General features: G+C 62.4%; 46 protein-coding genes and 2 pseudogenes (1 of these 48 running past the window's edge). 29 read left to right on the forward strand and 19 right to left on the reverse strand.

Features of this window, described 5'->3' with window-relative positions:
• Positions 1 to 435 (forward strand): ROK family protein (locus X773_RS67010; RefSeq protein WP_023679411.1); only part of this gene is annotated, 435 nt, incomplete at its 5' end.
• A 435-nt stretch (positions 436 to 870) separates the two neighbouring features.
• On the opposite strand, the gene X773_RS67015 is transcribed toward X773_RS67010, so the two are convergent.
• From X773_RS67015 to X773_RS67040, 6 genes and pseudogenes are all read right to left on the reverse strand, one after another.
• Complete coding sequence (locus X773_RS67015; RefSeq protein WP_023679412.1) at positions 871 to 1,644, reverse strand: SDR family oxidoreductase; 774 nt, start codon at positions 1,642 to 1,644, stop codon at positions 871 to 873.
• A 39-nt stretch (positions 1,645 to 1,683) separates the two neighbouring features.
• Positions 1,684 to 2,412, reverse strand: coding sequence for an SDR family oxidoreductase (locus X773_RS67020; protein WP_023679413.1), 729 nt, complete (start codon positions 2,410 to 2,412; stop codon positions 1,684 to 1,686).
• Positions 2,409 to 3,727: pseudogene (locus tag X773_RS67025) on the reverse strand (D-tagatose-bisphosphate aldolase, class II, non-catalytic subunit). The gene X773_RS67020 and the pseudogene X773_RS67025 overlap by 4 nt, the downstream one beginning before the upstream one ends.
• Positions 3,724 to 4,725, reverse strand: coding sequence for a sugar kinase (locus X773_RS67030; protein WP_031212549.1), 1,002 nt, complete (start codon positions 4,723 to 4,725; stop codon positions 3,724 to 3,726). Before X773_RS67030 ends, X773_RS67025 begins: the two are co-directional and overlap by 4 nt.
• A 258-nt stretch (positions 4,726 to 4,983) precedes the next feature.
• Complete coding sequence (locus X773_RS67035) at positions 4,984 to 6,216, reverse strand: ROK family transcriptional regulator (protein ID WP_031212551.1); 1,233 nt, start codon at positions 6,214 to 6,216, stop codon at positions 4,984 to 4,986.
• A gap of 251 nt (positions 6,217 to 6,467) precedes the next feature.
• Positions 6,468 to 7,352 (reverse strand): sugar phosphate isomerase/epimerase, encoded by an 885-nt coding sequence (locus X773_RS67040; protein WP_023679418.1) that lies wholly within the window; start codon positions 7,350 to 7,352, stop codon positions 6,468 to 6,470.
• Positions 7,353 to 8,208: 856 nt separating this feature from the next.
• On the opposite strand from X773_RS67040, the gene metH reads away from it, so the two are divergent.
• The 18 genes from metH (at position 8,209) to X773_RS67125 (ending at position 31,815) form a co-directional block, all read left to right on the forward strand.
• Positions 8,209 to 12,018, forward strand: coding sequence for a methionine synthase (metH, locus tag X773_RS67045; protein ID WP_036239289.1), 3,810 nt, complete (start codon positions 8,209 to 8,211; stop codon positions 12,016 to 12,018).
• A gap of 730 nt (positions 12,019 to 12,748) precedes the next feature.
• A complete protein-coding gene (locus X773_RS0139175; RefSeq protein ID WP_031212556.1) occupies positions 12,749 to 14,275 on the forward strand; it encodes an FAD-dependent oxidoreductase in 1,527 nt (508 codons plus the stop codon).
• Between the two features lie 640 nt (positions 14,276 to 14,915).
• The gene (locus tag X773_RS67050; RefSeq protein WP_023679423.1) at positions 14,916 to 16,118 is read left to right on the forward strand and encodes an ABC transporter substrate-binding protein; all 1,203 of its coding nucleotides are present in this window, start codon (positions 14,916 to 14,918) and stop codon (positions 16,116 to 16,118) included.
• 83 nt (positions 16,119 to 16,201) lie between these two features.
• Positions 16,202 to 17,068 (forward strand): branched-chain amino acid ABC transporter permease, encoded by an 867-nt coding sequence (locus X773_RS67055; RefSeq protein WP_023679424.1) that lies wholly within the window; start codon positions 16,202 to 16,204, stop codon positions 17,066 to 17,068.
• A 7-nt stretch (positions 17,069 to 17,075) separates the two neighbouring features.
• Complete coding sequence (locus X773_RS67060; protein ID WP_023679425.1) at positions 17,076 to 18,050, forward strand: branched-chain amino acid ABC transporter permease; 975 nt, start codon at positions 17,076 to 17,078, stop codon at positions 18,048 to 18,050.
• A 3-nt stretch (positions 18,051 to 18,053) separates the two neighbouring features.
• A complete protein-coding gene (locus X773_RS67065) occupies positions 18,054 to 18,833 on the forward strand; it encodes an ABC transporter ATP-binding protein (RefSeq protein ID WP_023679426.1) in 780 nt (259 codons plus the stop codon).
• The gene (locus tag X773_RS67070; protein WP_023679427.1) at positions 18,830 to 19,552 is read left to right on the forward strand and encodes an ABC transporter ATP-binding protein; all 723 of its coding nucleotides are present in this window, start codon (positions 18,830 to 18,832) and stop codon (positions 19,550 to 19,552) included. The genes X773_RS67065 and X773_RS67070 overlap by 4 nt, the downstream gene beginning before the upstream one ends.
• Positions 19,553 to 19,563: 11 nt before the next feature.
• Positions 19,564 to 20,343, forward strand: coding sequence for an aspartate/glutamate racemase family protein (locus X773_RS67075; RefSeq protein WP_031212558.1), 780 nt, complete (start codon positions 19,564 to 19,566; stop codon positions 20,341 to 20,343).
• A gap of 106 nt (positions 20,344 to 20,449) precedes the next feature.
• A complete protein-coding gene (locus tag X773_RS67080) occupies positions 20,450 to 21,157 on the forward strand; it encodes a GntR family transcriptional regulator (RefSeq protein ID WP_023679429.1) in 708 nt (235 codons plus the stop codon).
• A gap of 504 nt (positions 21,158 to 21,661) precedes the next feature.
• Positions 21,662 to 21,961 carry a type IV toxin-antitoxin system AbiEi family antitoxin domain-containing protein gene (locus X773_RS67085; RefSeq protein WP_084641618.1) on the forward strand — a complete coding sequence of 100 codons (300 nt, stop codon included), beginning with the start codon at positions 21,662 to 21,664 and terminating at the stop codon, positions 21,959 to 21,961.
• A gap of 877 nt (positions 21,962 to 22,838) precedes the next feature.
• Complete coding sequence (locus tag X773_RS67090) at positions 22,839 to 24,278, forward strand: NAD(P)/FAD-dependent oxidoreductase (protein WP_023679432.1); 1,440 nt, start codon at positions 22,839 to 22,841, stop codon at positions 24,276 to 24,278.
• A 24-nt stretch (positions 24,279 to 24,302) separates the two neighbouring features.
• Complete coding sequence (locus X773_RS67095) at positions 24,303 to 25,478, forward strand: acyl-CoA dehydrogenase family protein (protein ID WP_023679433.1); 1,176 nt, start codon at positions 24,303 to 24,305, stop codon at positions 25,476 to 25,478.
• A gap of 13 nt (positions 25,479 to 25,491) precedes the next feature.
• Positions 25,492 to 26,847 carry an LLM class flavin-dependent oxidoreductase gene (locus X773_RS67100; protein ID WP_023679434.1) on the forward strand — a complete coding sequence of 452 codons (1,356 nt, stop codon included), beginning with the start codon at positions 25,492 to 25,494 and terminating at the stop codon, positions 26,845 to 26,847.
• A 7-nt stretch (positions 26,848 to 26,854) separates the two neighbouring features.
• Complete coding sequence (locus X773_RS67105; protein ID WP_023679435.1) at positions 26,855 to 27,196, forward strand: DUF3088 domain-containing protein; 342 nt, start codon at positions 26,855 to 26,857, stop codon at positions 27,194 to 27,196.
• A gap of 4 nt (positions 27,197 to 27,200) precedes the next feature.
• Positions 27,201 to 28,382: an acyl-CoA dehydrogenase family protein gene (locus X773_RS67110; RefSeq protein ID WP_051406226.1), complete on the forward strand. Its 1,182-nt coding sequence runs from the start codon at positions 27,201 to 27,203 to the stop codon at positions 28,380 to 28,382.
• Positions 28,379 to 29,734, forward strand: a complete 1,356-nt coding sequence (locus X773_RS67115; RefSeq protein ID WP_023679437.1) for an LLM class flavin-dependent oxidoreductase — start codon at positions 28,379 to 28,381, stop codon at positions 29,732 to 29,734. Before X773_RS67110 ends, X773_RS67115 begins: the two co-directional genes overlap by 4 nt.
• A gap of 74 nt (positions 29,735 to 29,808) precedes the next feature.
• Positions 29,809 to 30,885 carry an LLM class flavin-dependent oxidoreductase gene (locus X773_RS67120; protein WP_023679438.1) on the forward strand — a complete coding sequence of 359 codons (1,077 nt, stop codon included), beginning with the start codon at positions 29,809 to 29,811 and terminating at the stop codon, positions 30,883 to 30,885.
• A gap of 69 nt (positions 30,886 to 30,954) precedes the next feature.
• Positions 30,955 to 31,815: an NADPH-dependent oxidoreductase gene (locus tag X773_RS67125; protein ID WP_023679439.1), complete on the forward strand. Its 861-nt coding sequence runs from the start codon at positions 30,955 to 30,957 to the stop codon at positions 31,813 to 31,815.
• A gap of 35 nt (positions 31,816 to 31,850) precedes the next feature.
• On the opposite strand, the gene gcvA is transcribed toward X773_RS67125, so the two are convergent.
• The gene (gene gcvA / locus X773_RS67130) at positions 31,851 to 32,861 is read right to left on the reverse strand and encodes a transcriptional regulator GcvA (protein ID WP_023679440.1); all 1,011 of its coding nucleotides are present in this window, start codon (positions 32,859 to 32,861) and stop codon (positions 31,851 to 31,853) included.
• Between the two features lie 342 nt (positions 32,862 to 33,203).
• On the opposite strand from gcvA, the gene X773_RS67135 reads away from it, so the two are divergent.
• Together X773_RS67135 and X773_RS67140 are read left to right on the forward strand one after the other, a co-directional pair.
• Positions 33,204 to 34,799 (forward strand): ABC transporter substrate-binding protein, encoded by a 1,596-nt coding sequence (locus tag X773_RS67135; RefSeq protein ID WP_023679442.1) that lies wholly within the window; start codon positions 33,204 to 33,206, stop codon positions 34,797 to 34,799.
• A 97-nt stretch (positions 34,800 to 34,896) separates the two neighbouring features.
• Positions 34,897 to 36,491, forward strand: a pseudogene (locus X773_RS67140) (ABC transporter substrate-binding protein).
• Positions 36,492 to 36,570: 79 nt separating this feature from the next.
• On the opposite strand, the gene X773_RS67145 reads toward X773_RS67140, so the two are convergent.
• Complete coding sequence (locus X773_RS67145; protein ID WP_023679445.1) at positions 36,571 to 37,995, reverse strand: FAD/NAD(P)-binding protein; 1,425 nt, start codon at positions 37,993 to 37,995, stop codon at positions 36,571 to 36,573.
• A gap of 181 nt (positions 37,996 to 38,176) precedes the next feature.
• On the opposite strand from X773_RS67145, the gene X773_RS67150 reads away from it, so the two are divergent.
• Together X773_RS67150 and X773_RS67155 are read left to right on the forward strand one after the other, a co-directional pair.
• Positions 38,177 to 39,538 carry an LLM class flavin-dependent oxidoreductase gene (locus X773_RS67150; protein WP_198023630.1) on the forward strand — a complete coding sequence of 454 codons (1,362 nt, stop codon included), beginning with the start codon at positions 38,177 to 38,179 and terminating at the stop codon, positions 39,536 to 39,538.
• The gene (locus tag X773_RS67155; protein WP_023679447.1) at positions 39,535 to 40,626 is read left to right on the forward strand and encodes a rhodanese-like domain-containing protein; all 1,092 of its coding nucleotides are present in this window, start codon (positions 39,535 to 39,537) and stop codon (positions 40,624 to 40,626) included. Before X773_RS67150 ends, X773_RS67155 begins: the two co-directional genes overlap by 4 nt.
• A gap of 35 nt (positions 40,627 to 40,661) precedes the next feature.
• On the opposite strand, the gene X773_RS67160 is transcribed toward X773_RS67155, so the two are convergent.
• The 5 genes from X773_RS67160 to X773_RS67180 form a co-directional block, all read right to left on the reverse strand.
• Complete coding sequence (locus X773_RS67160; protein WP_031212564.1) at positions 40,662 to 41,924, reverse strand: NAD(P)/FAD-dependent oxidoreductase; 1,263 nt, start codon at positions 41,922 to 41,924, stop codon at positions 40,662 to 40,664.
• 5 nt (positions 41,925 to 41,929) lie between these two features.
• Positions 41,930 to 43,150, reverse strand: a complete 1,221-nt coding sequence (locus tag X773_RS67165) for an acyl-CoA dehydrogenase family protein (protein ID WP_051406225.1) — start codon at positions 43,148 to 43,150, stop codon at positions 41,930 to 41,932.
• A 16-nt stretch (positions 43,151 to 43,166) separates the two neighbouring features.
• On the reverse strand, positions 43,167 to 44,204 hold the full coding sequence (locus X773_RS67170; RefSeq protein ID WP_023679450.1) for an ABC transporter substrate-binding protein: 1,038 nt from the start codon (positions 44,202 to 44,204) through the stop codon (positions 43,167 to 43,169).
• A 9-nt stretch (positions 44,205 to 44,213) separates the two neighbouring features.
• A complete protein-coding gene (locus tag X773_RS67175; RefSeq protein ID WP_023679451.1) occupies positions 44,214 to 45,398 on the reverse strand; it encodes an LLM class flavin-dependent oxidoreductase in 1,185 nt (394 codons plus the stop codon).
• Positions 45,399 to 45,464: 66 nt separating this feature from the next.
• Positions 45,465 to 47,075: an ABC transporter substrate-binding protein gene (locus tag X773_RS67180; protein WP_031212569.1), complete on the reverse strand. Its 1,611-nt coding sequence runs from the start codon at positions 47,073 to 47,075 to the stop codon at positions 45,465 to 45,467.
• Positions 47,076 to 47,389: 314 nt separating this feature from the next.
• Here X773_RS67180 and X773_RS67185 point away from each other — a divergent pair, with 314 nt between their 5' ends.
• The 6 genes from X773_RS67185 (at position 47,390) to msuE (ending at position 53,040) form a co-directional block, all read left to right on the forward strand.
• On the forward strand, positions 47,390 to 48,376 hold the full coding sequence (locus X773_RS67185) for an ABC transporter permease (protein ID WP_023679453.1): 987 nt from the start codon (positions 47,390 to 47,392) through the stop codon (positions 48,374 to 48,376).
• Entirely contained in the window at positions 48,376 to 49,374 is a 999-nt protein-coding gene (locus X773_RS67190; RefSeq protein WP_023679454.1) for an ABC transporter permease, read from the forward strand. Before X773_RS67185 ends, X773_RS67190 begins: the two co-directional genes overlap by 1 nt.
• Before the next feature lie 2 nt (positions 49,375 to 49,376).
• Entirely contained in the window at positions 49,377 to 50,375 is a 999-nt protein-coding gene (locus tag X773_RS67195) for an ABC transporter ATP-binding protein (RefSeq protein ID WP_023679455.1), read from the forward strand.
• Positions 50,353 to 51,300 (forward strand): oligopeptide/dipeptide ABC transporter ATP-binding protein, encoded by a 948-nt coding sequence (locus X773_RS67200; RefSeq protein ID WP_023679456.1) that lies wholly within the window; start codon positions 50,353 to 50,355, stop codon positions 51,298 to 51,300. The genes X773_RS67195 and X773_RS67200 overlap by 23 nt, the downstream gene beginning before the upstream one ends.
• A gap of 20 nt (positions 51,301 to 51,320) precedes the next feature.
• Positions 51,321 to 52,376, forward strand: a complete 1,056-nt coding sequence (locus X773_RS67205; RefSeq protein ID WP_023679457.1) for an aldo/keto reductase — start codon at positions 51,321 to 51,323, stop codon at positions 52,374 to 52,376.
• A gap of 73 nt (positions 52,377 to 52,449) precedes the next feature.
• Positions 52,450 to 53,040 (forward strand): FMN reductase, encoded by a 591-nt coding sequence (msuE, locus tag X773_RS67210; RefSeq protein ID WP_023679458.1) that lies wholly within the window; start codon positions 52,450 to 52,452, stop codon positions 53,038 to 53,040.
• A 413-nt stretch (positions 53,041 to 53,453) separates the two neighbouring features.
• Here msuE and X773_RS75180 read toward each other — a convergent pair whose 3' ends face one another.
• The 6 genes from X773_RS75180 to X773_RS67230 form a co-directional block, all read right to left on the reverse strand.
• Positions 53,454 to 53,690: a hypothetical protein gene (locus X773_RS75180; RefSeq protein ID WP_023679460.1), complete on the reverse strand. Its 237-nt coding sequence runs from the start codon at positions 53,688 to 53,690 to the stop codon at positions 53,454 to 53,456.
• A 224-nt stretch (positions 53,691 to 53,914) separates the two neighbouring features.
• Positions 53,915 to 54,508 (reverse strand): HupE/UreJ family protein, encoded by a 594-nt coding sequence (locus tag X773_RS0139190; protein WP_031212572.1) that lies wholly within the window; start codon positions 54,506 to 54,508, stop codon positions 53,915 to 53,917.
• A gap of 47 nt (positions 54,509 to 54,555) precedes the next feature.
• Entirely contained in the window at positions 54,556 to 55,095 is a 540-nt protein-coding gene (locus tag X773_RS67215) for a hypothetical protein (RefSeq protein WP_023679463.1), read from the reverse strand.
• 2 nt (positions 55,096 to 55,097) lie between these two features.
• On the reverse strand, positions 55,098 to 56,306 hold the full coding sequence (locus X773_RS67220) for an agmatinase family protein (RefSeq protein ID WP_023679464.1): 1,209 nt from the start codon (positions 56,304 to 56,306) through the stop codon (positions 55,098 to 55,100).
• 10 nt (positions 56,307 to 56,316) lie between these two features.
• Positions 56,317 to 57,126, reverse strand: coding sequence for an ATP-binding cassette domain-containing protein (locus X773_RS67225; protein WP_023679465.1), 810 nt, complete (start codon positions 57,124 to 57,126; stop codon positions 56,317 to 56,319).
• On the reverse strand, positions 57,123 to 57,671 hold the 3' portion of the coding sequence (locus X773_RS67230; RefSeq protein WP_023679466.1) for an ABC transporter permease. 330 nt of this gene lie beyond the right edge of the window; only the last 549 of its 879 coding nucleotides appear in the window; its start codon lies off the right edge, out of view — the gene reads right to left on this strand; the stop codon is at positions 57,123 to 57,125. The genes X773_RS67225 and X773_RS67230 overlap by 4 nt, the downstream gene beginning before the upstream one ends.

Here is a 57,671-nt window from a genome sequence, read left to right on the forward strand (position 1 = left end):
GGCGACGGCTCGCTGCTGCGGCGCCTTTCGGCCGACGGCGACATCTCGGCCAGGCACGTGGTCGATGCCGCGCGTGCAGGCGACGGGCGCGCGCGCACACTCATCGAGGCGGAGGCGAATTGGCTGGGCATCGGCTTCACCAATCTGCTTCATCTCTATTCGCCGGACCTGATCGTAATGGGTGGCGGTCTCGCCAACGGTTTCGACCTCTTGGCTCCAAGCATCAGGGCGGTCGTCGAGCAGCGGGCGATGCCCGCCTACCGGGACGTACCCATCGTGCCGGCGCAACTCGGCAATCAGGCCGGACTGATCGGCGCCGCCAGCCTGATCCTGTGGGAAGGCGAACCAGGCGCGCCGCTGGCGATGGCGCAAGATGACGAAAACAACAACGACACGACCAAACGTGCCGGTGCCCGGGAGGCAAGCCATGGCTGAGCTCAAGCTGAGCGGCGTGCGCAAATCCTACAGATCCGTCGAGGTCATTAGTCCACGACCAGGCGACTCTGCTCGACTACACCGCTGGAGGTGCGCGCCATCGCAATGGGCGCATACAAGCCTTCTGGTAGTCGCGGCGAGACTGCGAACTGCCCAGCGGCGGCATGACCGTTCGAAGCAGGGCTCGGCCAGCGTCGCCCGTGCGGAGGCGTCATTAATTTTGCTGACAGATTGCCGATCTACATTGGTCGGCGGTGCCTGGCGGGCGGCTCGACTGTTGGTTGGGGACAAGGATTTCGACGTGGTTCGCGCTGGCTGCGATCGGCGCCGAGGTTACCTAAGGCGATGTGCCGGCGGCCGAAGCCGCATCCACCTTCTCGAGCTCGAGCTTCGGTGAGAGAAGTGACCGGGAGGAAACTCTTGGCTGCTACGGTCCTACCAGCACGTAAATCCCCCATCGACGGGTACGACGGCTCCGGTCATCAAACTGGCCGCGTCGGAAGCGAGGAACAGGACAGCGCTGGCGACTTCGTGCGCCTGGCCCATGCGGCCCATTGGCGTGTCTCGCAACCACGCTTCTATACGCGGCGCGTTTTCCGGAATCGCCAGGACCATCGGCGTTTCGATGTAGGTTGGCGCCACCGCGTTAACCCGCACGCCATGAGGCGCCCATTCGGCGGCGATCGAGCGGGTCATGTGATGCACGGCCGCCTTGGAGACATTGTAAGGTGTTTGCGGCTGCGGCCGGTTGCAGATCGTGCCCGACATGGAACCCAGATTGACGATTGAGCCGCGGCCGGCCGCGATCATGTGGCGGCCGAAAGCGCGCGAGCACCAGAAGACGCCGTTGATGTTGACGTTCATCATCCACAGCCAGAGTTCATCACTGATATCTTCCGACGAAATGCCGCTGCTGCCGACGCCGGCATTGTTGACGAGAATCGAAGCCGGCGTGCCACGAGTGGCGAGCGTGTCAGCAATCTCGCTCATCCTTGTTGACGAAGTGACGTCACCGAGCATCAGCTCGGCCGAGTAGCCTTTCGCAGTCAGTGCATCCCTGCCAGCACTGCCGATCTGCTCGTCGGGCTCTATGATGACCACATGCGCTCCGGACTCGCCCAACGCTTCGGCACATGCGAGGCCAATACCTCTGCCTCCGCCGGTCACCACGGCGACCTCGTTGTCCACCCTGAAGCGCGCTTGGTACATGGCCTACCTCCCCGAATTTCGATGCCGAGACGCTACGTCTCAAATGTCGAAGTTGGTCGGCAGAATGACGATATCGCGAATTGTCACCGTTCTCGGCCGGGTCAGCATGAACAGCAGGACTTCGGCAATTTCCTTCGGCTCAAACAGATTTCCGGCCGCCATCGCCCGGTCGAGGTTCTCCTTCGGCCAGTCGGCGACGAGGGGCGTCAGGACCGGTCCGGGGGCGATCGCGCCGACACGGATGCCGTGCTTCGCCACCTGTCGCCTCAGCGCATGGACGAACGCTTGAACTGCGTGCTTGGAAGCGGTGTAGATCGGCTCCCATGGTATTGCGGTATGGCCGGCAACGGAACTGGTGACGACAATGTCTCCCGTGCCCCGCTCGATCATGTGCGGCAGGACCGCATGGACCGTTCGGAATACGGCATTGACGTTCAGCTTCAGCATCCCGTCAAAGGCGTCCGGATCACCATCAATGAAATCGCCGCCGATATAGGCGCCGGCATTGGCATGGAAGGCGTCGAGGTGACCGACCTTGTCCAGAATGCCGGGCATCATGCCTGCCACGCTTTCCGGATTGGTGAGATCCACCCTCAAAGGAATCGCGTTCTCGCCGAGATCAGCAGCCAGGCTGCGCAGTTTCTCATCCGCATAGTCGATCAGGACCACCCGCGCGCCAGCATCGAGACAACCACGGACACAAGCAAGGCCGATACCCGATGCCGCGCCCGTGATTGCAATGACCTTTCCAGAGAGTTGTTCGCTCATCTTCGTCCTCCAGCCGTCGGGTTGCTTTCGGTGTTGAGTGCCTCGCCCGTGCAGGCGAAGCGGTACTCGTCCAGGCTGCGCTGGATCGAGGCGATCAGTAACGAGGTAGGCTCGAGCGGTTTGCCTGCAAACGCCTCGAATGCGGGCAGATGCTGGCGAAACAGCGTGAGCGGCACCGTCTTGCCGTGCAGGGCCGCGGTCAGGCTCGCGACCGCTGCTTCCGCCTCCGGCTGGTTCCAGTAATACCGGATGCGGTCCGAGAACGAGTAGTGGCGCTGGATGCGCTGTTCGGCTTCCGAGCCGTGATAGTGGCCCTGCCAATTGCCGGGTTTGGCCAGCATCAATCGCTCCATGGCCTGATAGAGTGGACGGGCTCCGTAGTCAGGCAAAAGATCGGTCGCGATAAGGTCCAGCGCGTAGAGCGCCTCACGCAGGACGAAGGTCAATTCCGGCCCCACTTTCAGGATCGGGAAGCCGTCCTCGACCAATTGGCGCAAATATGTTCGTCCCTGGTAGTCGGTTGAATGCGCCTCGTAGACCAGGCCAGGCTCCTGCTCGAGCAGCCGCGTCAGCCCGCGTGCCCTGGCGGAATCGTAAAGGACCACATTCTCATTGCCGAACTCCACACCGGGCTGGACCACCAGTGCGATGACGCGTGAGAACGCATCGGCCAAGCCTTGCTTCAGGAACAGGTCGCGATGAACATCGATCGTGTGCGTCGCCGCCGCTACGCTGGTCGGCTCAATGTCGCTGATTGCATGGTTGGCGCCGCCGGGCGTCGGCACCTCGGTGCCGATGATGTAGACCGGGGCCTCATCTCCTGCGGCGCGCGCCGCGCGCTCTGCCGCCAAGGCCAGCCGCGCTGCACGCTCCGCCGTTCTGGCGTCGTCGAGCGCGGCAGGCTCGCCNCGCCGGCGCATCCCATCGAAGCATCGAGGTGGATCTTTCGAAAGCCGGCGGACACGTACGCCGTGACCATCTCTTCTGCCTTCGCCATCGCTGCGCCGGCATGTTCCCCGCGCCACGGATTTGGCCCAAGGTGATCCCCACCGAAGATGATCCTTTCCATCGGAAGCTTTTCTTCTGCCGATATGTGCTGGACGAGACGAACAAAATCGCTGGGCAGCATTCCGGTGTAGCCACCGAACTGGTTGACCTGGTTGCAGGTTGCTTCGATCACAAGCATGTCGGAGAAGCGTGCAGCATTGCGCGCTGCTGCCCGAATGACCAATGGATGCGCTGAGCAGACAGACGTGACGCCTATCGGCGAACCATTGCGCCGCGCCGCCGCCAGGCTTTTGAGGAGACCGGTCATCGAGCGTTTCTCGGGGTCACGGCGATGAATTCGTCAAGCTGCCGACGCGAGGCGGCACCTTCCATCGGACCTTGAATAGTAACGTTGCGGGCTCCCGCGGCATTGGCATACTCTAGGGCTTTGAACACAGGCATGCCGAGACGGCGGCAAGCGACGTAAGCGCCGCCGAAACAGTCGCCAGCGCCCGTCGGATCAATTTCCGCAACCCTGAACGCCGAGCAATCAATCCGCGAGCCGTCAGCACCGAAGAATTTTGATCCGTGTTCGCCGCGTTTAAGCGCAATCTCTGTCACACTGCGCCCAAAGAGCGCGATGACCGCGGCAGATTCACCATCAACTCCAGCTGCCATGAACAATTCGTCGCCGGAGGGCAGGATAAGGTCGGCGACATCGACGAGCTTGGCGAAGCGCTCCTGCGTCTGCCCGAGCCCGAGCAATTCCTTGCGCAAGTTCGGGTCAAGTGAAACGGAGCCGCCGCGCCGCTTGATGACGCCGATGGCATGATCCATCGTCTCCCAGATACCCGGGATGGCAAAAGCGCTACCCATGACGTGGAGGTGTCCAGCCCGCTCGAAGAGCGCCTTCGCTTCAACCGTCAGGCTCACCAGGGCCGCCGCCGATTTTCCGATGTTGAAGACAAAGTCGCGCGAGCCGTCATTGCGATAGCGAACAAACGCGCTTCCGGTCGGATAATCCTGGCTGACCGAGATGGCCGATACGTCCACGCCGTCAGACCGGAGCCGCTCGATGTTGATGCGGCCGAAATCGTCATCGCCGACCGAGGCGACAATTGCCGCCGACCCGCCGATCTTGGCGCATTGATCGATGAAAATCGCCGGCGCGCCGCTGGGAAAGGGGCCGATAAGCTCTATCGGCTCGAGAAAGCCGTCGCCGCGACTTTTAGCCATGATCTCCACCAGGATCTCGCCGATGACCACCGTCGGCCCTAGTGCGTCGGGTGCGAGCTTGGTCTGACTTAAAATCGCATCTGCGGGCATCATACAACTCGGCTAGCGCACATCTTTTGACTGGAGCACGCGCCTGGAGGTTGCGGCCGCTCGCTCCACAGCGAACGACAACCCGAGACGGCCACGATGGGAATGCGGGATGCTCCTCCAGAGGCTACATTAATTATGTTTGTCGCTTTATGCAACATATTAATCAATCGAGACGGACACGCCACAATGGCGTTCTAAATCGCGATCAGACGGGTAGCCCGAGCAGCAGCATCGGTTCGGCAGTGCCGAACCTGGACATTAGTCTTCGTCTTCCTCTGCCCCTTCGAGTTCCGCCGTACCGTCGGCGAAACGCTGGCTTTGCAGAGACAAGTATCGCTGATGTAACATGCAGGCCGCACCGAAGGCGGAACCGACAGTTCCTTCATCATTCATTGTGATCGATGGGAACGGGAAACTGGATTCCTGTATGGCATGGATGTGTGCAGCGACCCTGGCAGCCATCAAGGGATAGAGTGCGGCGACCGAACCGCCTAGCACGATCTTGTCGGCGTCGATGATTCGGCAAGTCTGCACCAGGCCTATTGCCAAAGCCCTTGCCCAGTCCTCGGCTGTTGAGACGGCGCTGGGCAACCGGTTTTGGACATCGGAAAGGAAGTTGCCGAATGTCGGATCACTGAGGGCGGAGGTCTTGCGATAATCGGCCATAATGTTTTCAAGGCCGATTAGTTGTTCGAGATTGCGGCGCGGGCCTGGCGCGTCGCTGATAATCAAGTGCCCAATCTCCCCCGCCAGCCCGTTGGCGCCGCGAAAAAGGCTGCCGTCAACGATAATGCCGCCGCCGACACCGCTCTCCATAACGAGAAAAAGCGTGACGCCGGAATGCACCTCGCTGCGCCCGTAAGTCGCGCCGATCGCGAATGCGTTGGCATCGTTCTCGGCAAGGACCGGAACACGAATCGGCAGGGCGTCTCTCACCAGCTTTGCAAGGTGAACATTTCGCCAGCCGAGAAGCGGCGCAAAGTGGACGAAGCCATTCTTATCCATTTGCGCCGGGGTTGATACGCCAACGCCTTCACATCGCTCCAGTTTTGACACAGGAATAGATTGGAGAGCCAGCCTCACGGCGCGGTCGACCGCGGCCTCTACGTTGATCGACGGACCATCAAACGGTTCCACATTCGTCGAAACGATATTGGTTCCAAGATCGATCTCTACCGTACTGATATGCTCGACACCGATCTCGACCCCAAGGAAGAAAATAGCATCCGGCACAAGCTCCAGCATGATGCCGGGACGGCCGGCTCGGGCATAGCCCGCTTGTTCAGGCAGATCCTCAATTGCTTCGCGCACCAGACCGTCAGCCGTCAGGCTCGCGATGATATGCCCCGACGAAGAGCGGTTAAGCCGTAACTTGCGCGCGAGTTCGGCTCGAGTGAGACGTCCAAATTGATGAAGGGCTCTTAGAGCCGCCACTTCATTGTTTTGTCGAATCCTGCGATTTGAACTGGCGGTCAGCGCCGGGTCATTCACTTAGGTCTCTCCAGGTTACCTGCGGTCCGCAAGCCGAACGCAACCACAACGCGCTCACTTGGTACACGCCGCGCAGGCGTGCAGCAACTGGCGCGATCTTATTGAACGCGCATCCCCCGAAGCTTCTGTCTCACGGATCCGAGGCTGCCGATGAACAGCGAAAAAACCGCAGCACTACAGCGCTGAAGACCGCGGAGCAGGGCGCCTTAGGCAGAGGGTCCGCACTGCCGCATAATCAGATTATCCTCGACTTATGGACGGGCATTCGTCGTTCGCCGACGAACCGCCTCTTGCATTTTCAGGTCGATGAAGGCCTTGGCGTGCTTTGCCAACGGCATGTTCTCGGTCCAGGTGTCGCGCCATATGGCGCATGCGAGGGACAGACCCTCATCGACCACGGCGCTGGAGAACGATTCAAAGGTGATGTCGCGGTTATAGCCGATGTCTAGCAGCGCGTCGAAGATGCGATCGAAATCGATCACTCCATCGCCGAGGTAGCCGCGATTGCTTTCGCCGATGTGAAAATAGCCGATCTTGTCGCCGGCCAGACGAATGGCCGCCGCTGGATTGGCCTCTTCGATGTTCATATGAAACGTGTCGAGATGGAGCGTGACGTGATCGGAGCCGGTCGCCTTGATGAAGTCGAGGCCCTGAGCCGCCGTGTTCAAGAGATTCGTCTCGAACCGGTTGACGACCTCCAGGACCAGATCGACGCCGGCCTTCTTTGCTGCGTCAGCCGTCTTGGCAATGGCTGCAATGCTGTTCTTGCGGCCGCGATCACTCGGCATTGTCGAGTATTTCGTATGCGCGGAATAGAGAATGCCCCCGAGCTTGGTGCCGCCGATGTCCCGCACCGCCGCGACTGCATTCGCGAGTAATTCCTCACCTGCCTTCACGACAGCGCCGTCCTCGCTCGACACATCGGCGCCCAAGGGCAGGCCCATGGTGAGGGCGATTTCGAGATCTAACGACTGAGCCTTCTTGGCGAGGCGATGGATGTCGAACTTTTCGGGTTGAAGATACGCAAACTCGATCAGCCGGTAACCGCACGCAGCCGAATTCTCCATCGCTTCTTCAAGCATGGCCTGAGTGCCACCGCCGGTCCATACGAACGAATGAATGCCCAATCTGCGCATCGGCTGTTTCCTCCTGGGTACTGGCGACTCTATAAATGTTGACAATGACAACAAAAATGCCCCCATCGTGACAAATGTCAAGGTCCTCGACGGCGCAACCAATGCTTGTGCGCGCGGCAACTCCTAACCGGATCGAGCATCATTCACGCAAATATGCAGAGGATAATACGCGGAATCCCGGGGCCGTTGCCTCGGCGGGTTTTTTGGCTTGACAGAATTCCCGTACCGTTTAATTTGTTGCCAAGAACAACATATAACGCTGCCAACCAGCGAAACGTGGAGGAGGAAATTAACTTGCCCTGATCCAATTTCTCCGCTCTTCGCGACAGATGGGCTGATAGCGCTCTTCTGTGCTCGTTCGCATGAATATGGCCAACTCGGTCCGTGAGTTGAGACCAAGCCGGCAATTCGAAACAGCAGAAAATGTTGCCTCCCAAGGCCGGCACCTGAGGGGAGTTTTCTGCTCGGGTGCGGGCACGAAAAGCGATGAATCTTCATAGGGCCAGTGCCCGTGCGTTGGCGTCTTAAATTTGGATCAAGCCGGGAGGCGCCACCGGGCCGATTGGAGGAAATCGCGGAGGCGGGGCCCCCACAATGCCTTTGATGGCCAGGAGGTTTCCGGTCTGGCGAGAAGGAACATTGCCATGACTGCGAAATGACGGACTGACATTCAAGATTCTTTGGAGGAGTGAAAGATGAGACATGAACTCGGAATAGGCCTTGCCGCATTGGCAGTGGGGCTAACGACCAGCGTGATGCCTGCCATGACGTATCAAAGGTTACAATGAGCACATCATATTTTGACATAAAGATATGTTTATGTCACGGTGTATGATCTTGGAAGCCGAGGCTCACCGTGGTGCATTCTGAATCCTCCTTGGATTCCCTTTTCGGACCCGTTGTCGCCAAGGCGGATGGATCGGAGATTCGTTCTGCCTTGGAATCGGCCGCGCGCGAACGAATCCTTATCCTCGACGGCGCGATGGGCACGCAGATCCAGGGGCATGGCTTCAACGAGGAACAGTTCCGCGGCGACAAGTTCGTCGGCTGCGCCTGCCATCAACAGGGCAACAACGACCTGCTGATCCTGACGCAGCCGAAAGCGATCGAGGAAATCCACTACCAGTACGCGATTGCCGGCGCCGACATCATCGAGACCAACACCTTCTCCTCCACGTCGATCGCCCAGGCCGATTACGGCATGGAGGATGCGGTCTATGACCTGAACCGGGACGGTGCCCGTCTGGTGCGGCGGGCGTGCATTCGCGCCCAACAGGAAGACGGCAAGCGACGCTTCGTCGCCGGCGCGCTGGGACCGACCAACCGCACCGCCTCGATGTCGCCGGACGTCAACAACCCCGGCTATCGCGCCGTCAACTTCGACGATCTGCGCATCGCCTATGGCGAGCAGTTGCGCGGCCTGATCGACGGCGGCGCCGACATCATCCTGATCGAGACGATCTTCGACACGCTGAACGCCAAGGCGGCGATCTTCGCCTGCAACGAGATCTTCCTCGAAAAGGGCGTGCATCTTCCGGTCATGATCTCAGGCACGATCACTGACCTGTCGGGCCGCACGCTGTCGGGCCAGACACCGACGGCCTTCTGGCATTCGATCCGCCACGCCAGTCCGTTCACGGTCGGCCTCAACTGCGCGCTCGGCGCCAACGCCATGCGCGCACATGTCGCCGAGATTTCCGGCGTCGCCAACACCTTCACCTGTGCCTATCCCAATGCCGGCCTGCCCAACGAGTTCGGCCGCTACGACGAGAGCCCGGAATTCATGGCGGCGCAGATCGAGGGTTTTGCGCGCGAGGGACTGGTCAATGTCGTCGGCGGCTGCTGCGGCTCGACGCCGGATCACATCCGCGCCATCGCAGCGGCAGTGAGGAAATATCCGCCGCGCGCCATTCCGGAGATCGAGCGCAAAATGCGCCTGTCAGGTCTGGAACCCTTCACGCTCACCAAGGAAATTCCGTTCGTCAATGTCGGCGAGCGCACCAACGTCACCGGCTCGGCGAAATTCAGGAAACTGATCACCGCCGGCGACTACCCTGCCGCCCTCGACATCGCGCGCGATCAGGTCTCCAACGGTGCCCAGATCATCGACATCAACATGGACGAGGGCCTGATCGATTCGAAGAAGGCGATGGTCGAGTATTTCAACCTGATCGCCGCCGAGCCGGATATCGCCCGCGTGCCGGTGATGATCGACAGTTCGAAATGGGAGATCATCGAGGCTGGCTTGAAATGCGTGCAGGGCAAGCCGCTGGTCAATTCCATCTCGATGAAGGAAGGCGAGGAAGCTTTTCTCCACCATGCGAAACTCGTCCGCGCGTATGGCGCGGCGGTCGTCGTCATGGCGTTCGACGAGGAAGGCCAGGCGGACACGCAGGCGCGAAAAGTCGCCATCTGCACCCGCGCTTACAAGCTCCTGACCGAGCAGGCCGGCTTCCCGCCGGAAGACATCGTTTTCGACCCGAACATCTTCGCCATCGCCACCGGCATCGACGAGCACAACAATTACGGGGTCGACTTCATCGAGGCGACGCGGGAAATCATCCAGACCCTACCTCACGTCCACATTTCGGGTGGCGTCTCGAACCTGTCCTTCTCGTTTCGCGGCAACGAACCGGTGCGCGAGGCCATGCATGCCGTGTTCCTCTACCACGCCATCCAGGCCGGCATGGACATGGGCATCGTCAATGCCGGCCAACTTGCAGTCTACGAATCGATCGATCCGGAACTGCGCGAAGCCTGCGAGGACGTCGTCAACAACCGCCAGCCGGCGGGCGGCGGCAGCGCCACCGAGCGGATGCTGGAACTTGCCGAGCGCTTCAAGGGAACCGCCGGCAAGGAGGCCAAGGAACGCGATCTCGCCTGGCGGGAGTGGACTGTCGACAAGCGCATTTCGCATGCGCTGGTCAATGGCATCACCGAGTTCATCGACGCCGATACCGACGAGGCGCGGCTTGCCGCCGAGCGGCCGCTCCATGTCATCGAGGGCCCGCTGATGGCCGGCATGAACGTCGTCGGCGACCTGTTCGGTGCCGGAAAGATGTTCCTCCCGCAAGTGGTCAAGTCCGCGCGCGTGATGAAACAGGCGGTCGCCGGGCTGCTGCCGCACATGGAAGCCGAGAAGCTGGCCAACGCCGCCAACGGCATCGACACCGGCGAACGCCAGACCGCCGGAAAAATCCTGATGGCGACGGTCAAGGGCGACGTCCATGACATCGGCAAGAACATCGTCGGCGTCGTGCTCGCCTGCAACAACTACGAGATCATCGATCTAGGCGTCATGGTGCCAGCGACTAAGATTCTGCGGACGGCGCGCGAGCAAAACGTCGACATCATCGGCCTCTCCGGCCTGATCACGCCGTCGCTCGACGAGATGGCGCATGTCGCCTCCGAAATGGAGCGCGAAGGTTTCGACATTCCGTTGCTGATTGGCGGGGCGACGACCAGCCGCGTTCACACGGCGGTCAAGATCCACCCGCGCTATGAGCGCGGCCAGACGGTCTACGTCACAGATGCCAGCCGCGCCGTTGGCGTCGTCTCGTCATTGCTGTCCCACCAGGCAAAGGGCGACTATGTCGATATGGTACGCGCCGAGTACCGCAAGGTGGCGGACGCGCATGCGCGTAGTGAAGCCGACAAGCTGCGCCTTCCGCTCGCCAGGGCAAGGGCAAACGCCCACAAGATCGACTGGTCGGGCTATGTCCCGCAAAACCCCTCCTTCCTTGGGCTGAAGGTTTTCGAGACCTGGGACCTCGCCGAACTCGCCCGCTACATCGACTGGACGCCGTTCTTCCAGACCTGGGAGATGAGGGGGCGCTATCCGAAGATTCTCGAAGACGAGGCACAGGGGCCGGCGGCGCGCCAGCTGTTCGAGGATGCACAAGCGGTGCTGAAGCAGATCATCGCGGAACAATGGTTCGCACCGAAGGGCGTGATCGGCTTCTGGCCGGCCAATGCCGTCGGCGACGACATCAGGCTTTTCACCGACGACACGCGTTCGCAAGAGCTGGCGACCTTCTTCACGCTGCGCCAGCAACTGACCAAGCGCGACGGCAAGGCCAACGTCGCCCTGTCGGATTTCGTCGCGCCGCTCGAAAGTGGCAAGGCGGATTATCTCGGCGGCTTCATCGTGACCGCCGGCATCGAGGAAGTGGCGATCGCCGAGCGCTTCGAGCGGGCCAATGACGATTATTCCTCGATAATGGTGAAGGCGCTCGCCGACCGCTTCGCCGAAGCCTTCGCCGAGCGGCTGCACGAGCGTGTCCGAAAAGAGTTGTGGGGCTATGCGCCGGACGAGAACCTGGCCCCGGAGGATCTGATCGGCGAACCCTATTGCGGCATCAGGCCGGCGCCCGGCTATCCGGCGCAGCCCGACCATACCGAGAAGGCGACGCTGTTCAGGCTGCTCGACGGCGAACGCAACGCAGGGGTCACCTTGACCGAAAGCTATGCCATGTGGCCCGGCTCGTCGGTCTCCGGCATCTATCTCGCCCATCCGGAAAGCTATTATTTCGGGGTGGCCAAGATCGAGCGCGATCAGGTGGAGGACTATGCACGGCGCAAAGACATGTCAATTTCGGAGGTCGAGCAGTGGCTCGGGCCCATCCTGAATTACATCCCAGTGCAGGTCGCTGAGGCCGCTGAATAGATTGTCGGCGTACCAGCTTCAAAGTGGAATTCGTCCTGTATTCAAGCCTTGCCGGGCGCGCCAATGAAATCAATGTTTTTGGCGCATCCTCCGGGCCCACCATTGTCGTTATTTATCAATGACTTAGCATCATATTTTGGTTTGGTTGGCCAAGTCAATATTGGCGAACCACGGTGTATCGCGTTGATTTTATTGATTTATGGTAGGCTCCCGAGGACTGCCGATCGATTTGCTGCGCGAGCGTGGCGCATTCGTGCAGTCTTCCAGTCAACGGACGAACTTATGCAAATCCCTGCTCACACATCTGAACTTGGCTCGCACTTTCCGACCGTTGAGACTCACAACAACTGCGACCCTTCGGAGCCCGCTGTCGGCTTATTTTACCCCATTCCCTACACGCGCCATAGATAGGTCCATCCCAAAGCTGGCTCGATTGGCGGGCCGCGCCTCACGCCAGACGATCTATTAGGCTGCGCACGGCCTTCAGACCCACAAGGACGACAAAGGCGCTGCCGCAAGCTCGTCGCCGAAGGGCACGAGATCGGAAATTCAAGCGTGCATGCCGCCCACTGGCAACAAATGATGTGGTCGGACGTTTGGGCACAAGCGGTGTCGGGCACCTGAAGGCGCACTAGCCAGGCGGAAAGTATTCCGAGGCCGGCGGACCTGAAGATTTCCCGCTTCTTAGCCGTCCAGGCGATTTGACACTGTATCGCCAAGGGAGAAGAAAATGGCTGAAGGTCATTCCAAATTAGAAGGGCCGGATCTGGTCCAGGGCGTCGCGTTCGCCGATCTTCCCGATGGCGGCAAGTTCGTCGGCCATTGTGGCAACGAGCAGGTACTGCTGGTGCGCCGCGGGGCTGAGGTCTTCGCCATCGGGGCGGCATGTACACATTACGGTGGGCCGCTCGTCGACGGTCTTGTGGTGGGGGATACTGTCCGGTGTCCGTGGCATCACGCGTGCTTCGATTTGCGCACTGGCGAGGCCTTGCATGCCCCCGCCTTCAATCCAATCGCATGCTGGTCGGTGGAACTACGCGATGAACGGATATTTGTGGGCGAGAAGCGCAAGCGGACGGCACCGAAGCAGCGCGATAGAGGCTCCGGCCAGGTTCCCGAGAATATCGTCATTGTCGGCGGCGGCGCGGCCGGTTTCGCAGCGGCCGAAAAACTGCGGCGCGAACACTATCATGGCAGCATCGTCATGCTCAGCAACGACGAAGCGCCACCCGTTGATCGGCCCAATCTTTCCAAAGATTACCTCGCCGGCAAAGCACCGGAGGATTGGATCCCGCTCCGCCGGGAGAGCTTCTACTCAAAGAACGATATCGATCTGCATCTCAATGCGGACGTCGTCAGCATCGATGCACGTTCTGGCGAGGTTGTACTCGCTGATGGCGCCCGGACCCCCTATGACAGGCTGCTGCTTGCGACCGGAGCCGAACCGGTCCGCCTCACTATCCCCGGCGCCGACCAGCCACAGGTTCACACGCTGCGCTCGCTCGCAGATTGCAAGGCGATCATCGAGCGAGCCACGACTGCGCGCCGCGCCGTCGTGCTTGGCGCCAGTTTCATTGGCCTGGAAGTTGCCGCGGCCCTGCGCTTGCGCGACATCGAAGTTCATGTCGTGGCACCGGAGAGACGGCCCATGGAGCGGGTCCTTGGTCCGCAAATGGGCGACTTCATCCGCGCCCTCCATGAGCAGAATGGTGTCTTATTCCGTCTCGAAGATACCGCGAGCAGCATCGACGGCACCAACGTGAAACTAAGTAGTGGCAATACGTTGACGGCAGATTTCGTCGTCGTCGGCATCGGCGTGCGACCGCGGACTGGGCTTGCCGAGAAGGCAGGGCTGACCGTTGACGACGGGGTCGTCGTGAACGCGTTTCTGGAGACGAGCGCGCCAGGGATCTTCGCCGCCGGTGACATTGCGCGGTGGCCCGATCCTCACACTGGCGAGAACATTCGGGTCGAGCATTGGGTGGTAGCAGAGAGGCAGGGGCAAACCGCAGCACTCAACATACTCGGCCATCGCGAGAAATTCGTCGCCGTGCCGTTCTTTTGGAGCCAGCATTACGATATTCCCATCAACTATGTCGGTCATGCCGGACAATGGGACGAGATCGCGGTCGATGGAGACATCATTGCCAAAGATTGCCTGCTGCGCTTCAAGCGCAAAGGGCGCACGCTGGCTGTCGCTTCGATCTCCCGCGACATCGAAAGTCTAGAGACAGAGGTGGAAATGGAGCGCCAATGACCTAGCGAAGTGCAAGCTGTTATCCGCCTTCCGTGGCGATCAACATCCAATTGCGCTTCCTCGAGGATATCACAGGCGAACGTCCACGCATCGATCACCTTAATGATCTCCTGGGGATCGCCAGCAACGATCGCATCATTGGGCCGAGCGTGTAACGCTGGCCAGGTCGGAAACGAAGCGAACAGCAATCTCAGCGGTATCATCTCCTTGAGAACGTTGACGACCCGTCGCTTCGCTCGTTCCGATGGACGTCAGCCGCAGCATCTCCTCCCGACCCCGGCGTTCTGCAATCGCTCGCGACCTAATCCGCGCGCTGCGTTCGCTCGGCTTCGCCACCTCTTCCTCTCTACCTAGGCGGAAATCAGAGTCGCCGCCGCTCCGGGCGGGAGAGTCGCAAGAGACCCTGTTGGTCTCCTCGACGGCAAATCGACGTCGGCATAGCGCGACGAGGGTGCGGGTGGTGGACAGTACGACAGCATCGGACGCTAAATCCGCAAGCGTTCCTTCGCACACCTTGCGCACGATTGTATACGAAAATGAAGAATAATGTTGACAATTTTCCAATCCAGGTTTCCCTTTAAGGCATCCGCGCAGCCGATGAGCAAAACACAAAGCGCGATAACCAGAAGGGGAATGCAGAATGATCAACCGACGCGCGACTCTCAAATCGATGGCGCTTGGCGCCGTCTCGACCCTGGCCATCGCCGCCATGGGTATCCCGTCCGTGCAGGCCCAGAACAAGGAACTGAAGATCGGATTCGTCGGTGTCACAAGCGGCTCCGCCGCCGCCTGGGGCACATCGAATGTGCGTTCAATGCAGACGCGTGCCGCCTGGCTCAACGAAACCGGCGGCGTCAAGATCGGTGACAGCACCTACAACGTCAACATCGTTACCTTCGACGATCAGAAAGACCCAAAGCGCGCCATCGCCGGCATGGAGAAGATGGCTCAGGAGGGCATCCACTATGTGGTCGGCCCGAATGTCGATGACGGTGCCGCCGCCGTGCGTCCGGTCGCCGAGGCCAACGGCATCATTTATTTCCCGTACGCTTTCCCGAAGGCGCTTTATCAGAAGCCTGCCTCGAATGCCGTGCTCGGCATGATCGCCAACTATCAATCGGGCCCGGCGATCTACAAATATCTCAAGGAAAAACAGGGGGTGAAGACGATCGCCTTCGTTGCCGCCAATGAATCGGATCCGCTGAGCCAGCGCGATGGTGGCGTCGAGGCAGCCAAGGCGTTGGGCCTCGAGATTGTCGCCCAGAACGACACCTATCAGAACGACACGCGCGACTTCACGCCGGTGCTCACGCCGATCGTTTCGCTGAAGCCCGACCTGCTGGTGCTATCCGGCGTCGCGCCCGCCAATGCGCCGCTGCTCATCCGCGCCGCCCGTGAGCTCGGTTTCGAGGGCCTGATCTCGACCGAAACGGCGCAGGACGCCAAGGTTCTGGAGGAGGGCGCTGGCGAGTACGCCAACGGCTTCATCTCCGTCGGTGGCGCCTCCACGCCGGAAATCGCCTCCGACACGATGAAGGAATTCGTCGACCGCTACACCAAGATGTTCGGCGAATACAATGACGAGTCCAATACCAAGGTCTATGCGCTCGAATACATCCTCGAAACGCTGAAGGCCAATCCGGCGGCAATCGACAATGTCGAGGAGTTCAAGAAGACCATCGACACCTTCTCGGCTCCCAACCCTTACCTGAAAGGCGACGCCAAGCTGAGCTATGTTGGGACGACCTCTTTCGGCCAGAAGCGTCAGCTCGCGGTGCCGATGGTTGTCAATGAGTACAAGGACGGCGCCTTCCAGACCCTGTTCGTCGGCTCGGTTGATTAGGGTTAGGTTCCTGCGGTTATTTCCTCCCGCGTTGCCGGGGGCCCGGAGCATGTTCCGGGTCCCTCGGAAGATCGAAGGCGTCAATGGAACAGGTCATCGCCAACGGATTCTACCTCGGTGCCCAATATGCACTGATCGCACTGGGGCTCACGCTTATCTTTGCCTTGATGAACGTGCTCAACTTCGCCCATGGGCAGATGTATGTGCTGGGCGGGTTCATCACCTACACAATCTATGGACAACTCGGGCTGCCTTTTGTTGTGGCGCTGCTGGCGTCCGGCGTGACGCTCGCTGTCGTCGGCGCGCTGATGGAGAAATTCCTCTTCCGAACTGTCATCAGGCGAAGTCTACGCGAAGAAAGCACAATGCTGCTCGCGGCGGCAACGGCATTCTTTTTTGACGCGGTCATCCTGCTGTTGTTCGGTGAAAAACAGCGCGGTGTCCCCAAGATCGTCAAGGGCGTGTTCAACGAGGGCGGCATCATCATGCCCTATGACCGTATGGTCGTCGGCGTGCTCGCACTGGTCTTCATCGCGGCCTTTGTCCTCTACATGCAGTACAGCAGGGTCGGGCGAGCCATGCGGGCGCTGGCCCAGGATCGGGTCGCCGCCCAATTGATGGGCGTTCAGGTCGACCGCTATTCGATGATCGGCTTCGCCATGGGCGCCATGCTGGCGGGCATCGTCGGCGGTCTTTTGGTCACCATCACTGGCGTCAATTCCGGCATCGGCGGGCCGATCTCGATCAAGGCCTTCATGATGGTGATGATCGGCGGCGCCGGCGTTGTCGGCGGTGCGATCGCCGGCGGCTTCATCCTTGGCATGATGGAGTCGGTCGGCCTCACCGTGCTGCGCCAATATGGCGACGTCACTTACCTCGTCATCTTCGCCGCGCTGATGGTGTTCCTGTCGATCCGCCCCAACGGGCTGATGGGCAAGCCGTGGGGTTGATGGTGCCATGACGCGTAGCGTGAAAATCGCCCCGGTTGCCGCCTTTCTGGCGATCGTCTTCATCGCCGTGCCGGTTCTGATCTCGGCCAGCGGCCGGATCGACCTCTATTACACGCTCACCTCGGTGGCGTTGCTTAGCATCGCCAGTGCCGGCGTGTGGCTCACTTTCTACATCGGCCGGATCAATATCGGCCAGGGCGCGTATGCGCTGATGGGTGGCTACGTCTCGGCCATACTTGTGGTGACCTATGGCTGGTCGTTCTGGCTGACGCTGCCGGTCGCCGGCCTGTTTTGCGCGGCCGCAAGCGTGCTTATCGGCCTGCCGATCCTGCGCCTGCGCGGCGTCTACTTCGCCATGGTGACGCTGGTGCTGACCGAGGTTGCGCGGCTTCTGGCGCTGGCGCTGCCGATCACCAACGGTGCCAAGGGCATGGTCAGCATCCCGCTGCCTGGGGCGCTCACGATTCTGGGCCTCACCATCATCCCGGATTTCGCCACGTTGCATAATTCTCGGCTGGCCTTCTACCTGCTGGCGGTCGCGCTTATGCTGGTCTGTTTCGCGGTGGTGTACCGGCTGGTTCATTCGCGCGTCGGCAAGCTCTGCCAGTCGCTCCAGCAGAACGAAGATCTGGCCTCGTCGATCGGCGTCAATATCGCCTATCTGCGCGTCATAGCCTATGCCGTCTCGTCCTTCTTCGGCGGCGTCGCCGGTGCGATCTTCGCCGCCATCTCGCAGTCGATCTATCCGTCGAGCTTCACGGTCACCGACTCTGTCAACTTCATGCTGAACTGCTTCCTCGGCGGGCTCGGCTACGTATTCGGGCCGATGCTCGGCACGCTGGTGCTTTATTTCGGCTGGGACCTCCTGTTCCAGACTGGCCGGTTCCAGCTTCTGATCTACTCGACCTTGATGATCGTGCTGATGCTGTTTCTGCCCAATGGGCTGCTCAGCCTTGCGGCCACGACCCGGAAGAAGGGTTGAGCCATGGCCGATCTGCTTGAGGTCTCGGCTCTGACGAAACGCTTCGGCGGTCTCGTCGCGGTCAACAACATCTCCTTTTCGGTGCGCGAGAAGGAGATTCTGTCGGTCATCGGTCCCAACGGCGCCGGCAAGTCGACGCTATTCAAGCTGATCTCGTCGTTCCTCAGGCCGACATCGGGCGAAGTGCGCTTAAAGGGCGAGCGCATCTCCGATCTCGCGCCGCACATAGCCGCACGCAAAGGCGTCGTCCGGACGTTTCAGGAAACGACGATCTTCAAAAACATGAGCGTGCGCGACAACGTCATCATCGCTCACCATCTGCGCTCCACCGCGAGCCTGCTTGGCTTCTTCCTCGGTACTGGCACGGCTAAGGCTGACGAGGCAGCCTTTGGCGCATCAGCCGACGAGATTCTGGCGTTGCTTGGCCTGTCGTCGCTCGCCGGCGAAATCGCCCGAAACTTGCCGCACGGTCACTTGCGGGCTCTCGGCATCGCCATCGGCCTCGCCACGAGCCCGTCGATCCTGCTGCTTGACGAGCCCTTCGCCGGGATGAACCACGACGAGACGATGAGAATGGTGGCGATGGTCAGACGGTTGCGCGAGCGCGGCCTCACCATCCTTCTCGTCGAGCACGACATGCCTGCCGTAATGAAGATTTCTGACCGCATCGTCGTCTTGAATTTCGGCCAGAAGATCGCCGAGGGAACGCCAGCGGAAATCCAGAACAATGACAAGGTGATCGAGGCTTATCTCGGCAGCGAAGACGAGGCCATCGGGCTATGAACCAGATCCTGAAATTTGCTGATGTCCAACTCTACTATGATCACGTCTACGCGCTGAAGGGCGTGTCGCTGGAAGTCAATGAGGGGGAGACCGTCGCGTTGGTCGGCGCCAATGGCGCCGGCAAGTCGTCGATCCTTCGCGCCATTACTGGGCTGCGCAAGATCAAGTCCGGCGAGATCCACTACAATGGCCGGCGCATCGACGCCGCCGCCCCCGATGCGATCGTCAAGATGGGCATCGCCATGGTGCCGGAGGGACGCCGTGTCTTCCCTTACATGTCGGTCAAGGACAATCTCCTTATGGGCGCCTTCACCCGATCCGACAAGGCCGAGATCGCAGGCTCGCTGGAAATGGTGCTTGGCCGCTTCCCCCGCCTCAAGGAGCGCTATTCGCAAGCCGCCGGCACGATGAGCGGCGGCGAGCAGCAGATGCTGGTCATCGGCCGCGCGCTGATGGCCAAGCCGCGTCTGCTGCTGCTCGACGAGCCGTCGCTGGGCGTCGCGCCCAAGCTCGTCCAGGACCTTGCCCGCTCGATCGTGGCGATCAATCGCGACGAGAAAGTCAGCGTTCTGCTGGTCGAGCAGAACTCACGCATGGCGCTGCGCATTTCCCAGAGAGCCTATGCGCTGACTACCGGCAGCGTTGCGCTGAGTGGGAACTCCGCTGATTTGCTGACCGACGAACGGGTCAAGCATCTTTATCTCGGCGGCGAGATTTGAGGCTGATCGGCATGCGCATACTCGTCATCAATCCCAACACGACCGCATCGATGACCGCCAAGATCGGCAAGGTCGCGGCGAGCGTCGCTTCTGCCGGGACGGAAATCGTCTCGGTGAATCCCGGCGATGGTCCGCCGAGCATCGAAGGCTATTACGACGAAGTCTTCGCTATTCCGGGTATCGTCGCCGAAATGAGCAAGGCGGCCGCTATCGATGCCTATGTCATCGCATGTTTCGACGATACCGGGCTGGACGCGGCACGTTGCGCCGCCGAGGCCCCGGTCATCGGCATCGGCGAGGCCGCCTTCCACCTCGCTAGTCTCGTCGCCGGCAAGTTCAGCGTCGTGACGACGCTCGCCCGCTCCGTCCCCGCGATCGAGCACAACCTGGCGAAATACGGCCTCGCGTCGCGCTGCGCGAAAGTCAGGTCGTCGGAAGTTGCCGTGCTCGATCTCGAACTGCCGGGCTCGGACGCCAGGGCCAGAATCTCGGACGAGATCGCGCGCGCCATCAACGAGGACAGGGCGGAGGCGATCGTTCTTGGCTGCGCAGGCATGGCCGATCTGGCAAGCAGCCTATCGGAGGAACACGGCGTTCCCGTACTCGACGGTGTCGCCTGCGCGGTCACCTTGGCAGAGAGCCTTTTCAGAGTCGGTCTGAGGACATCGAAGATTGGTGGCTACGCTGCTCCCCGCGGCAAACGGTTTTCGGGCATCTATGAATCGCTGTCTCCGGCGGGCGCTGCGGCAGCTATACCGCCGACCCAGAACGCGCCTGGCCCCACAAATTGAGATACTATGTCCCGGGATTGACCGCCACGTAAGCGATACTAGATTGCATCGACCGTTGAGCTGTTTGGGATGAATCAGGCAGTATCGTGCCTGCGCGTTGAGAAGCATGTTGACAGTGCTCAGAGAAGAAGACCGCGACGAAAAACCGGCAGCCCGCTGGTCGCCGATTTACTATGGTCTGAGAGATGCCATCGTCAGCCACCGTCTCGCCCCTGGCACCAAGCTGCCGGAAGATGAGCTGGCGTCGATCTATTCGGTGAGCCGAACCGTCATTCGTGCCGCCCTGCAAGCTCTGGCTCATGACCGGTTGGCGCGGCTGGAGCCAAACCGCGGCGCCTTCGTGGCCCAGCCATCGACGGTGGAAGCGCGAGAGGTATTCGAGGCACGAGCGCTGATTGAACCAAAGGTGGCTTGGCTTGCCGCGAAGGCAGCAGTGCCATCCGACATTGCGCAGTTGCGGCAGCATCTCGAGAGGGAGCATGAAGCACTTCACGCCGGCCGGGACAGTGAGGCGATCATGCTGTCGGCACGTTTCCACGTAGGCGTCGCCGAAATCGCTGCACATTCGGTGTTCACCAAATTCGTTCGCGACCTTGTCTCTCATTCTTCTCTCATCATCGCACTCTACTGGAAACGGCGCGACGCGACCTGTGAGAAACACGCCCATCACGCTCTGGTCGATGCAATCGAAGCAGGGCGTAGTTCCCAAGCGGCCGACCTGATGACCAGCCATCTGGTCGCCCTCCTGTCGGGGCTCGACCTCACAGACAAAATAGAAAAGTCAGACAACCTCTCGGATTTGCTTCGTCCGTAGAACAGGAGAGGACACAGCACTGCTGTACCCGAACAGCGCCAATTGCCGGCGCTGCCCGGATTATGGTCTCACGAGTTTTCGGCGCTTGATGCAGTGGGAGTGACGCCCAAGGAAACGGATCGAAAGAAGCGGATTGGCAAGCGCGCTCCGCGCTAGCATAGTCCAGGCTCGTGAGATGGCGGTAGTTCAGGTCGCCGACCAAGTCCAGTGCCCAGATGTATTCCGCCCCCAATTGCTTCATTGACTAAGCTTGGGAAGAGGGCACTTCAATGAAGGGAAAGGTTCGGTCCCTGCGCAGGCTTACCTCGATGTGACGCGATTACTCCAATTGAAGAGGCTAAATGACTGAAGTGGTGGACTTTTTTGCGGACAGAATGACCGAGAGTGAGCGGGCAGGATCGAAGCGGATCGTAGCGTAGGGAAACATCGGATGCCGGCGCGCAGCATCGTGTCATGGCGTAGAAAAGGCGGGGCTCGCCGTGCTGAACGAAACCGCGAACTTATGTGTTGCAGATTGCCCTCAAAGCTACGCCAGAGCCCTCCGTCAGGATGCGGAAGCGTGATCGCGACCGCGCCGAGCGGATCCGGCTTGCCGGTGGCCCAAAGCCGACATTGAGGGAACGCGCCGTCTCGCTCGCTCTTGAGAACGGCGAAGTCCGGACAAAAGACCTGACCGACATCGGCGTTCCTCGCTGCTACCTCGCCCGCATGTGCAAGGAAAGCTTGCTCGTGAAGGTGGGCTATGGGAGCTACCGTGTGGCAGTTCCCAAACAGGGCATCAAGCTAGTCCGCCATGCAGCTTAATTCGGGCTGCCGCATCTGCTATGTCGTTGACGATCGCTGCGCGCGCCTCGGCGCTGTCGCGCTTATCAAGTGCTGCAAGAAGCTTCTCATGATGCCTCACCGGGCGGCCGCGGAATACTGGCGCGCGCTGTGCCATTTGGTGCTGACGAAGCGGTTGTGACATGTTCGGCAGCCCGCGGGATAGGGCCGCGATGTTCGACTGTCTGGCTGTCGCGGTACCATACGGAACGATACGGGAAGATTTCCGACTTTGGCCCACGAAAAAGCCAATGAAATCAACAATCTTGGTACATCCTCCGGGCCCACCATATTATTACATATCAATATGTTACGCTTAATTCTTCGGGTTTGAATTGAGCGCTGTCGGGTAAATCCGTGACTTTTAGCGAAATGATTTTGGGCCCGTTCGTCGATTTTCTCCGTCTCGTTGATGGCACCCGTCACAGGTAGCTCAACACTCCCGGCTTCAAAAGACCCTTCAGCGATGCGTACGGCAATCGGCGGCAACGACGTGCAATTAGGCGGGTTCTGAACTCGGCCGTAGTCTCAAAATGCCCTTGTGCGGAGCAAAGTGTGGATCCATCCGCTTGCAGGTTCATGACCCTTCGCCAATCGCCGCTCCAGTCGCGAGCGGAATACCGGCACCAATTGCACCGGCCGCGGCGGTCCGTAGACCGCGGCTGCGGCCCGGTCATCCGCTGGCCGGGTAGTATCGCGTCTCCTGGAAGCTCCGATCTCCATTTGCCCGATGGCGCTCCCGATTGTGAAATCGGATGCAAGTGAAAAAAACTACCGGGCAATCAAAGCAGACATTTCTGGACTGTTTGCCGACTGGGGCGGAGTTTGGCGCGACGCTTGAACTTCAGCCGGAGCCCAAATGGCTTTACCATCCGATCCAGATTTCCACGCCCATGAAACACTTCGGCTGATCGGCCCTGATCCGCAGAACTGGGTGCCGGACCGCGAGGGCATCAACCACAATGTCTTCATCGTCGGCGGCGGGCAGACGGGCGCCACCTTTGCCTTCGCGTTGAGGCGCGCCGGCATCGGCAAGGTTACGGTCATCGATGCCGCGCCGGACGAGAGCAAGGCTGGCATCTGGCTCTCCCATGCGCGGATGAACCGGTTGCGAACGCCAAAGGGCTTGCCGGGGCCGGAACTCGGCTTGCCGGGCTTGAGTTTTCAGTCCTGGTACGAAGCCCGCCACGGTGCGGAAGCCTATGCCGGTTTCGACCGCATCGTACGGACGGATTGGGCGAACTACCTGAAATGGTATCGCGACTTTCTCGGCATCGGCATTCGTTACGGCACACGTCTCATTCGCATCGAGCCGGCTGGCGGGCATTTTCGCCTCCACCTCGAAGCCGACGGCACGCCATCGGTCGAAACGGCGCGCAAGATCATTCTGGCCAATGGATTTGGCGGCAGCGGCGGTCCAGTGATACCGGCGGTACTTGCCGCCTTGCCGCAGGGCCTTGTCGCACACAGTTCGGCGGCAATCGATTTTGCCTCGCTCAAGGGAAAGGCAATCGCTGTCGTCGGGTCGGCGGCTTCGGCATTCGATGCGGCCGGAGCTGCCCTTGAGGCCGGCGCGAAATCGGTGCGTCTGTTCGCCAGACGCACCAGCATCGCCAGCGTGCCGATCAACCGCGTGCGCGGCTATCCCGGGGCCTATGACAATTATCCGCTGCTGCCCGTTGCGGTGCGCTGGCGCCAGGCGCTGCGCTTCCGCGAGGCCGGTTCGACGCCACCGCTCGATGCGGTGGAGCGGGCGGTGCGGCACCAGAATTTTCATCTCCATCTCGGTGCCCCCTGGACAAATGCGGATGTCGAAGACGGCAAGGTCGTCACCGAGATCGCCGGCGAAACATTTGCCTTCGACTTCGTCATCGCCAGTACCGGCTATTTTGCCGACCCGACCCGCAAGCCGGAACTTGCCGATTTCGCCACCGCCATCCGGCTATGGCGCGACCAGTACGCGCCGTCGGAAGCAGAGCGGGATGAGTTTTTCGGCGCCCATCCTTATCTCGGCCTCGGCCATGAATTTCTCGAGAAGGCGCCGGGGGAGGCGCCATTCCTGAGGAATATCCATGTCTTCAATCCCGGCGGCTTTGTCAGTTTCGGCCTGCCGATCGGCGATGTGCCGTCGATCAGGCGCGATGTGCCGGCTGTGGTCGCGCGCATCAGCCGCGATCTCTTCCTCGCCGATCTCGACAGCCATGAGAGTCGCATAACCGGGAGCCATCCGGCCGAGTTCGGCGAAGACGCCTATGCCGCTTCCGTCTGGCGGCCGGCGCGGACCATCGCGGCGGAATAGACGCATTTCCATGGACAAACGCCGATGACCTTCAGCCCTGACCTTTCCGACCCGTTCGTCGCCACGGCGGTCGAACTGCGCGATATCTTCGATCGGGATGCCGTGGCGCGCGACAAGGCCGGCGGGCGGCCGGTCGAGCAAATCCGTCTGCTGAAGGAAAGCGGCCTGCCGTCGGCGCAGATTCCCAAGCGCTATGGCGGCAAGGGCGCACCCTGGCTGTCGGTGCTGCGCGTCGTGCGCGAATTCGCCCGCACCGACGGCTCGCTCGCCCATCTCTACGGATACCATCATCTGCCGCTCAATGGCGTGCTGTTCCGTGGCACGGAGGCGCAGAAGGACCGGCTGCTGACACGCTCGGCAAGGGAGAACTGGGTCTGGGGCAATTCCGGCAACGCCATGTCGAAGACGTCGACGGCCAGGCACAACGGCAAGGGCTGGATCCTGAGCGGCTTCAGGCCGTTCTCTTCCGGTTCGCACATCGCTGACTATATCCAGGTCGCCTGGGAGGACGGTCAGGACCGGCTGGCAGCCGCAATCCCGGCTGACCGTGAGGGCATCGTCATCGAGGATGACTGGGATGGTGTCGGCCAGCGGCAGACCGGCAGCGGCAAGGTGACATTCAAGGACGTGCATGTCGGCGACGACGAACTGATCGGCTCGCCAGCGGTGCCGCTGACGCCGTTCCAGACGCTGACGTCACTGTTCCAGCAGGCGGTCCTGCTCAACCTGTTCGTCGGCAGCGCGCAAGGAGCGCTGAGCGAAGGCCGCGACTATACGATCTCGCAATCGCGCCCCTGGGTCTATTCCGGCTATGAGAAACATACCGACGATCCGTTCGTGCAACGCAAATATGGCGACCTCTATATCCGCACGCTCGCCGCGGCCGAACTGGCCGATATTGCGGCGCGAAGCCTCGACGCCGCCTATGGCCAGGGCGAGGCGTTGACCCTGGAGCAGCGCGGGCAGACGGCGATCGATCTCGCCACCGCCAATGTCTACGCCGGACAAATCGGCCTCGATGCGTCGAGCGAGGTTTTCGAGGTGATGGGCGCCCGCTCAGCCACCAAGGCCAACGGCTACGACAGGTTCTGGCGCAACGTGCGCACGCACACGCTGCACAACCCCGCCGAATACAAGAAGCGCACGATCGGCACCTGGTTGCTGACCGGGGAATTGCCGGCCGGCGGACTGTACCGCTGAGGAGGCGCGGAACATGGCCAGCCGCAAGGACAAGCTAAAGCTTGGAGCGTTTCTTCTTTTCACCGGCCATCATGTGGCCGCCTGGCGCCACCCGGAGGCAGGCGAGGGGACCAGCCTCGGCGACTATGTCGAACTTGCCCGGCTGGCGGAAGCGGCCAAGTTCGACACCATCTTCTTTGCCGACGGCGTGGCGGCGCGGCTGAAGGATCTGGAGGCCGCCAGTCGCAAGGCGCATAGCGGCGTCTATCCGTTCGAGCCGATCACGCTGCTGTCGGCACTGTCGGCTGTGACCAGGAATATCGGCCTCATCGCCACGGCGTCGACCAGTTTTTCCGATCCCTACAATCTGGCCCGCCAGTTCGCGTCGCTCGACCATCTGAGCGGCGGGCGGGCCGGCTGGAATCTGGTCACTTCGTCCGATCCGGAGGCAGCGTTCAATTTCGGTCACGAGACGCATATCCAGCATGGCGAGCGCTACGACCGCGCCGAGGAATTCGCCGATGTCGTGCTCGGCCTGTGGGACAGCTGGGAAGATGACGCCTTCCCGCGCGACAGAGCAAGCGGGCGCTATTTCGACAAGGACAAACTGCATGTGCTGAACCACAAGGGCCAGCACTTCAAGGTGCGTGGTCCCCTGAACACGCCGCGAACGCCGCAAGGCCATCCGGTCGTGGTCCAGGCCGGGGCGTCGGGTCCGGGCAAAGAGCTGGCGGCTCGTACCGCGGAAGCGATTTTCGCGGCGCAGATCACGCTCGACGAAGCCACCGCCTTCTATGCCGACGTCAAGGGCAGGCTCGGCAAATATGGCCGCTCGGAGGATGACCTGAAAGTCCTGCCAGGCATTTTCCCGGTCGTCGGCCGCACCGAAGCCGAGGCGCGGGAGAAGTTCGAACAGCTGCAGGATCTCATCCAGCCGGAAGTCGGCCTCGGTCTGGTCTCGGCGCTGGCCGGCGGCTTCGACCTCAGCGCTTATCCGCTCGACGGGCCGGTGCCGGATTTGCCGGAGACCAATGCCGGCAAGAGCCGGCAGGCTCTGGTGATCGATCTGGCGCGACGCGAGAATCTGACGATCCGGCAGCTCTATCTGCGCATCGCCGGCGCCCGCGGCCACTGGCAAGTGGTCGGCACGCCGCAACAGATCGCCGACACCATGGAAGAGCGGTTCGAGAATTACGGTGCCGACGGCTTCAACATCATGGCGCCGATCATGCCCGGCGGCCTGAAGGATTTCATCGAGCTGGTGGTGCCGGAACTGCGCCGCCGTGGCCTGTTCCGCGATGAGTATGAGGGCAGCACCTTGCGCGACAATCTCGGCCTGAAGCGGCCGGCAAACCGCTTTTCGCGGCATGCCGCGGCGGCTGCGGAGTAGGCCGGCAATGGCGCGCGACACGCTCTTTCTCATCCAGCCGGGTTTCGCCGACCCAAAGCAGCCGGGCCAGACGTTCGTCTGCCCCTATTGCAACCAGGTTGAGGGATTGCTCGCAGCCTTTCCCGATCTCGCCGCCAGGCTCGACGTTGAGCGCGTGCCGTTTTCGAGGCCGAGAGGCAAGGTGATCGATGCGCTCGGCGAACGGCACCAGTCGCTGCCGGTGCTGATCATCGGCAGCGATCCGCCCGCCGGCCTGCCGACGGCCAAAGGCAAGGTCTTCGTCGACGATACTAGGCGTATTCTCGCACTGCTTGCCGAGCGCCACGGCTTCGCTCATCTGCATGAGTGAGACGATGACCTTCGATCCCGATACGTCCAATCCATGGATTGCCAAGGCGGTCGAGCTGCGCGACATCTTTGCCCGCGATGCGGTCGAGCGCGACCAGCTTGGCGGCAGACCCGTCGAACAGATACGGATGCTCAAGCACAGCGGCCTGCTCACCATCGTCATTCCCAAGGAATTCGGCGGCGCCGGCGAACCCTATTCGACAGCGCTGAAGATCGGGCGCGAGTTCGCCAAGGTCGACGGCTCGATCGGCCATATTTACGGTTACCATTTCAGCGCACTGATCGCCGCCAGGCTCAATTCGGACGAACCGCGCTCAGCCGATCTGCTGCGGCGTTCGGCTGCCGGCGACTGGTTCTGGGGCAACACCGGCAACAGTTTTTCCAAAACGCTGTTCGGCCGCAAAGATGGCGAGTGGACGATCGTCAACGGCTTCAAACCCTTCGCCTCCGGCTCGCATGTCGCCGACTATCTTTCGACCTCGTGGGAAGACGAGGTCAGCGGCGAGAGGAAATTCGCGGCGATCCCGGCGAACCGCGAAGGCATCACCGTTCTCGACGACTGGGACGGCATCGGCCAGACGCAGACCGGCAGCGGCAAGGTCGCCTACAAGGACGTCAGGATCCACGACAGCGAGTTGGTGCGCGGTTGGGTCGACGCGTCGTTGCCAATCCGCACTATCGGCCCGCTGCAGCAGCAGAGCGTGTTGCTCAATGTCTTTGTCGGCACGGCCCAGGGCGCGCTGCTGGCGGCGCGAGATTATACGCTCAACAGTTCGCGGCCGTGGATGTATTCCGGCGTCGAGCGCCATATCGACGATCCATGGATCAAGCGGCAGTATGGCGAGCTCTGGGTCAAGACGCGGGCGGCGACGGCGCTGGCCGATCGCGCGGGGGCGGCGATCGATCATGCGATCGCGCGCGGCAAGGCGCTGACCGAGCAAGAACGCGGTGAGGCGGCGGTTGCCGTCGCCGCGGCCAATGTGCTGGCAGGCGATGTCGCGCTCGAAGTCACGACCGAGATATTCGAGGTGATGGGTGCCCGCTCCGCAGTGCGCAAATACGGCTTCGACCGCTTCTGGCGCAACGCACGCATTCACACCTTGCACAACCCTGCCGAATACAAGACCCGCACCGTCGGCACCTGGTATCTGACCGGCGCTTATCCCGAGCCCGGCGTCTTTCGATGAGCGGCCGGCAGCTCCATCTCAACGTCAACATCCTGCATGCCGGCTTCTCGCCGGCGGCATGGCGGATGGACGGCGTCGACCCCTATGCCGCCTTCACCGTCGACCACTATGTGCAGGTGGCGAAGATCGCAGAGCGCGCAAAGCTCGACGCCGTATTCCTTGCCGACCAGGCGGCGATATCGGACCGCATTGACTATCGTCCGATCACGTCGCTGGAGCCGACCATCGTGCTGGCGACGGTAGCCGCCGCAACCGAGCGCATCGGCCTGATCGCCACCGCTTCAACCAGCTTCAACGAGCCCTACAATATCGCCAGGCGCTTCGCGACGCTCGACCATGTCAGCGGCGGACGCATCGGCTGGAACATCGTCACCACGGCCGATCCCGCCTCGGCCCGCAATTTCGGCCTCAACGGTGCCATCGATCACGGCCGGCGCTACGAGCGGGCGGCGGAATTCGCTGACATCGTCAAGGCATTGTGGGACAGCTGGGAGGACGATGCCTTCATCGGTGATGTCGCCAGCGGGCGCTTCGTCGATGCCACCAAGGTTCACGCCATCGACCACAAGGGCGCACATTTCTCGGTGCACGGGCCGCACAATGTGCCGCGTTCGCCGCAAGGGCATCCGGTGGTCGTCCAGGCCGGCGGGTCCGATGACGGCAAGGACCTCGCCGCCCGCCACGCCGAAGCCGTGTTTTCCGCATCGCAATCTTTCGAGGAAGCGCTCGGCTATGCGCGGGAACTTAAGGCGCGTGCCGTCGCCTATGGCCGCACCGGCGGCGTGCCGCTCAACCTCGCCGGCCTAGCCACCATCATCGGCAGCACAGAGGCGGAAGCGGAGCGGCGGCAAGAAGAGCTGTGGGATCGCATTCCGCTCGACTACAGCCTTGGGCGGCTGTCCGGCGTGCTCGGCATCGACCGCGAGCGATTGAAGCTGGACGAGAAGTTGCCGGAAGGGACTCAACTGCCCCCCAACGGCGGCCACACCTTCTTCAAGGCCACGCTCGCGCTCGCCCGCAGCAATGATTTCACGGTTCGCCAGCTGATCCGGGCGCTGAACGGCAGCACTGGCCACCGCACCATCGTCGGCACGCCGGAGCAGATCGCCGACGATATCGAAAGATGGTTTGTCGCCGGCGCCGCCGACGGCCTCAACCTGATGCCGGACGTGCTGCCGACCGGACTGGAGGTCTTTGTCGATACGGTGGTGCCGATCCTGCGCCGGCGAGGGCTGTTCCGAACGGAATATGAAGGGCGCACGCTGCGCGACCATCTCGGCCTTGCCCGGCCCGAAAGCCGCTTTGCACCGCAGCCGAGCAAGGCGCCAGGGCTGCTAGGGGCAGCCCTTTGAGTGATCATCAAAATACAACGGAGCGGAAGGTCCTGCCATTGACCTCCATGCCCGGCCAAAATACAGGCCCGACAATGAGCGCTGATACCGAATTTCTTTGGTACATCCCGAACCAGGTCGATCCCGGTCACCGCGGCGAGCCGGCCGTCGAGGACCACAACAGCCTGGAGACGCTGACCAGCCACGCGAAGGCGCTTGAGGAGCATGGCTGGAAGGGCGCGCTGATCGGTACCGGCTGGGGTCGGCCCGACACTTTTACTGTCGCGGCCTCCCTCGCCGCGCGGACCACCTCCTTCGAGCCGCTCATCGCGATCCGCCCGGGGTACTGGCGGCCGGCGCACTTCGCATCCGCCGTAGCCACGCTCGACCAGCTGACCGCCGGTCGCGTGCGTATCAACATAGTGTCAGGCAAGGACAACCTCGCGGCATATGGAGATAGCGAAGGCGACCAGATACATCGCTATGCCCGCACCAGAGAGTTCATGCGGCTGGTTCGCAGACTTTGGACCGAAGAGAACGTGACCTTTGCGGGCGAGCACTTCCGGGTCACCGGGTCGACCGTCATGCCCCGCATCCATGTCTGTGGCGATCGTCGCCATCCCAAGCTCTACTTCGGCGGCGCGTCGGAGGCGGCCGAGTGGGTGTCGGCCAGCGAGGCGGATGTCCAGCTCTTCTGGGGAGAGCCGCTCGACGGCGTCCGGGAGCGGATCGAGCGGCTCAAAGCCTTGAGCAGGGAACTTGGCCGAGACCTCCCGCCTCTGGAATTCGGGTTGCGGGTCACCACGCTGGTCCGCGACACCACCGGGCAGGCCTGGGCGGACGCCGAGGCGAAGGTCGACGAGATAGCCAAGGGCAAGGGCGCCGGCTGGAACGATCACGGTCGGGCGGTAGCGGTGGGTCAGCAGCGGCTGCTCGATCTGCACGCGCGCGGCGAGGTGCTGGACGACAACCTCTATACGGCGCCGGGCAAGTACGGCGGCGGCGGCGCCGGCACCACCTGGCTGGTCGGCTCGGCCGCCGACGTCGCCCGCTCGCTCGGCAGGTACCGGGATCTGGGCATCACACACTTCGTGCTCTCGGACACGCCGTATCTTTCCGAGATCAAGCGGCAAGGCGATCAGTTGCTTCCGCTATTGCGCAATGGGGCCTAAGCCGCGCTTCTTGAATGACCTGGGGTCGTCAGAACACCGAATAAGCCAGATTGCCAAATAGGGAAGAAAATGTCACAGCCGGCCGCCTTCAGCATCCGCCCTTCCGACGCCGACCTACGTGGTGAAGCGGCGCTACGGCGGCGTTATCGAGCGCCGCAAAGCGCGCATACCGGCAACTGGAACGAAGCCCTCGAGGCGATCCTTTCGCATCGCTCGGTCCGCAACTATCTCGTCGAGCCGCTGCCGGATGGCACGCTCGAACTGATCGTCGCTGCCGCCCAGTCGGCCCCGACCTCTTCCAATCTCCAGGCGTGGAGCGTCATCGCAGTCGAGGATCCGGCGCGCAAGGCGCGGCTTGCCGGACTGGCGGCGGTCAATCGCCATATCGAGCAGGCGCCGCTGGTGCTGGTCTGGCTGGCGGACCTGTCGCGCCTGCGCGCTATTGCCGAGGCAAACGGACGGGTGGGCGAGGGCCTCGACTACCAAGAGAGTCTTCTGCTGGCCGTGATCGACGCCGCACTTGCCGCACAGAATGCGGTGGTGGCGATCGATGCGCTCGGGCTCGGCTCCTGCTACATCGGCGCGATGCGCAATCATCCGCAGGAGGTGGCGCGCGAACTCGGCCTCCCGCCGGAAACCGTGGCGGTGTTCGGCCTGACCGTCGGCTATCCCGATCTCCTGGCTGCGACTGACATCAAGCCCAGACTGCCCCAGGCTGTGGTGCTGCACCGCGAGCGCTATCAGTCAGACCTCGATCCGGACGATCTTGCAACCTACAACCGGACGCTTCGTTCATTCCAGCAGGAGCAGGCGATGCCTGTGGTCGACTGGACGGAGTTGATGTCGAACCGCATCGGCAGCAAAGCAGCGCTGAAAGGCCGTGATCGCCTGGGCGAAGCGCTTAAAGCGCTCGGCTTCAAACTCAAATAGGGGCGCGCGCCTGCTCGCGAGAGACCGAGGTGAGACTATTCCGCAGCGACGATGGCGATGCGAGCCGGCAGCGGCACCGGCGGCGTGAAGTCGAGCGCGCCAAGCCGACGCGCCTCGGCCTTCAGCCAGGCATGAAAGCGCTCGACCGTCGCCAGCTTCGCCTTGTGCGGCGTCGTCGCGAAATAATAGGAAAACTCGACCGGCTGCGGCGAGCCGAATGGGCTGACCAGACGCCCCGCGGCAAGGTCGGGTTCGGCCAGCCGAAATTTGCCAAGACCGATGCCCTTGCCGGCAGCAGCGGCGTCGAGAACCAGCGAGGACTGGCTAAGCCGTATGCCGCCCTCGACAAGCCGGCCGGACAGGCCGTTGGATCTCAGCCAGCCCTTCCAGTCGGGGCAGCTTGGATCGCGTTCCGGTCCGTCCTCATGCAGGATCGGCGCTTCACGCAGGCCCTCCGGCCCGCGATAGAGACCGTGCATGCGAGCAAATTCCGGGCTGCAGACGGGCAGCACCGCTTCCGAAAAAAGCCGTTCCGTCAGCAGGCCGCTATAGGCGCCCGACCCGTAGCGGATGACGCAGTCGACGTCTTCGCTGGCAAAGTCGGCAAGCCTGGTCGATGCGTTGACCAGCACTTCTAGGCCGGGTACCGCGTCGCGCAGTGCGTCGAGGCGCGGGATCAGCCATTTGCTGGCGAAGGAGGGCGCGACCGACACTTTGATCGGCGCATCCTCCTCGTCGCCGGAAATCCGCGCGACCGACTCGACAACGACGTCGAAAGCCTCGGTGAGGCCGGGCATCAGCGCCTGGCCGGCCGACGTCAGCAGAAGCTCGCCGCGGTTGCGATGGAACAGCGGTTGACCGAGGTGATCCTCGAGCAGGCGGATCTGCTGGCCGATGGCGGCAGGCGTCACATGGAGTTCTTCGGCCGCCCGCGTAAAGCTCAGGTGGCGGGCGGTTGCGACAAAAGCGCGAAGCGACGTCAGCGGCGGAAGCCTCGCCAACGTCGGCCGCAGCTTCCTTGATTTTGCGCGAATGAGATCGACCATAGAGCGCATTCAACACGTTCAGGCCGGGCGCGACGAGGGCGGGCTTTGCGCTAAAGTGCTCGGTGGAAAATTTCGTTTGCCGCAGCGTCGCGGCAGCGGGAACGGAAATCTAAAAAATCGTAATGTCTACAATTCTTGTAGAAATAAGATCGGAGCGCTGATTTGGGCGTCGAGCAGCGTTGCCAGATCCTGGAATGAAACGGTCGTGCGAAGCGGTGCTTTCGGCAGACGATAGAAAATCATTCTTCCGGTTTTGCGGCGTGGCAGAGATCATCGCGTCGAGGCGCCGGAGTGTGTTCGGCCGCCGGATGCCATCGAAGCCGTTTTCCGGAGCTCAAGGCCATGTCTGTCAATCGTCGTCATTTCAACCAGCTGCTGTTGCTTGGCGGTGCGAGCTTCGCATTGCCCGGGGTTTCCTTCGCTGCCGAAGGAACGCCGGTCCAGGGTGGCACGCTCAACTGGGCCTACTATCCCGACCCCACGTCGCTGATTGCAATCAACACCTCGTCGGGCACCGGCCAGGCGATCGGTCCCAAGGTGAATGAAGGTCTGCTTGATTTCGCCTATGACCTCAGCCCGAAACCGCTGCTGGCGACGGAGTGGTCGATCAGCGATGACGGCCTGCGCTACACCTTCAAACTGCGCGAGGGCGTCAAATGGCATGACGGCAAGGACTTCACGTCGGAAGACGTTGCCTTCACCATCTTCCGGCTGAAGGAGGCGCATCCGCGCGGCCGCATCACCTACCAAAACGTGACCGCGGTCGAGACGCCCGATCCGCACACCGCCATCATCGTGCTTTCAAAGCCGGCGCCCTATCTGATCACGGCACTGAGCAGCTCGGAATCACCGATTGTGCCGAAGCACGTCTACGAAACGTTCAAGCCGGCGGAACAGCCGAAGCTCGAACAGACGATCGGCACCGGTCCCTTCATTCTCAAGGAATGGGTGCCCGGCAGCCATCTGATCTTCGACCGCAATCCGGATTATTGGGACGCGCCTCGGCCCTACCTCGACCGCATCGTCCTGCACGTCATCCTCGACCCGGCCGCACGTTCGGCGGCTCTTGAAACCGGCGAGATCGATATCGGCGCCAATCCCGTGCCGCTGGCCGACATCGAACGGCTGAAGGCAAACCCCGCTCTGGTCGTCGACACCAACACCTACGCCTATTCCGGCCCACAGCAGCAATTGTTCTTCAACTACGAGAACGAAATCCTGACCAAGCGCGATGTGCGCCTTGCCATCGCCCACGCAATCGACCTGCAGAAGCTGGTCGACATCGCGCTCTACGGTTATGCGCAGGTATCGCCGAGCCCGATCAGCACGGCGCTGCCCAAATGGTATGACCGCAGCATCAAGGCGCGCGAGCCCGATACCAAACTGGCGGAGAAGCTGCTCGACGACGCCGGCTATCCGCGTGGCGCCGATGGCACGCGCTTCAAGCTCCGGCTTGCCTACAACGCGTTCCTGCCGGCGTCCTATGCCGATTTCATCAAGCAGTCGTTGGCGACGGTCGGCATCGATGCCGAGATCCTCAAGCTTGACCTGTCGACGTTCCTGAAGACCGTCTACACCGACCGCGCCTGGGACCTGGTGGTCGAGTCGCTGTCGAACACCTTCGATCCGACGCTCGGCGTCCAGCGCGCCTACTGGTCGAAGAACTTCAAGATCGGCCTCGTCTTCTCCAACGCTAGCCACTATGCAAACCCCAAGGTTGACCAGATCCTCGAAGCCGCGGCAATCGAGCCCGACGAGACCAAGCGGCGCGAGCTCTGGCACAAATTCCAGCACATCATCCATGACGACGTGGTGTCGGTCGATCTGGTCGCCGCCGGCGCCCAGATCGTCGCCAACAAGAAGGTCCGGGATTTTGCGCCCGGCGCTCAGGGGATCAACAACAGCTTCGCGCAGATATGGCTCGCGCCAAACGCCTAAGCGTTCTGCAAGCCCTCTGGTTGGGACCGGCGCGTGAAAACGACGATCCCGACTTTTCTCCATGAAAGATAAATCGCGCCAATTCGGAGTACCGACCATGACCATCAACCGACGCCTGTTCAATCAGTTCCTGCTGCTGGCCGGCGCGAGTGCAGCACTTCCCGCCGGGGCATTCGCAGAAGACGCAAAGCCGGTGGCCGGAGGCACGCTCAACTTCGTCTACTATCCCGAGCCCAACCAGATCGTTTCCATCAACACCAGCGCTGGCGGACCGGCCACCATCGGTCCGAAGATTTTCGACGGCCTGCTCGCCTACGACTACGATCTCAATCCGCGACCGCAACTGGCCACCGAATGGTCGATCAGCGACGACGGGCTCGAATACGTCTTCAAGCTGCGCCAGGGGGTGAAGTTTAGCGATGGCCATGATTTGACCTCCGAGGACGTGGCCTTTTCGATCTCCCGGCTGCGCGAAGCGCATCCGCGCGGGCGCATCACCTTCCAGAACGTCACCGACATCGACACGTCGGACCCGTATATCGTAAAGATCAAATTGTCGAAGCCGTCCGCCGCCCTGATTTCGGGGCTGGCCGCGACGGAATCGCCTGTCGTGCCCAAACACATTTACGAGAAGCTGAAGCCGGCTGACGATCCGTCCTTCGAGCAGATCATCGGCAGCGGGCCGTTCGTGCTGAAGGAATGGGTGAAGGGCAGCCACATCCTCGTCGAAAAGAACCCGACCTATTGGGATGCCCTAAACCCTATCTCGACCGGATCATTTTCCGCTTCATCACCGATCCGGGCGCGCGCGCCGCGGCGCTCGAAACGGGCGAGGTCGACATCGGACCGAACCCTGTGGCCTTCGCCGATCTGGAGCGTTTCAACGCGCTGCCGCAATTCGTCGTCGACAGCACGGTCTTCACCTATAGCGGCCCGCTGCACCAACTGATCATCAACCTCGAAAACCCGATCCTGAAGGAGAAGAAGGTCCGTCAGGCAATCGCGCACGCGATCGACCTCGACGCGGTCAATGCAATCGTGTTTTACGGTTATGGCCAAGTCTCGCCGACGCCGATCAGCGTCGTCAACAAGAAGTATTTCGACCCCGACGTAAAGGCCGCGACCGTCGATACGGCATTGTCGGAAAAACTGCTCGACGAGGCCGGCTTCAAGCGGGGAGCGGACGGCATTCGCTTCAAGCTCAGGCTCACCAACAATCCCTACAACCCGTGGGGCTATGCTGACTTCCTCAAGCAGGCATTAGCCAAGATCGGCATCGATGCCGAGATCGAAAAATTCGATTTCGGCACCTATGTCAAAACCATCTACACCGACCGCACATGGGACCTGTCGACGGAATCCTGCGGCAACATCTTCGATCCGAGCGCCGGCGCGCAGCGGCTCTACTGGTCGAAGAACATCAAGAAAGGGCTGCCGTTCTCCAACGGCGCGCACTATGAGAACCCGGAGGTTGACCGATTGCTGGAAGCCGCATCGGTCGAGCTCGACGAGGCCAAGCGCAAGCAGCTCTTCTTCAAGTTCCAGGAGATCATCGCCGATGAATTGCCGATCATCAATCTGATCGCGCCACCGACCATCATCATCGCCCGCAAAACCGTCAAGAACTACGCGCCTGGCGCCGAAGGCCTGTCAGCGAATTTCGCCGACGCCTATCTCGACCCGAACGCCTAAATCTGCCGGGCAATCATGAGAGAAGGGCCGCATCGAGCTGCGGCCTTTTCGTTTCTTCCATTTCGCAAAGCCGGTAACTTCAGGCCAAAGCACGCAGCCTTGGGCTGGCGCCGACCAGAAGGCCGGCAAGGGCTATGGCCTGCGCCAGTTGTTCGCCGATTGAGCTCGATTCCCAGGCGACACCGCGCAGCGGATGGCCGATGGCGAACAGATTGCCATGGGTCTCGCCATCACAGGAAATCACCTGGCCGTCATGCGTGGCGTCGATGCCGAAGCCGATCGCATGCGGCCTGACGATGCCGTTTTCGAGCAGGTTCTGGACGAATGGATCGGCGATCCGCCGCCAGTCATGCTCCTGATGGCCGCGGCAGTTGACGACGCCGTCGAAGCGCAGCCGTTCGACCGCGCCGGTATCGCGCCAGCGGATTTCAGCGACGATCCCATTTGCCTGCGGATGGAGTGCCAGCACCCGTCCCGCTCCACCCGTCCAACGGCCTTGGCTTCGCGCCAGTGCCACGCGCTCAAAGCTCGGTGGCGCCGCGCGGTGCGCGGTGACATCCCAGAAGGCGCGCAGATGGCGTGCGAACTTCAAGCGCTCCCTGTCGGTGGCGCCTTGCCACAAGGCCAGGATCCACGGCCGGATCGTCAGCGGCAGCCCTTGCCAGTCCAGGCCGGTGGTTTCGATTGCCCGGCGTTCGGCCTTGACCAGTGCGAGAAGCGCCCTGGTGGTTTTCGGCAGCGGCCGCCCGGCGAGGAAATCGCGCCACGCTTCCGTGTTGCGCCGAGGTTCGACGATCTGTCCGCGCCGCGACACGACGCGATAACCGCCCTTGAAGCCGCGCGCTTCCATGCTGGCGACGACGTCGACCATGCTCAGGCTGGAGCCGATCAGCAGCAGTTCCTTGCTGCCGGCGAGCCGATCGAGCGCCGCCGAATCCCAGGAATTGGCGACGTAACGGGGATCGCTGACGACGGCTGCTTCCGTGGTGGACGGCTGGCTCTGGAACACCCCGGTTGCCAGCACCGCCTCATCGGCCAGCAATTGCTGGCTATCGCTGGTGCCGACGCATACCCCTGACGGGCCGGTCAGCATGTCGACGGCGGATGCGTTGATGTGGCGCAGCGACGAACGCGGGTCTGCTTCTCTGATCGCTCTCGTCAGTTCCGACTGGACATAGCTGCCGAACAGCCAGCGCGGCGGGCTTGAGTCCGGGACATCCTCGGGCGGTGTCCAGCCGTGCTCCGGCCCATTCGCCATAAGCCAGCGAACGAGGTGATCGGGATCGTCCGGATGCAGCGAGAAGATGCGCGCCGCGCCGTTGACGAGATGGTTCGGATCGCAGGTGCTGTAGGCAACACCGCGGCCGAGTTGGGCCCGGCGCTCGATGATGGTGACCGCCAGCGGCTCGGTCGAATGGTCAAGCAATTTGATCGCTGTGACCGCACCGGCAAAGCCACCGCCGACAATGATGATTGAGCGAGGGGAGGAAGGGGTATGAAGCATCAAGAACCTTTGCGACGCCGGTGGTCGTGGCTCTAGCCCATCGCCCCGGCAACGATCATCGTGCTTTCCCGTAACCCGATGTCAAAAAACAATAATTGCCAGCTGGCGAAAGGCATTCTTTCACTCAGCGGGTTTGGCAGGCGCTAGATAGGAACGCCCTTTGCGACCAGCCCGAGAACCGCTGATGACTGAAAATCGAAAGATAAGGCTTGGAGCCTTTGTTCGCGGACCGGGCCATCATGTCGCTGCCTGGCGCCATCCCGATGTGCCTGCCAATCCGGGCCTGAGCTTTCAGCACTATGCGGACGCCGCGCGCACTGCCGAGCGTGGCCTGTTCGACATGGTGTTTCTGGCCGACAGCCTCAGCGCGCGCAATGGCGAGCAGCCGATCGAGACCTTCGAGCGCACCGGCCATGTCGTGCATTTCGAGCCGCTGACGCTTTTGTCGGCGCTCTCGACCATCACGCAAGGGATCGGGCTCGTTGCGACCGCCTCGACCACCTATTGGGAGCCGTTCCACTTGGCGCGGCTGTTCGCTTCGATCGATCATCTCAGCGGCGGCAGGACAGGCTGGAATGTCGTCACCTCAGCCGATGCGCCGGCGGCGGCGAATTTCAGCCTCGACCAGCATCCCGTTCATGCCGACCGTTACGCCCGCGCCGAGGAATTCGTCGCTGTCGCGCAGAAGCTTTGGGACAGCTGGGACGACGATGCCTTCGTCGCCGACAAGGCTTCGGGGATCGCCATCGACCGGCGCGGCATCCACGCCCCGGACCATGCCGGCCGGCATTTCCGCGTCAAGGGACCGCTCAACGTCGCTCGCCCACCGCAGGGCCATCCCGTCATCGTCCAGGCGGGCTCGTCCGATGCCGGCCAGCACTTGGCGGCGCGAACGGCGGAGGTGGTTTTCACCGCCCACCCGACCATCGAATCGGCGCGCGGCTTTTACGGCGAACTGAAAGGCCGGCTGGGCTCGTTTGGCCGCTCCGCCGACAGCTTGAAGATCATGCCCGGTGTCTTCCCGGTCGTCGCGCCGACACGCACGGAGGCCGAGGGCAAGTTCGATGCGATCCAGCGCCTGGTCGATCCTGTGGTTGGTGTGGCGCTGGTTTCAGGATTGCTCGGCGGTGTCGATCTTTCCGGCCATTCACTCGACGGACCGTTGCCGGAACTGGGCAGTTCCGATGCCGTGAAGAGCCGCCTGAAAGTCGTTTCCGAATTGGCCGCGAGCCGGAACCTGACCATCCGCCAATTGTATCTCGCCGTTGCCGGCGCGCGCGGCCATTTCCAGATCGTCGGCACGCCAAAGGATGTGGCCGACATGATGGAGGAGTGGTTCGCCGGTGGCGCGGCGGACGGCTTCAACGTCATGCCGCCGATCCTGCCGACGGGCCTCACCGATTTTGTCGACCTCGTCATTCCGGAGCTGCAGCGGCGGCGTCTGTTCCGGACTGCTTACGAAGGCGGGACGTTGCGCGAGAACCTCGGCCTTGCGCGTCCGATCCGTGGCGCCGCTGAACAGCAAGAGAGGAAAGCATCATGAGCGACAGGACGATCGATTCGAAAATGTTTCGCCAATGGCTGGCGGATGGCGAAGAACTGGCGGTGCTAGACATTCGCGACAGCGCGACTGTCGGATACGCATCGCCGCTGTTCGCCACCAACCTGCCCGCGGCTCAGGTCGAGGCCGAGATCGACCGCTTCATCCCGCGCAAATCGGTGCGCACCGTGCTGGCGGACGACGGCAGCGGCGTTGCCGAGCAACTTGTCGAACGACTGGTGGGGTATGGCCGTACCCAGCTGTTTTCGCTGAACGGTGGAATTCCGGAATGGACGCAAAGCGGCGTTGAAGGCCTGCCGACCTTCGATACGCCGGGCGTCGATTTTTCGCTGGCGATCCGCGACGAGAAGGGGACCCCGGTCGTCAGCGTTGAAGAGCTCGCGGTGCTCAGAGGCCGAGGCGCCGACGTGGTGGTGCTCGACAGCCGCACGGTGGCGGAGTTCGAAAAGGACCATGTGCCGGGCGCCATCAGCGTGCCGGGCGCCGAGCTGGTGCTGCGCTTCGCCGACCTGGTGCCGTCACCGGAGACGCAGGTTGTCGTCTCCTGCGCCGGCCTGCCGCGCGCCATCATCGGGGCGCAGACACTGATCGATGCCGGCGTGCCCAACCGGGTCGCCTATCTGCACGACGGCACCAAGGCATGGCGCGAGGCCGGTCTTGCACTCGAAACCGGCAAGACCGCAATCTATGGTCCGGCAAGCGAGGATGCCAAGCGTTTCGCCGGGGAGCACATCGCAAAGCTTGCCGAAGGCGACAGCTTTCCCCGCATCAATGCGGCCAGGGCCGCGAACTGGGCGAAGGACGAAAAGCGGACGACCTACCTGCTTGACGTGCGCACGCCCGACGAGTTCGCCGAAGCGCATATTCCGGGGTCGATCGCGTCTGAGGGCGGGCAGTTGCTCGGTGTCGCCTATCGCACCATCGCCGTGCGCGGCGCCCGCGTCGTGCTGATCGACGATCTGCTCGGTGTCCGCGCGGCGACGACGGCGCATTGGCTGCAGCGGCGCGGCTTCGAGATCGCGATCCTCTTGTATGACTTCCAGTCGGCCAGCCTGGTGGAAGCGGCGTAGGGCAGGGGCACTGTCAGGCGATTTTTTCGGAGCCACTATTCGGCGGCTTCCGATTGGCGGCGACGGCCCGCCAGCACGTTCTTCTGCATCGCCGTCAGCGAAGACCGCACGGCTTTGGCGCCGTGCTCCAGCATCTTGGCCTCATACTCCGACAGCGCCTGGAGAAGCGGCTTGTCGCCGCGTTTGGCGGCCACCAGCTCTGGCACCAGCAGCCCGGCGTCGTAGATCGCGGTGTTGCCGCCAAGCGCGCGAAAATAGGTCATGGCGTGGATGGCATCGCCAAGCAGCGTCACCGGTTTCGTCGGCCAGGGATCGACAGGTTCGGAGCTGTGGACATGAAGCAGCGCCACCGTCGATGGGTCGGTGTAGCGGATGAGGTTGAGGATTTCCGGGTGCCAGTGGGCGATCTTCGAGATCAGCAGGTCAATCAGTTCTGAACCGGAGAGCTTTGCCAGCGCGTCGTCCGTGGCAAGTTCGTCCTTTTCATAGGCGGTGTTCCACCAGACATAGCTGGTGGTGTTGTTGAAATGGAAACCGGAAAAATCCTTGTGGGTGGCGTCGTCCAGCCCGATCAGTCCATGCTTTCGTAATGCGTCGACATTGACCCTGTGGCTGGTGACCATAAGCCCATGACCTTCGGTTGGCCTGACGCCGGCATTGTAGTCGAGTAGCAGCGGCGAGATCTGGTGAAGGGCTGCGGCATGCAGCGTCATCTTGCCGGCCAGGCGCCTGACGCCGGTGTCGAAGCTTCGCGCATGCGGCACCAGTTGCTGGCGCACGCGCGAGCGGGCGCCGTCGGCGCCGACCAGCACGTCGGCATGAATTGAAGAGCCATCCTCGAAATGCACCGTTACCGAACCGTCCGGCTGCTCCTCGTAGCGGGAGAAGATCTTGCCGTAGCGCACGATGCCGTCGAGGCCCGACAGCAGCACCTGGCGCAGCGTGATACGGCTTACCGATTTTTCGATATGCGTGTCGTCGGCCTCGCCCAGCGCGTTGCCGCCGCCCCAGGCATCCTCGCCCAGGATCTTGAAATTCTCGTCCAGCAGGATGTTGCGATCCGGCGCCTGGCCGAGCGTGGCGACAAAAGCGTCGTAGAGTTCCGGCGGCAAATTGGCGATCAGCGAATCGATGCCGCGCTGGCGGATGCGCAGACGAAAACCCTGGACATAGTCGGTGCGAGCGCGGTCCTTCTCGAAGACCGCGACACTGATGCCGTTCTTCTTCAGGCCTTGCGCCAGTGTCAGGCCGCCGGGGCCTCCGCCGATGATGGCGACTTCGACATGTTCTGTTGTCATGGCGCTCAACCGACCGCCGCGAGCTTGGGCTTGCCAGCGGCAATAGCCGGTGTCTCGGCCAGCTGCCGGGCGGTATGGCGGCTGAGCGTCGCCTTGGCGGCGATCGTGCGGATCATGTGGTTCTGCGGTGCGTGGGAACGGGCGGTCAGCGCATCACGGTGGTGGCGCTCAAGCTGGAAATCTCTGTTAAGGCCTGGATTGCCGGCAAGCTCCAGCGCCAGCGAGGTGACGGCAACGGCATTGTCGATGACGACATGCCTGACCGTCATGCCGTCGGTGCCCACAGGCCGGCCGGCGTCGACATCTTCGGCGAGCGAACGCAGCAGCCGCGTGCTGCTCGCAAGCCTGACCTCGATCTCACCGAGCCCTGCCTGGATGTGCGGCACGGTCGACAGCGGCGCACCAAGACTTGCCGGCGCGTGCGTGCTGACAAAGGAGACAAGCCGGTCACGGGCAGCACGGGCGGCACCGTGGTAGACAGCGCCGATCAGCGAAAAGAAGAACGCCGTCGCGCCTTCCTCGCGCCTCAGCGGCTCGGATGCCGGCTGCGCCTCGGTGATGTCTTCGGCAGGAACCGCAACATTATCCAGAATGATGTCGTCGCTGGCCGTCGCCCGCATGCCGGCGGCGTTCCATGTCTTTTCGACGCGCAATCCGGGCGCGTCGGTCGGCACCAGGAATGAAGCCAGACGCGGCTGCGGCTCGTCGGTCAGCGCCAGCAAGTTCACCCATTTCAGAATAGGAATGCCGGTGACGTAGTTCTTGTGGCCGGATATCCGCCAGACATTGCCGTCGCGCCGGGCAATGGTTTCGGGCGGCTTGCCATGGGCGGGCGAGCCAATCCGCGGCTCGGCTTGCGCGGCGTTGATCAAAGCAGGGCCAAGACGGCCGGCCTCTACAATCCGCTGAACCAGATGGCGCGGCCATTTTCCGGATTTCCGCATCGCATACTGGCTGTTGTAGTGCATGGCCAGCACCAGCGCTGTCGATGGCTCGCCACGGCCGATCTCGGCGATCACCGCCTGCGCTTCCGTCAGCCCGCCACCGAGGCCGCCATGCTCGCGCGCCGTGACCAGGCCAAGCAGCCCGGCCTGGTGAAGCCGGTCGAAATTGGCGAATGGGAATTCCCCGGTCGCGTCGTGATGCGCGGCGGTCAGCGCGAGATTGTCGGCAAGGCCGGCCACTCTGTCGAGGAGTTCCGGAAATCCTGAAATCGTGGAGGTCATGATGCTGGCTTTCCTGTCAGGCGGCGGCGCGGGTATCGACCAGATCGAAGGGTCGTCGATCGACCCAGGCCTCGACGTCGAAATCGCCGGCGAGGAAGCCCCAGTCGCGCAGGAAATCCTTGTAGTGGGAAATCGCGCCGACCAGCTCAGGCTGCAGTCCGAGGCCGAGATGCTTATGGACATCCGGGCCATTGGCAGCCAGCACCTGTTCCTCGGTGGCCCCGGCTTCGCGGGCAACAAAGCGCTGCGTCTCTTCCGGATGCGCCTCGGCCCAGGCGCTGGCGCGCAGGATGGTCTCGATCAGTCGCGCGACCAGATCGGGGCGTTTCTCGGCCAGCAGTTCATCGACGGTCAGCACGCGCGGCGAACCGGAATTGATGCGGATGTTCGGGTCAGGGTGGAAGCCGAATTCGGCGACCTGGATGGCGCCGATCAGATTGGCGACGTTGATGCCGGCCGTGCCCTTCACATAGATGGCGTCGACCTCGCCCCGGATCAGGGCTGCGGCTTCCTCGCCATAGGCCTGCTTGCGCTTGAGGCCGAATAGCGACGGTCCTTCCTGGCTGTCGAGAACGCTGTCGGCCAACGCTATGTCGACGATCTCGACGTCGCCATGGCTGAGGGCTTCGAGCGAGAGGGCCGAGACCAGGCCCTTCAGCGCCGTCGCCCGCATGAAGTCGACGATGCCTTCGGGGCGCCGGGCGATGCCGAAGCGGCGGCCTTTCAGGTCCTGGGTTGTCCTGATGCCGCAACCGGGCAGGGCGATAATTGCCTGGAATTCGTCGGTCCAAGTGATGCCGACGAGACGCGTCTTGCGCCCTTCGGACCGCGCGCGGATCGGCGGCACGTTGCCGCCGTGGCGGAACGACCAGTCGAGCGTGTGGTTGAAATGGCTCTGGCGGATGTCGCGATTGGGCGAATCGATGATCGACTTCAATTCGATCCCCTCCTTGCGAAAGGTCTCGTCGAGAAGCCCGAGCTGTGCGGCGAGCCCGACAGGCGTCGGCACCGGGCAGCGTGTGTACCAGATTTCGGAGATCCCAGTCGAGGTCATGATGGCTCCTTAGGTGTTGCGCAGGCCAGCCTGCTTCATCAGCGGCAGGATGTTCTCGCCGAAGAATTCGAGGTCAGGCTTGAAATCGAAGAAGGACAGCTGCAGGCCGTCAATGCCGGCGTCCTTCAACTTGACGAACTGGTCGACGATCTGTTCGGGCGTGCCGATGAGGTAGATGTTGCCGCCGACCTTGGCGTAGGGGTCCTCGCGGCCTTCGCGTCCTTTCCAGGCCTGGGCGTCGCTGTTGAAGGTCTGGAAGCCTTTCGGCGTGCGGCTGTCGGCATGGGCGACGATCTCATCGGCGACCGCCCAGGCTTCCTTCTCGGTCGGCCGGCTGATGATCAGCGGATTGAGCAGAGTGCGCACGGTGCGGCCGACACCAAGGGCCGCGTCCTTCACTTTCTCCGTATGCGCCGGCAGCGCCTCCAGCGCGCTGGCGATGTCGGAGCCGGCCGGGCTGGTGACGAAGACGATGTCGGAATAGCGGCCGGCAAAGGAAATGCCGGCATCGGAGCCAGTGGCGTTGACCAGGATCGGCCTGCCGTAATTCGGCTTCGGCGTGACGAAGCCGCCATTGAGCTTCCAGCTCGATTCTCCGGAGAACGAGAAATTCTCATCATCCTGCCACAGCCGCTGCAGCACTTCGACGAATTCGGCGGCGAGTTCATAGCGGCGGTCATGCTCGATGCGGTTCCAGCCGAACATTTCATGTTCGACAGCGCGATGACCGGTGACCACGTTGATGCCCCAGCGGCCGCCGGAGATGTGGTCGAGCGTGGCGCCGAATTTCGCCAGATGCAGCGGATGCCAGGGACCGTAGAGAACATGCATGGTCGAAATCAGCATGATCTTCTTGGTAATCGCGGCCATCGCCGCCACGGAGACGAAACTGTCCAGCGCCTGGCCGTTGAAGACGCCGCCATAACCGCCCTTGGGCAGCCATTGGCTGAGCGCAAAGACGAGGTCGAAGCCGAGCTCCTCGGCCTTGAGCGTCAGGTCACGGTTGTAGTCGAAGCGCCAGTCGGTCGAGCGGGGCAGGGTGGAGTTGGTCCAGCCGCCGGCCTGGATCGGCAGGAACAGTCCGAGCAGCACGGGCTGCTCGAGCGCCTTCGACAGCGGGCTGTCCGGGTAGTCGGTCGGCGCCTTGAAGAAGGGCGTCCCGACGATGGAACCGGGCTTGTGGGCGAGCGTCATGGCGAACTTTCTCGGGTGGAGGAAGGGAACTCGTGCGCGAAAGGACCGCGCACGCGGGTCAGCGGATCAGGCGACGATATGGGCTGTTGCGAGCGAGCCGGCATTGCCCTCGGCGCCCACCGTGTGACCGGCTATGCGCCTGTTGTAGAGGGTGATTTCCGGTTGGCTGACGATGCCGATGTCGGGCAGGTCCTCGACCAGAATCTGCTGGATCGCGGCCCATTGCTCGAAGCGCTTTTCGTGGTCGACCTCGACGGCGGCCGCTTCAAGAAGTTCGTCGACCTTGGCATTGCTGTATTTCGAACCGTTGGAGAACGGCACGCCGGGTTTGAAATTCTTAGACCAGTAGAGGCGCTGTACGCCTACCGTCGGGTCGAACAGATTGCTCATGCCGTTGAAGGTGAAGTCGAAGTCGCGGTCGGTGTAGATGCGCTTGGTGTAGGTGGCAAAATCCTGGCTGCGCACGGTGACCTCGATCCCGACCGCGGCCAATGCCTGCTTGATGTAGTCGGCGCCGCGCTTGTAGGTTTCGCCGCTCGGGACATAGTCGTGGACAAGCTTGAGCCGGGTGCCGTTGGCGTCGCGCGGCAAGCCTGCTTCATCGAGCAGTTTATCGGCGGCGGCCGTGTCGACCGGATAGGTCTTCAGGTCGGCGATGAACCACTTCTTCAGATTGGGGTTGATCGGGCCTGGAATGGTTTCGCCATAGCCATAGTTGATCGTCTCGCGGATGACGTTGCGGTCGATGACATGGGCGAAGGCACGGCGGACGCGAACATCCTGGAAATAGGGTTTCTCCAGGTTGAACTCGACCCGGCTGATGCCATTTGAATATTGGTAGCCCTGTTTCTCGAAGCCGATATGCGGCAGCGTTTCGAAGCGCTGCAAATCGCTGTACGGAATCGGCGTTGCCGGCGCCAGATCGATCTCGCCTGTCTCCAGCGCCAGTGCGCGCGCCGAAGCGTCCGGGATGAAGCGGACAATCAGCCGGTCGAGATAGGGGCGCGGCGCGTCCCAGTAGTCAGGGTTGCGTTCGTAGACGATGTGGCTGCCGCGGACCCATTCCTTGAAGACGAAAGGGCCGGTGCCGACCGGCGCGACGTTGACCGGATTTTCGGCTGCCTTTGTGCCGTCATAGAGGTGCTTCGGCACGATCGGCGTTTCGGCCGCGGCCAAGGCCGTGATCAGGTAAGGCGACGGCCTCGACAGAACCAGCGTCACGGTCAGCGGATCCGGCGTCTGGATGTCTACAAGGTTGAGGAAGGTGTTGCGGCCGCGCGGATGAACCTCTCTGATCGTGGTGATCGAATAGGCGACGTCGGCAGTGGTGAACGGCTGGCCATCATGCCACTTCACGCCTTCGCGCAGCTTGAATGTGTATTGCAGGCCATCGTCGCTGACCGACCATTGCCTGGCCAGCGACGGCCGCGGCGTGAGATCGAAATCATAGGTCAGCAGGCCCTCGGTGGTCTTTGCCGAGACGTAGACCGAATTGAATGCCGTGTGGGCGATGGTCGTCAGCACAGGCGGCTCAGCCGAGAGCACCAGCGTCGCCGTTCCACCCTGTTTCGGCTCGGCGGCGTAGGCGCTGCGCGATTCAGGCAACAGGGTCGCTCCGAGCGCGGCTGCCGAGATGCCGAGGAACCTGCGGCGGTTCGGAATGAGGAAATGAGACATCGCGCCCTGGTCCTTTTTTGCTGCCGGCCCCGATCGGCCGATCGTCGGCCACCGAGTTGAAAATCCGTTGTTCCAAGAGCGGGCCCGTTTGCGGAAAGATTTGGCCAACCCGCTCCCGCGCTTAAGATTTCATACTTCAAACAGCTAATTTTGTAGCATGAAATAAAATTCTATTCTGCAATGTAACCATTTGCAGGATAAAATTTCTTAAATCAGGTTTGACAATGTCTATAAATCTTGTCAACTAAAAAGCACGGAACTTTTCGGGAAACTGCAACCCCGCTTCGTCAGCCACAGCCGGGATAGCGAGAACGATGTCGACCCTGACGCGTGTTGGCAGAACCTTCCGGCGCACCGCCATCCAGGCCGTGCCGACGGTTTTTGGTATCGTGATCCTGAACTTCTTTCTGCTCCAGCTTGCGCCGGGCGACGCCGCCGATGTCATGGCCGGCGAGGCTGGCTCGGCCACTGTCGAAACGATGGCGGCGCTTCGCCAGCGCTTCGGGCTCGACAATCCGCTGCTCGTCCAGCTGTTCAACTATCTCTACAATCTCGCACATTTCAGCCTCGGCTTTTCGCCGCGCTACGGCATGCCGGTCGCCGACCTGATCGGCCAGCGGCTGCCTGGCACGCTGTTGCTGATGGCAGTGGCGCTGGCCGTCGCCATTGTGCTCGGCCTCGCCCTTGGATCGCTGATGACGGTGTTTGCCGGGCGCCTGCCGGATCGTATGCTCTCGGTCATTTCGCTGCTGTTCTATTCCATCCCGGGCTTCTGGATCGGGTTGATGCTGATCGTGCTGTTTTCGGTCAAGCTCGGCTGGCTGCCGAGCGGCGGTTCGGGAACCATCGGCAGCAACCTGACCGGCCTTGCCGGGCTGTGGGACAAGGCGCGCTACATGATCCTGCCGGCGCTGTCGCTGGCGCTGTTCTACGTGGCGATCTATGCGCGGCTGACCCGGGCAGCGATGCTGGAAGTGCAGTCGCAGGACTATGTGCGCACCGCAGCCGCCAAGGGCCTGCCGCCGGCCATCATCACCATTCGCCATGTCCTGCGCAACGCGCTGATCCCCATTACCACCATGGCCGGCATGCATGTTGGCGGCATGCTCGGCGGCGCCGTGGTTGTCGAGACCGTCTATTCCTGGCCCGGCCTCGGGCGCCTTGCATTCGAGGCGGTCATGGGTCGCGATTTCACGGTGCTGCTCGGCATCCTCCTGTTGTCGTCGCTGCTGGTCATCGTCGCCAACGCGACCGTCGATCTTCTGCACGCCTGGCTTGATCCCCGCGTCGGAGTACGCTGATGGCTTCCACCGATTTCGCAGCCGGCGATGCCCGTTCCCGCCGTCTCCATGCCGATGCCCGCGGGCCCGCGGCACCGCCTGAGCCCGAGGCAAAGAGCTGGAGCAATCTCCACGCGCCCGACGCACGCTCCGCTTCGGCAGCGTCGGTGCCGATAGCCGTTGGAGGGCGTGCGCTGAAGGTTTTCCTGAGTAATCCCAACGCCATGTTCGGCGTGGTGTTCCTGTCGTTGGTCGTGCTGGCCGCACTGCTGGCACCAGTCCTCTATCCGGCCGATCCGCTATCGATGGTGGCGCGGCCCTTCCTGTGGCCGGGCCAGAACCCAGCCTTCCCGCTGGGCACGGACTCCATGGGCCGCGATGTGCTTTCTGGCATTCTGCATGGTGCGCGGATTTCGCTGTTCGTCGGCCTGGTGGCGACCGCGCTCGGTCTCGGCTTCGGCATCCTGGTCGGCGCCGCCGCCGGCTACTTCGGCGGCTGGATCGACGATCTGCTGGTGCGCCTGATCGAGATCTTTCAGACCATACCGAGCTTCGTGCTTCTGGTCGTCATGGTGGCGATCGCGCAGCCGACCGCGCCCGTCGTGACAGTGGCGATCGCCGTCATCACCTGGCCGACGGTGGCGCGGTTGACCCGCGCCGAATTCCGGGCCATCCGCGAGAAGGATTTCGTCATGGCCGCCCGCAGCCTCGGCTACGGCCATGCCCGCATTATCTTCCGCGAGATCCTGCCCAATGCGCTGCCGCCGTTGATCGTGACCTCGTCGGTGATGGTGGCGACCGCGATCCTGATGGAATCGGCGCTGTCCTTCATGGGCCTCGGCGATCCCAACGTCGTCAGCTGGGGCTCGATGATCGGAGCGGGCAGGGAATTGATCCGCACCGCTTGGTATCTGACAGCGCTTCCGGGACTGGCGATCGTCTTTACCGTGCTGGCGCTCAACCTGATCGGTGACGGCCTCAACGACGCGCTCAACCCGCGCTTCTCACAGGAGCGCTAGAGATGGCGGCTCCTTTGCTCAGGATCGACAATCTGACGGTTCGCTTCCCGAACACTGAGCCGGTCAGCCGGCTGAGCTTCGAGGTCGGTGAGGGCGAGACGCTGGCGATCGTTGGTGAATCAGGCTCCGGCAAGTCGCTGACTGCGCTCGCCCTGATGCAGCTTCTGCCGCGCTCGGCGAAAATCCCCAATGGCCGGATCGAATTCGCCGGCAAGGACCTGCTCGGTCTCGACCAGAAGGCTATGCGGAACCTGCGCGGACGCGAGATCGCCATGATCTTCCAGGAGCCGATGACGTCGCTCAATCCGGTGCTGACCATCGGCCGGCAGATCACCGAGGTGCTGACGCTGCACGAAGGCATACGCGGCAAGGCAGCGCGGAGCCGTGCCATCGAGCTTCTCAATCTGGTGCGTATTCCCGATCCGCAGCGGCGCATCGACGACTATCCGCATCAGCTTTCCGGCGGCATGCGCCAGCGCGTCATGATTGCCATCGCCGTTGCCTGCCGACCACGCCTGCTGATTGCCGACGAGCCGACGACGGCGCTCGACGTGACCATCCAGGCGCAGGTGCTCGACCTGCTCGATACGCTGCGCCGCGAATTGTCGATGGCTGTCGTGCTCATCACCCACGATCTTGGTGTCGTCGCACAATGGGCCGACAAGGTCGTCGTCATGTATGCCGGCCGCAAGGTTGAACAGGCGCTGCCAGACGCACTGTTCAGAACACCCCTTCACCCCTATACGCGCGGCCTGCTGGCCGCTTCGCCAAGGCTGAAGACCAATCTCCACTACCGCGACGCCAGGCTGACCGAGATTCCCGGCAGCATCGTCTCGGCCGCTGGCGAAAAGGGCTGCCCGTTCCGCCCGCGCTGCACGGTGGCGCGCGACAGCTGCGCCCATTTCGTACCCGCCCTCGTCGAGGTGAGCGAGGATCGTCTAGTCGCCTGCCCCTACAGCTTCATTCCGGAGGTTGCGCATGGCGCTGCTCTCGGTCTCTGACCTTTCCACCCATTTCCACGCCCAGGGCGGCACGCTGCGCGCCGTCGATGGCGTATCCCTCGAAGTCGGACGCGGCGAGACGGTTGGTCTCGTCGGCGAAAGCGGTTGCGGAAAATCGACGCTAGGCAAGACCATCATGCGGCTGGTCGACCCGACTAGCGGCAGGATCGAGTTCAACGGCACCGACATCACCGTTCTCGACGCGCGCCGGCTGAAGGCGGCGCGCCGTAATATCCAGATGATCTTCCAGGATCCGTTCGCATCGCTCAATCCGCGCCACATGATAGGCGACATCCTGACAGCACCCCTGAAGGTCCATGGCATTGGCAACAAGGCCGAGCGGCGGAAAATTGTCGAGGACATAGTCCAGCGTGTAGGATTGCCTGGAGATGCTCTCGGCCGCTACCCGCATGAATTTTCCGGCGGGCAACGCCAGCGCATCGGCATCGCCCGGGCGCTGATCCTCAATCCGGAACTGGTCGTCTGCGACGAGCCGGTGTCGGCGCTCGACCTTTCGATCCAGGCGCAGATCCTCAACCTGTTGGTCGACATGAAACGGCAGCTCGGCCTGTCCTATCTCTTCATTTCGCACGATCTATCAGTCGTCCGCTATTTCGCCGACCGGGTGCTGGTTATGTATCTCGGCCGCATCGTCGAAAGCGCCGACAATGCGACGCTGTGGACCTCGCCCCAGCATCCCTACACGCGCGCGCTGATGGATGCCGTGCCGGACCCGGCGCGGCGCCGCCAGGCCGCGCCGATCTATGGCGATCTGCCGAGCCCGCAGAACATCCCGAACGGTTGCCGCTTTCACACGCGCTGCCCGCTGGCGACGGATCTGTGCCGTTCGCAGGAGCCGGCATTCCGGGCGATCTCGCCCGGACACCACGTCGCCTGCCACTACGCCGAACCAACCCTCAACTGAAAGTTCAACGGAGCAGAAAAATGTCCGATTACCGCTATCTCGGCCGCAGCGCCCTGAAGGTTTCGCCGCTCAGCCTGGGCACGATGATGTTCGGCGGGCCGACCGAGGAGACGGTCGCGCATCGCATCATCGACAAGGCGCGCGAGCAAGGCATCAACTTCATTGACACCGCCGACGTCTACCACAACGGCAAGTCCGAGGAAGTCGTCGGTCGCGGTATCAAGGCGACGCGCGATCATTGGGTCGTGGCGACCAAGTTCGTCAACTCGCATGACAAGGGGCCTAATCTCGGCGGCCATTCGCGCAAATGGGTGATCCAGACGGTCGAGAACAGCCTGCGGCGCCTGGGAACAGACTATATCGACCTGTTCTACTTCCACCGCGCCGTCTTCGATGCGCCGCTGGAAGAGCCGGTGCGGGCGATCGCCGACCTGATCCGCCAAGGCAAGCTGCGCTATTTCGGCGTCTCCAACTTTCGTGGCTGGCGCATCGCCGAAGTCGCGCATCTGGCCGATGAACTCGGCATCGACCGGCCGGTGGCCAGCCAGCCGCTCTATAACATCGTCAACCGCACCGCCGAGGCCGAACAGCTGCCGGCGGCCGCCTATTACGGTCTTGGCGTCGTCTCCTACAGCCCGCTGGCGCGCGGCGTGCTGACCGGCAAATACGAGCCGAACCAGGCGCCTGCCGCCGACACGCGGGCCGGCCGTGGCGACAAGCGCATCGCCGAGACCGAGTGGCGCCCGGAATCGATCGAGATCGCCAGGCAGATCGCGGCGCACGCAAAGTCGCGCGGTGTTTCGGCAGCCGATTTCGCGCTGGCCTGGGTGTTGAACAACCGGTTGATCACGGCGGCGATCGCCGGTCCGCGTACCGAGGAACAGTGGGACAGTTACGCGAAGGCGCTGGACTTCAGGCTGACCGCCGAGGACGAGGCCTTCGTCGATCGTCTCGTCACCGCCGGTCATGCCTCAACGCATCGGTTCAACGATCCGAGCCATCCGGTCGAAGGCCGCGTGCCGCGTTCGGAGCCGGACGCGCCGATCCCGCTGACACGGCCTCTGCGCGCCGCCTGACGGTCGCCGACGAAATGGCGGGGCCGGCGGCCCCGCCCCCGTTTCCAATTGCTTTGGACAGATGAGAGAGCCCATGAATTTCCACGTCGAACGGCTGCGCCAGAACATCGTCGTGCTTTCGGGCAACACCCACAGGCCGTCGAAGTCGCGGACGCTGGCGCATCATCTCGGCGAGGCGCTGCGCGAAAGATTGTCTGTCACAGTAAATTTCCTCGATCTTGTCGATGCCGGCCGTGGTCTGGGTGCTGCGTTTACTCGAAAGGAATTGACGCCGGAGGCGCTGAATGTGGTAAACGCGGTCGAACAGGCCGACGCGCTGATCGTCACGACGCCGGTCTACAACGGCTCCTATGCTGGCCTGTTCAAGCATCTGTTTGACCTCATCGATCCACTGGCGCTCGTCGACCGGCCGGTCCTGATCGGCGCGACGGGTGGTGGCCAGCGCCACGCGCTGGTAGTCGAACATCAGCTTCGCCCGCTGTTTGGCTTTTACTCCGCCCTGACGGTGCCGAGCGCCGTCTATGGCAGTGACAGCGACTTTGCCGACGGCAAGCTCGTAGATTCGCTGGTTCTGGCGCGGGCCGGGCAGGCCGTGGATCAATTCGTTGCCTTGCTTTCAGCGCGCCAGCCGAAGAGCCAACCGGTCCGGGCGGCTTCGGCCTGACGGATATCGGGTTCGAGCAGGTGCCGGATGCCTTGGACGGCCAAATAAGCAGAACGTTCGGTGTTTTGGCCGACATCGGCGACGGAACCATACGGAACGATAAGGGAAGATTTCTGATTTTGGCCCACGAAAAAGTCAATGAAATCAATGCTTTTGATGCATCCTCCGGGCCCACCATTGTTATTATTTATCAATGACTTAGCGGTGTGTTTTGGTTCGGGTAGCCAAGTAATAACTGGCGAACCGCCGTCCATAGCGTTTGATTTTATTGACTTATGGTGGGCCTCCGGAGGCCGCAGATGTGTTGCCAGCCGCCGGTGGAGTGTCAGGATCGTTTATCAAGTGCTTGAACGACGCCGGCACGGTGTTCGGAATAGAAATCCGCCCATAGTCCCGTCGCAATCAACCTCGAATTACTGTCTGGATGCTACATCGGCCATCGCCGCACCCCACCCTGCGGCGATCTCGTAGCCCATGCGTGAGAAGCCGAATTCGCGATCGAATTTGTTCGGCGCTTTGACACGCCAGTTCTTCATGACCTCGCCCGGGAGGCCGCCAGCAGCGGTGACGACCAAGTCACGCTCGCCGGCGCGGAGTTCACGACGGCGATCATTTGGCGTAGCTGGGAACAGGCCGGCGACGTCAGGCAAGACCGTCCGGCTGCACCTAGGAAGTTAGTCGCGACCCACGGCGGACCGCTCCGTACGCGCGCGCTGCGTACGGCAAGCTGCTAGCCTCAATCTCCGGATGAGATCAGAGTCGCTCAGACCGGGTCTTCAGGATCTGGTACAGCACGTTTCGGATGCGCTGCCAAACGGTTAGCCGGTTGATCACGCCTTCGCCTCCTGTTCATCGCAGATGAATGGGCTGCGGTTCAGATGATCTGTGCCGCCAGCGCCACGCCGACCAACGACGTGCCGACCCCTGCCGTGCGGATGGCTCGCGGCCAGCGCCGAAGTGTTAGGGCGGCTAACGCGCCGGTCGCGTGAAGAGCCGAAGTAGCGACCACGAAGCCGACCGCATAAGCGATGCCGCTGGCCGTCTCGGGAATTTCGAGGCCATGGGCATTGCCGTGGAAGAGGGCGAAGAGAGCGGTCAGTGAGGCGGCCACAGCGAGCGGAAGCGGCTTGGCAAGCGCCATCATGGCGCCGAAGACCACCAGCGATAGCGTTATGCCGGTTTCCAGTGAGGGCAGGCCGATGCCGGCGATACCGAGCAGGGCGCCAGCGACCATCGCCGAGACAAAGCACGACGGCACGATGATGATCCCCTTGCCGCCGGCGCGAGCGGCAATGATGCCGACAGCCATCATCGCCAATAGATGATCGATGCCGGCCAGCGGGTGCTGAACGCCGTCTACAAACCCGTGGGCATGAAAACCGCCGCTATGGGCGAAGGCCAACGAGGGGATGAGAGTTGTGGGGGCTGCCAGGGCGAGTCTGCCGAAGAATGAAAGCGTTCTGTTCATGGTTCTTGACCTGTTTGATAGAGGTGCGATCGGTTCAAGGCCGGTGCTCATTGTCCGGCCCCTGGCATGGTGAATTGTGCGGCGCCGGACCTGTCGGCCAGAAGCCGCGCCTCGCCGAAGTCGAGGAGTCTTTGTCCCCTGACGTCATGGTAGACGAAGGCCAGGCGGCGCCGGCGCGACGTCAGTTTCGCGGGCAGCGGGTGATAGGTGACGCCGGCGCCACCAATCAGCGGCATGACGGCGCCGACATCGACCATGTCCTGCGTCTCGACGCGCAGAAGATGCAGCCGCACGCCGTCGGCGGTCTCGCCGACGAACGGAATCCCGGCGAGGCGCAGGAAACTGGACGGGTCGGGCGCCCGCGAAAACCCTTCGAGAAACGCGATCTCGACGAGATCGAGATCCGTCGCCCGCGCGTCGGCGGGTTCGGGCGCATGGTCGTGCGGTAGATGCGGTGTCTGCCATTGCAACGGCTTGCCGGCCGGCCCGTTGTGGCCGACGGGGTGGGGATGGTGATGATGACCGTTCGGCCCGTGATGGTGACCGTCGCCATGGTCATGGCTGTGGTGGTGATGATCATCGTGCATGGTCAAAAGCTCGTCGGCTTGTCGATGATGGATTTGTGTTTGCCGAGATTGCCGTGCGCGACCATCGAGCCGAGCGCCTCGACGACAACCCGCACGCCAAACAGCGCCGTGATGTCTGACGTGTCGTAGGGCGGCGACACCTCGACCACTTCCAGTCCGCAGATGCCGGGCGCCGACACTAGCCCGAGCAGCTTCAGTGCCTCGCGCGGCAGGAAGCCACCGGGCTCCGGCCAGCCCGTACCCGGCACGAAACCGCAATCGATGCTGTCGACATCGAAGGAGATGTATACGGCGTCGGTGTCCTTCCATGCGAGCTCAAGCGCGATCTCGGCCGCCTTCTCCAGCCCCATCTGTTCGATATCGGAGATCGTCAGCACGTTGGTGCCGCGCTTTCTCGCCTCGGCCACGCCGTAGCGGGGCACCTGCCAGCCGCCGATACCGAGCTGCACCAGATTGGTGGCCGAGACGTTCGGCAGGTTGGTCGCCCAATACCAGGGCGTCGTGTGCATACGTTCGTCGAGATCCTTTTCCTGGATGTCGATGTGGCGGTCGAAATGGATGATGCCGATTCGCTTGGAGGTCACGTCGGCGATACCGCGCACGCACGGAAACCCGATCGAATGGTCGCCGCCGAGCATGATCGGCAGCGCCCCGGAAGAGGCGACATGGCTGACGCCCTTGGTGATCTGGTCGAAGCTCTTTTCGAGATTGGCGGGGATGGTGAAGACGTCGCCGGCGTCGCAAAGCGTCATCTGCTCGCGCAGGTCGACACCGAGCTCGTAATTGTAAGGCGTGTAAAGCGCCGAGATGCGGCGCATGCCTTGCGGCCCGAAGCGGGTTCCGGGCCGGTAAGTGGTGCCGCTGTCGAAAGGAATGCCCATGACGGCAGCGTCATATCTGCCGACATCGCGGACGTTCTCGACATAGGGCGCCTTGAGGAAGGTGTTGATGCCGGCGAAATGCGGCAACTCGCCTCGCGCGAATGTCGGGATCGACTTGTCGATGATCGAATCCGATCCGGGCAGGCCCATGTCGAGTGCCCATTTCTGTTCCTTGCGCCAGCCATCCTCGGGCAGCTTTCCTTCCGCCTCGATCGACTTCCAGCCCTGCATGTCGCGGATCTCGAAGTTCGGATGGTGGAAGCGTTGGCGTGGCTGGTGGTCGGTGAGCCCGGCGCGACGATGCCGGCGTTCTGGACTATCTCTGTGCATGAAACCTCCTTCACGACGCCGTCGTCGCGATTGCGCTATCCAGTCGGGTCGTCCCGACCATCGCGGCCACTTCGGCCACGTCTCGTGCGGAAGCCCGGTGCTTGCGGTCGAGCTTCAGATCGTAGGTGATCGTCGCGCCATAGGCGGACGGGAACTGGGGGTCGTGGCGCACCTTGTCGAAGACCAGCACGCGGGTGCCGAGCTTGAATGCCTCGCCGATATCGTGGGTGACCATGACCACGGTCATGCCGTGCTCGGTCCAGAGCTCGGTGAGCAGCTCATGCATCTCGATGCGAATACCGGGATCGAGTGCGCCGAACGGCTCGTCGAGAAGCAGGATCTGCGGCCGGCCGAGCAAGGTCTGCGCGATCGCCAGCCGCTGCTGCATGCCGCCAGAAAGCGTGGCCGGATAGAGATCGCGCGCATGGCCAAGCCCGACCCGTTCCAGCATGGTTTCGGCTTCTTGCCTGGCGCTTTTGCGCCTGGCGCCGAAGACGCGGCCGAACGGTCCGCCCGAACGGAAGTCCTCGACCAGCAGCAAGTTCTGCAGCGCGGTCAGATGCGGGAACACGGAATAGCGCTGGAAGACGATGCCGCGCTGCGGCGTCGGTTCCGGCACGATCGGCTGGTCGCCGACGACGACCACGCCGCCACTTTGCTGTTCCTGGCCAAGCAGGATGCGCAGGAATGTCGATTTTCCACAACCGCTGGCGCCAACCAGCGACAGGAATTCACCCGCTTCGGCGGAGACATTGACCCGTTCCAGCACGCGGGCGTCGCCGTAGCTCTTCTCCAGCCCATGGACGAGGATCCGGCTCATCTGGTCCGCACCGGATGCGCCCAGGGCGAGATGATGTGAGAGAGCCGCACGAGCAGCCAGTCGGTCATCACCGCAAGCAGCGTGATCCAGGCGACGTAAGGCAGGATGACGTCCATCGATAGGTAGCGACGAACGAGGAAGATGCGGTAGCCGAGCCCCTCGGTGGAGGCGATGGCTTCTGCCGCGATCAGGAACAGCCAGGCCGGCCCAAGCGCCAGCCGTACGCAAGTGATGAGGCGCGGCATGACCTGTGGCAGCACCAGCCTGAGCACCATGGTCCAGCTGTTGCCGCCGAGCGTCTGTGCCTTGGCGACGAGCTCCGGCGGCAATTCCATCACCCGGTTGGCGATGTCGCGCACCATGACCGGTGCGACGCCGAGAGCGATCAAGGTGATCTTGGCCGTTTCGCCGAGGCCGAGCGCAATGAACAGGATCGGCAGCAGCGCCAGTGGCGGGATGACGCAGACAACTGTGACCAAGGGCAGCAGAAAGGCCCTGACGCGCGGGATGAAACCTATGGCGACGCCGAGGCTGAGCGCCACCAG

Origin of the sequence: Mesorhizobium sp. LSJC280B00, assembly GCF_000502835.1 — a bacterium.
GTDB lineage: Bacteria > Pseudomonadota > Alphaproteobacteria > Rhizobiales > Rhizobiaceae > Mesorhizobium.

Excerpts from the sequence above, each read along its gene's own strand:
- X773_RS67015 (WP_023679412.1), bottom strand. The coding sequence starts at position 1,644 with ATGTACCAAGCGCGCTTCAGGGTGGACAACGAGGTCGCCGTGGTGACC.
- X773_RS67020 (WP_023679413.1), bottom strand. The coding sequence starts at position 2,412 with ATGAGCGAACAACTCTCTGGAAAGGTCATTGCAATCACGGGCGCGGCA.
- X773_RS67030 (WP_031212549.1), bottom strand. The coding sequence starts at position 4,725 with ATGCCCGCAGATGCGATTTTAAGTCAGACCAAGCTCGCACCCGACGCA.
- X773_RS67040 (WP_023679418.1), bottom strand. The coding sequence starts at position 7,352 with ATGCGCAGATTGGGCATTCATTCGTTCGTATGGACCGGCGGTGGCACT.
- X773_RS0139175 (WP_031212556.1), top strand. The coding sequence starts at position 12,749 with ATGGCTGAAGGTCATTCCAAATTAGAAGGGCCGGATCTGGTCCAGGGC.
- X773_RS67050 (WP_023679423.1), top strand. The coding sequence starts at position 14,916 with ATGATCAACCGACGCGCGACTCTCAAATCGATGGCGCTTGGCGCCGTC.
- X773_RS67055 (WP_023679424.1), top strand. The coding sequence starts at position 16,202 with ATGGAACAGGTCATCGCCAACGGATTCTACCTCGGTGCCCAATATGCA.
- X773_RS67060 (WP_023679425.1), top strand. The coding sequence starts at position 17,076 with ATGACGCGTAGCGTGAAAATCGCCCCGGTTGCCGCCTTTCTGGCGATC.
- X773_RS67065 (WP_023679426.1), top strand. The coding sequence starts at position 18,054 with ATGGCCGATCTGCTTGAGGTCTCGGCTCTGACGAAACGCTTCGGCGGT.
- X773_RS67070 (WP_023679427.1), top strand. The coding sequence starts at position 18,830 with ATGAACCAGATCCTGAAATTTGCTGATGTCCAACTCTACTATGATCAC.
- X773_RS67075 (WP_031212558.1), top strand. The coding sequence starts at position 19,564 with ATGCGCATACTCGTCATCAATCCCAACACGACCGCATCGATGACCGCC.
- X773_RS67080 (WP_023679429.1), top strand. The coding sequence starts at position 20,450 with ATGTTGACAGTGCTCAGAGAAGAAGACCGCGACGAAAAACCGGCAGCC.
- X773_RS67090 (WP_023679432.1), top strand. The coding sequence starts at position 22,839 with ATGGCTTTACCATCCGATCCAGATTTCCACGCCCATGAAACACTTCGG.
- X773_RS67095 (WP_023679433.1), top strand. The coding sequence starts at position 24,303 with ATGACCTTCAGCCCTGACCTTTCCGACCCGTTCGTCGCCACGGCGGTC.
- X773_RS67100 (WP_023679434.1), top strand. The coding sequence starts at position 25,492 with ATGGCCAGCCGCAAGGACAAGCTAAAGCTTGGAGCGTTTCTTCTTTTC.
- X773_RS67105 (WP_023679435.1), top strand. The coding sequence starts at position 26,855 with ATGGCGCGCGACACGCTCTTTCTCATCCAGCCGGGTTTCGCCGACCCA.
- X773_RS67110 (WP_051406226.1), top strand. The coding sequence starts at position 27,201 with ATGACCTTCGATCCCGATACGTCCAATCCATGGATTGCCAAGGCGGTC.
- X773_RS67115 (WP_023679437.1), top strand. The coding sequence starts at position 28,379 with ATGAGCGGCCGGCAGCTCCATCTCAACGTCAACATCCTGCATGCCGGC.
- X773_RS67120 (WP_023679438.1), top strand. The coding sequence starts at position 29,809 with ATGAGCGCTGATACCGAATTTCTTTGGTACATCCCGAACCAGGTCGAT.
- X773_RS67125 (WP_023679439.1), top strand. The coding sequence starts at position 30,955 with ATGTCACAGCCGGCCGCCTTCAGCATCCGCCCTTCCGACGCCGACCTA.
- gcvA (WP_023679440.1), bottom strand. The coding sequence starts at position 32,861 with ATGGTCGATCTCATTCGCGCAAAATCAAGGAAGCTGCGGCCGACGTTG.
- X773_RS67135 (WP_023679442.1), top strand. The coding sequence starts at position 33,204 with ATGTCTGTCAATCGTCGTCATTTCAACCAGCTGCTGTTGCTTGGCGGT.
- X773_RS67145 (WP_023679445.1), bottom strand. The coding sequence starts at position 37,995 with ATGCTTCATACCCCTTCCTCCCCTCGCTCAATCATCATTGTCGGCGGT.
- X773_RS67155 (WP_023679447.1), top strand. The coding sequence starts at position 39,535 with ATGAGCGACAGGACGATCGATTCGAAAATGTTTCGCCAATGGCTGGCG.
- X773_RS67160 (WP_031212564.1), bottom strand. The coding sequence starts at position 41,924 with ATGACAACAGAACATGTCGAAGTCGCCATCATCGGCGGAGGCCCCGGC.
- X773_RS67165 (WP_051406225.1), bottom strand. The coding sequence starts at position 43,150 with ATGACCTCCACGATTTCAGGATTTCCGGAACTCCTCGACAGAGTGGCC.
- X773_RS67170 (WP_023679450.1), bottom strand. The coding sequence starts at position 44,204 with ATGACCTCGACTGGGATCTCCGAAATCTGGTACACACGCTGCCCGGTG.
- X773_RS67175 (WP_023679451.1), bottom strand. The coding sequence starts at position 45,398 with ATGACGCTCGCCCACAAGCCCGGTTCCATCGTCGGGACGCCCTTCTTC.
- X773_RS67180 (WP_031212569.1), bottom strand. The coding sequence starts at position 47,075 with ATGTCTCATTTCCTCATTCCGAACCGCCGCAGGTTCCTCGGCATCTCG.
- X773_RS67185 (WP_023679453.1), top strand. The coding sequence starts at position 47,390 with ATGTCGACCCTGACGCGTGTTGGCAGAACCTTCCGGCGCACCGCCATC.
- X773_RS67190 (WP_023679454.1), top strand. The coding sequence starts at position 48,376 with ATGGCTTCCACCGATTTCGCAGCCGGCGATGCCCGTTCCCGCCGTCTC.
- X773_RS67195 (WP_023679455.1), top strand. The coding sequence starts at position 49,377 with ATGGCGGCTCCTTTGCTCAGGATCGACAATCTGACGGTTCGCTTCCCG.
- X773_RS67200 (WP_023679456.1), top strand. The coding sequence starts at position 50,353 with ATGGCGCTGCTCTCGGTCTCTGACCTTTCCACCCATTTCCACGCCCAG.
- X773_RS67205 (WP_023679457.1), top strand. The coding sequence starts at position 51,321 with ATGTCCGATTACCGCTATCTCGGCCGCAGCGCCCTGAAGGTTTCGCCG.
- msuE (WP_023679458.1), top strand. The coding sequence starts at position 52,450 with ATGAATTTCCACGTCGAACGGCTGCGCCAGAACATCGTCGTGCTTTCG.
- X773_RS0139190 (WP_031212572.1), bottom strand. The coding sequence starts at position 54,508 with ATGAACAGAACGCTTTCATTCTTCGGCAGACTCGCCCTGGCAGCCCCC.
- X773_RS67215 (WP_023679463.1), bottom strand. The coding sequence starts at position 55,095 with ATGCACGATGATCATCACCACCACAGCCATGACCATGGCGACGGTCAC.
- X773_RS67220 (WP_023679464.1), bottom strand. The coding sequence starts at position 56,306 with ATGCACAGAGATAGTCCAGAACGCCGGCATCGTCGCGCCGGGCTCACC.
- X773_RS67225 (WP_023679465.1), bottom strand. The coding sequence starts at position 57,126 with ATGAGCCGGATCCTCGTCCATGGGCTGGAGAAGAGCTACGGCGACGCC.